The sequence below is a fragment of the Mesorhizobium sp. M0437 genome (genome assembly GCF_040321335.1).
GTDB lineage: Bacteria > Pseudomonadota > Alphaproteobacteria > Rhizobiales > Rhizobiaceae > Mesorhizobium.
Genome location: NZ_JAMYRK010000043.1, coordinates 1 through 55,255 on the forward strand (window position 1 = coordinate 1; position 55,255 = coordinate 55,255).

49 protein-coding genes, 1 tRNA gene and 2 pseudogenes are annotated in these 55,255 nt (G+C 63.3%); 30 read left to right on the top strand and 22 right to left on the bottom strand.

The window, feature by feature from the left end:
- Window positions 1-87 precede the first annotated feature (87 nt).
- A complete protein-coding gene (locus NKI72_RS23295; protein ID WP_352850974.1) occupies window positions 88-456 on the bottom strand; it encodes a four helix bundle protein in 369 nt (122 codons plus the stop codon).
- A gap of 42 nt (window positions 457-498) precedes the next feature.
- The gene (locus tag NKI72_RS23300) at window positions 499-1,932 is read right to left on the bottom strand and encodes a glutamine synthetase family protein (protein ID WP_352457076.1); all 1,434 of its coding nucleotides are present in this window, start codon (window positions 1,930-1,932) and stop codon (window positions 499-501) included.
- A gap of 169 nt (window positions 1,933-2,101) precedes the next feature.
- On the opposite strand from NKI72_RS23300, the gene NKI72_RS23305 reads away from it, so the two are divergent.
- Window positions 2,102-2,818 (top strand): HAD family hydrolase, encoded by a 717-nt coding sequence (locus NKI72_RS23305; RefSeq protein WP_352850976.1) that lies wholly within the window; start codon window positions 2,102-2,104, stop codon window positions 2,816-2,818.
- 32 nt (window positions 2,819-2,850) lie between these two features.
- Here the strand turns inward: NKI72_RS23305 and NKI72_RS23310 are convergent, their stop codons facing one another.
- The gene (locus NKI72_RS23310; protein ID WP_245274728.1) at window positions 2,851-3,240 is read right to left on the bottom strand and encodes an ANTAR domain-containing protein; all 390 of its coding nucleotides are present in this window, start codon (window positions 3,238-3,240) and stop codon (window positions 2,851-2,853) included.
- Between the two features lie 423 nt (window positions 3,241-3,663).
- On the opposite strand from NKI72_RS23310, the gene NKI72_RS23315 reads away from it, so the two are divergent.
- A complete protein-coding gene (locus tag NKI72_RS23315) occupies window positions 3,664-4,131 on the top strand; it encodes a RidA family protein (RefSeq protein WP_352850978.1) in 468 nt (155 codons plus the stop codon).
- A 65-nt stretch (window positions 4,132-4,196) separates the two neighbouring features.
- Here the strand turns inward: NKI72_RS23315 and NKI72_RS23320 are convergent, their stop codons facing one another.
- Both NKI72_RS23320 and aceA read right to left on the bottom strand, forming a co-directional pair.
- Window positions 4,197-4,439: an SMc00767 family acetate metabolism repressor gene (locus NKI72_RS23320; protein WP_023719402.1), complete on the bottom strand. Its 243-nt coding sequence runs from the start codon at window positions 4,437-4,439 to the stop codon at window positions 4,197-4,199.
- Window positions 4,440-4,517: 78 nt separating this feature from the next.
- Window positions 4,518-5,807 (bottom strand): isocitrate lyase, encoded by a 1,290-nt coding sequence (aceA, locus tag NKI72_RS23325; RefSeq protein WP_352850979.1) that lies wholly within the window; start codon window positions 5,805-5,807, stop codon window positions 4,518-4,520.
- Between the two features lie 237 nt (window positions 5,808-6,044).
- Between aceA and NKI72_RS23330 the strand changes: the two genes are divergently transcribed.
- From NKI72_RS23330 to NKI72_RS23360, 7 genes are all read left to right on the top strand, one after another.
- Complete coding sequence (locus NKI72_RS23330; protein WP_352850980.1) at window positions 6,045-7,496, top strand: helix-turn-helix domain-containing protein; 1,452 nt, start codon at window positions 6,045-6,047, stop codon at window positions 7,494-7,496.
- Between the two features lie 196 nt (window positions 7,497-7,692).
- A complete protein-coding gene (locus NKI72_RS23335) occupies window positions 7,693-8,592 on the top strand; it encodes a DUF2167 domain-containing protein (RefSeq protein ID WP_352472709.1) in 900 nt (299 codons plus the stop codon).
- Window positions 8,593-8,774: 182 nt separating this feature from the next.
- The gene (locus tag NKI72_RS23340; protein ID WP_352680813.1) at window positions 8,775-9,728 is read left to right on the top strand and encodes a DMT family transporter; all 954 of its coding nucleotides are present in this window, start codon (window positions 8,775-8,777) and stop codon (window positions 9,726-9,728) included.
- A 352-nt stretch (window positions 9,729-10,080) separates the two neighbouring features.
- Window positions 10,081-11,178 (top strand): polyamine ABC transporter substrate-binding protein, encoded by a 1,098-nt coding sequence (locus NKI72_RS23345; RefSeq protein ID WP_352472707.1) that lies wholly within the window; start codon window positions 10,081-10,083, stop codon window positions 11,176-11,178.
- A 73-nt stretch (window positions 11,179-11,251) separates the two neighbouring features.
- A complete protein-coding gene (locus tag NKI72_RS23350) occupies window positions 11,252-12,391 on the top strand; it encodes an ABC transporter ATP-binding protein (RefSeq protein WP_352850982.1) in 1,140 nt (379 codons plus the stop codon).
- Window positions 12,392-12,400: 9 nt separating this feature from the next.
- The gene (locus NKI72_RS23355; RefSeq protein WP_352773950.1) at window positions 12,401-13,369 is read left to right on the top strand and encodes an ABC transporter permease subunit; all 969 of its coding nucleotides are present in this window, start codon (window positions 12,401-12,403) and stop codon (window positions 13,367-13,369) included.
- Window positions 13,366-14,184: an ABC transporter permease gene (locus NKI72_RS23360; RefSeq protein ID WP_023677454.1), complete on the top strand. Its 819-nt coding sequence runs from the start codon at window positions 13,366-13,368 to the stop codon at window positions 14,182-14,184. The genes NKI72_RS23355 and NKI72_RS23360 overlap by 4 nt, the downstream gene beginning before the upstream one ends.
- A 15-nt stretch (window positions 14,185-14,199) precedes the next feature.
- On the opposite strand, the gene NKI72_RS23365 is transcribed toward NKI72_RS23360, so the two are convergent.
- Window positions 14,200-16,050, bottom strand: coding sequence for an AsmA family protein (locus NKI72_RS23365; RefSeq protein ID WP_352850983.1), 1,851 nt, complete (start codon window positions 16,048-16,050; stop codon window positions 14,200-14,202).
- A gap of 283 nt (window positions 16,051-16,333) precedes the next feature.
- Between NKI72_RS23365 and NKI72_RS23370 the strand changes: the two genes are divergently transcribed.
- Window positions 16,334-18,292, top strand: coding sequence for an acetoacetate--CoA ligase (locus NKI72_RS23370; protein ID WP_352850985.1), 1,959 nt, complete (start codon window positions 16,334-16,336; stop codon window positions 18,290-18,292).
- 282 nt (window positions 18,293-18,574) lie between these two features.
- On the opposite strand, the gene NKI72_RS23375 is transcribed toward NKI72_RS23370, so the two are convergent.
- Complete coding sequence (locus NKI72_RS23375) at window positions 18,575-22,321, bottom strand: PAS domain S-box protein (protein WP_352850986.1); 3,747 nt, start codon at window positions 22,319-22,321, stop codon at window positions 18,575-18,577.
- 253 nt (window positions 22,322-22,574) lie between these two features.
- On the opposite strand from NKI72_RS23375, the gene NKI72_RS23380 reads away from it, so the two are divergent.
- Both NKI72_RS23380 and NKI72_RS23385 read left to right on the top strand, forming a co-directional pair.
- Window positions 22,575-23,033, top strand: coding sequence for a phasin (locus tag NKI72_RS23380; RefSeq protein WP_254819298.1), 459 nt, complete (start codon window positions 22,575-22,577; stop codon window positions 23,031-23,033).
- A 339-nt stretch (window positions 23,034-23,372) separates the two neighbouring features.
- A tRNA-His gene (locus NKI72_RS23385) sits at window positions 23,373-23,449 on the top strand.
- A gap of 60 nt (window positions 23,450-23,509) precedes the next feature.
- Here the strand turns inward: NKI72_RS23385 and NKI72_RS23390 are convergent.
- Window positions 23,510-24,418 carry a LysR family transcriptional regulator gene (locus tag NKI72_RS23390; RefSeq protein WP_352850987.1) on the bottom strand — a complete coding sequence of 303 codons (909 nt, stop codon included), beginning with the start codon at window positions 24,416-24,418 and terminating at the stop codon, window positions 23,510-23,512.
- 137 nt (window positions 24,419-24,555) lie between these two features.
- Between NKI72_RS23390 and NKI72_RS23395 the strand changes: the two genes are divergently transcribed.
- The 4 genes and pseudogenes from NKI72_RS23395 (at window position 24,556) to NKI72_RS23410 (ending at window position 27,237) form a co-directional block, all read left to right on the top strand.
- Window positions 24,556-25,308 (top strand): SDR family NAD(P)-dependent oxidoreductase, encoded by a 753-nt coding sequence (locus tag NKI72_RS23395; RefSeq protein WP_352616693.1) that lies wholly within the window; start codon window positions 24,556-24,558, stop codon window positions 25,306-25,308.
- A gap of 92 nt (window positions 25,309-25,400) precedes the next feature.
- Window positions 25,401-26,127, top strand: a pseudogene (locus tag NKI72_RS23400) (SDR family oxidoreductase).
- Window positions 26,127-26,471: an Atu4866 domain-containing protein gene (locus NKI72_RS23405; protein ID WP_352472700.1), complete on the top strand. Its 345-nt coding sequence runs from the start codon at window positions 26,127-26,129 to the stop codon at window positions 26,469-26,471. The pseudogene NKI72_RS23400 and the gene NKI72_RS23405 overlap by 1 nt, the downstream one beginning before the upstream one ends.
- Window positions 26,472-26,982: 511 nt before the next feature.
- Window positions 26,983-27,237, top strand: a complete 255-nt coding sequence (locus NKI72_RS23410; protein ID WP_023677464.1) for a DUF768 domain-containing protein — start codon at window positions 26,983-26,985, stop codon at window positions 27,235-27,237.
- Window positions 27,238-27,299: 62 nt separating this feature from the next.
- On the opposite strand, the gene NKI72_RS23415 is transcribed toward NKI72_RS23410, so the two are convergent.
- From NKI72_RS23415 to NKI72_RS23425, 3 genes are all read right to left on the bottom strand, one after another.
- The gene (locus NKI72_RS23415) at window positions 27,300-28,427 is read right to left on the bottom strand and encodes a DmpA family aminopeptidase (protein WP_352850988.1); all 1,128 of its coding nucleotides are present in this window, start codon (window positions 28,425-28,427) and stop codon (window positions 27,300-27,302) included.
- 28 nt (window positions 28,428-28,455) lie between these two features.
- Window positions 28,456-30,021 (bottom strand): exodeoxyribonuclease VII large subunit, encoded by a 1,566-nt coding sequence (gene xseA, locus NKI72_RS23420; RefSeq protein WP_352850989.1) that lies wholly within the window; start codon window positions 30,019-30,021, stop codon window positions 28,456-28,458.
- A 70-nt stretch (window positions 30,022-30,091) separates the two neighbouring features.
- Entirely contained in the window at window positions 30,092-31,048 is a 957-nt protein-coding gene (locus tag NKI72_RS23425) for a LysR substrate-binding domain-containing protein (protein ID WP_023680469.1), read from the bottom strand.
- 234 nt (window positions 31,049-31,282) lie between these two features.
- Between NKI72_RS23425 and NKI72_RS23430 the strand changes: the two genes are divergently transcribed.
- Window positions 31,283-31,573, top strand: a complete 291-nt coding sequence (locus NKI72_RS23430) for a DUF1127 domain-containing protein (protein WP_352821928.1) — start codon at window positions 31,283-31,285, stop codon at window positions 31,571-31,573.
- A 176-nt stretch (window positions 31,574-31,749) separates the two neighbouring features.
- Here the strand turns inward: NKI72_RS23430 and NKI72_RS23435 are convergent, their stop codons facing one another.
- The 4 genes from NKI72_RS23435 to NKI72_RS23450 all read right to left on the bottom strand — a co-directional run bounded on the left by NKI72_RS23435 (window position 31,750) and on the right by NKI72_RS23450 (window position 35,883).
- Window positions 31,750-32,808: a DUF937 domain-containing protein gene (locus NKI72_RS23435; RefSeq protein ID WP_352850991.1), complete on the bottom strand. Its 1,059-nt coding sequence runs from the start codon at window positions 32,806-32,808 to the stop codon at window positions 31,750-31,752.
- 102 nt (window positions 32,809-32,910) lie between these two features.
- Entirely contained in the window at window positions 32,911-34,284 is a 1,374-nt protein-coding gene (locus NKI72_RS23440; protein ID WP_352850992.1) for a glutamate--cysteine ligase, read from the bottom strand.
- A 185-nt stretch (window positions 34,285-34,469) separates the two neighbouring features.
- Window positions 34,470-35,204, bottom strand: a complete 735-nt coding sequence (locus tag NKI72_RS23445; protein WP_352541812.1) for a 16S rRNA (uracil(1498)-N(3))-methyltransferase — start codon at window positions 35,202-35,204, stop codon at window positions 34,470-34,472.
- Window positions 35,205-35,235: 31 nt separating this feature from the next.
- Entirely contained in the window at window positions 35,236-35,883 is a 648-nt protein-coding gene (locus tag NKI72_RS23450) for a hypothetical protein (protein ID WP_352850994.1), read from the bottom strand.
- Between the two features lie 74 nt (window positions 35,884-35,957).
- Here NKI72_RS23450 and NKI72_RS23455 point away from each other — a divergent pair, with 74 nt between their 5' ends.
- Together NKI72_RS23455 and NKI72_RS23460 are read left to right on the top strand one after the other, a co-directional pair.
- The gene (locus tag NKI72_RS23455; protein WP_352502086.1) at window positions 35,958-36,656 is read left to right on the top strand and encodes a type 1 glutamine amidotransferase; all 699 of its coding nucleotides are present in this window, start codon (window positions 35,958-35,960) and stop codon (window positions 36,654-36,656) included.
- 287 nt (window positions 36,657-36,943) lie between these two features.
- A complete protein-coding gene (locus NKI72_RS23460; protein WP_292664785.1) occupies window positions 36,944-37,084 on the top strand; it encodes a hypothetical protein in 141 nt (46 codons plus the stop codon).
- 28 nt (window positions 37,085-37,112) lie between these two features.
- Here the strand turns inward: NKI72_RS23460 and NKI72_RS23465 are convergent, their stop codons facing one another.
- Genes NKI72_RS23465 through NKI72_RS23475 form a run of 3 tightly spaced genes read right to left on the bottom strand, consistent with a single transcriptional unit; the run spans window position 37,113 to window position 39,918 of the window.
- The gene (locus NKI72_RS23465; RefSeq protein ID WP_352851010.1) at window positions 37,113-37,883 is read right to left on the bottom strand and encodes a metallophosphoesterase; all 771 of its coding nucleotides are present in this window, start codon (window positions 37,881-37,883) and stop codon (window positions 37,113-37,115) included.
- A 38-nt stretch (window positions 37,884-37,921) separates the two neighbouring features.
- Window positions 37,922-39,058 carry an alpha-hydroxy acid oxidase gene (locus NKI72_RS23470; protein WP_352850995.1) on the bottom strand — a complete coding sequence of 379 codons (1,137 nt, stop codon included), beginning with the start codon at window positions 39,056-39,058 and terminating at the stop codon, window positions 37,922-37,924.
- A gap of 56 nt (window positions 39,059-39,114) precedes the next feature.
- Window positions 39,115-39,918 (bottom strand): FadR/GntR family transcriptional regulator, encoded by an 804-nt coding sequence (locus NKI72_RS23475; RefSeq protein WP_352850997.1) that lies wholly within the window; start codon window positions 39,916-39,918, stop codon window positions 39,115-39,117.
- A gap of 212 nt (window positions 39,919-40,130) precedes the next feature.
- On the opposite strand from NKI72_RS23475, the gene NKI72_RS23480 reads away from it, so the two are divergent.
- From NKI72_RS23480 to NKI72_RS23510, 7 genes are all read left to right on the top strand, one after another.
- Entirely contained in the window at window positions 40,131-41,465 is a 1,335-nt protein-coding gene (locus tag NKI72_RS23480) for a DUF3422 family protein (RefSeq protein WP_352472690.1), read from the top strand.
- A gap of 136 nt (window positions 41,466-41,601) precedes the next feature.
- Window positions 41,602-43,098, top strand: coding sequence for an FAD-linked oxidase C-terminal domain-containing protein (locus NKI72_RS23485; RefSeq protein ID WP_352850998.1), 1,497 nt, complete (start codon window positions 41,602-41,604; stop codon window positions 43,096-43,098).
- 4 nt (window positions 43,099-43,102) lie between these two features.
- On the top strand, window positions 43,103-43,615 hold the full coding sequence (locus tag NKI72_RS23490) for an endonuclease domain-containing protein (RefSeq protein ID WP_352850999.1): 513 nt from the start codon (window positions 43,103-43,105) through the stop codon (window positions 43,613-43,615).
- A gap of 75 nt (window positions 43,616-43,690) precedes the next feature.
- Entirely contained in the window at window positions 43,691-44,935 is a 1,245-nt protein-coding gene (locus NKI72_RS23495) for an FAD-binding protein (RefSeq protein WP_352851000.1), read from the top strand.
- Between the two features lie 8 nt (window positions 44,936-44,943).
- Complete coding sequence (locus NKI72_RS23500) at window positions 44,944-45,327, top strand: DUF4870 family protein (RefSeq protein ID WP_352614815.1); 384 nt, start codon at window positions 44,944-44,946, stop codon at window positions 45,325-45,327.
- 68 nt (window positions 45,328-45,395) lie between these two features.
- Window positions 45,396-46,697: a glycolate oxidase subunit GlcF gene (gene glcF / locus NKI72_RS23505; protein WP_352851001.1), complete on the top strand. Its 1,302-nt coding sequence runs from the start codon at window positions 45,396-45,398 to the stop codon at window positions 46,695-46,697.
- A gap of 31 nt (window positions 46,698-46,728) precedes the next feature.
- Window positions 46,729-47,736, top strand: a complete 1,008-nt coding sequence (locus NKI72_RS23510) for a hypothetical protein (protein ID WP_352851002.1) — start codon at window positions 46,729-46,731, stop codon at window positions 47,734-47,736.
- Window positions 47,737-47,745: 9 nt separating this feature from the next.
- Here the strand turns inward: NKI72_RS23510 and NKI72_RS23515 are convergent, their stop codons facing one another.
- Together NKI72_RS23515 and NKI72_RS23520 are read right to left on the bottom strand one after the other, a co-directional pair.
- Entirely contained in the window at window positions 47,746-48,666 is a 921-nt protein-coding gene (locus NKI72_RS23515) for a bifunctional 5,10-methylenetetrahydrofolate dehydrogenase/5,10-methenyltetrahydrofolate cyclohydrolase (protein ID WP_352618472.1), read from the bottom strand.
- Between the two features lie 261 nt (window positions 48,667-48,927).
- A complete protein-coding gene (locus NKI72_RS23520; protein ID WP_352851004.1) occupies window positions 48,928-49,662 on the bottom strand; it encodes a L,D-transpeptidase in 735 nt (244 codons plus the stop codon).
- A gap of 222 nt (window positions 49,663-49,884) precedes the next feature.
- Between NKI72_RS23520 and NKI72_RS23525 the strand changes: the two genes are divergently transcribed.
- Window positions 49,885-50,520 carry a DNA-3-methyladenine glycosylase I gene (locus NKI72_RS23525; protein WP_352851005.1) on the top strand — a complete coding sequence of 212 codons (636 nt, stop codon included), beginning with the start codon at window positions 49,885-49,887 and terminating at the stop codon, window positions 50,518-50,520.
- Window positions 50,521-50,524: 4 nt separating this feature from the next.
- On the opposite strand, the gene NKI72_RS23530 is transcribed toward NKI72_RS23525, so the two are convergent.
- Entirely contained in the window at window positions 50,525-50,776 is a 252-nt protein-coding gene (locus tag NKI72_RS23530) for a hypothetical protein (RefSeq protein ID WP_352502096.1), read from the bottom strand.
- 336 nt (window positions 50,777-51,112) lie between these two features.
- On the opposite strand from NKI72_RS23530, the gene hisS reads away from it, so the two are divergent.
- From hisS to hisG, 3 genes are all read left to right on the top strand, one after another.
- On the top strand, window positions 51,113-52,672 hold the full coding sequence (hisS, locus tag NKI72_RS23535; protein WP_352851006.1) for a histidine--tRNA ligase: 1,560 nt from the start codon (window positions 51,113-51,115) through the stop codon (window positions 52,670-52,672).
- Window positions 52,673-52,843: 171 nt separating this feature from the next.
- Complete coding sequence (locus NKI72_RS23540; RefSeq protein WP_352851007.1) at window positions 52,844-53,962, top strand: ATP phosphoribosyltransferase regulatory subunit; 1,119 nt, start codon at window positions 52,844-52,846, stop codon at window positions 53,960-53,962.
- On the top strand, window positions 53,959-54,660 hold the full coding sequence (hisG, locus tag NKI72_RS23545) for an ATP phosphoribosyltransferase (protein ID WP_352851008.1): 702 nt from the start codon (window positions 53,959-53,961) through the stop codon (window positions 54,658-54,660). Before NKI72_RS23540 ends, hisG begins: the two co-directional genes overlap by 4 nt.
- A gap of 208 nt (window positions 54,661-54,868) precedes the next feature.
- Here hisG and NKI72_RS23550 read toward each other — a convergent pair.
- Window positions 54,869-55,255, bottom strand: a pseudogene (locus NKI72_RS23550) (hypothetical protein); the annotation flags it as partial.

Here is a 55,255-nt window from a genome sequence, read left to right on the forward strand (position 1 = left end):
ACGCTCGTTAGCTTGTGTCTAGGTGAAGTCTTGAGTGGTGTAGTGGTCTCTGGGTCTCGGCCTCTAGGGCAGTAGGGCAGTAGGTGTCTATTCAGCCGACAGCTTGCGGATCAGAAGCCGCAAGAGCTTTCCTACGCTCTCGCTGTGGGGCATCAGTGACTCGACCGCCTCGCGAGAGGTAATTCCAACCCTTTGCGCGATTAAAAGGTGTGTCTCCAGTTCCTTGAGTGATCCCTGGGCGATCCTGAGAAACTGCTGGTAGGAAGCTCGGCTTTCTCGGCCGTAACCCTCGGCGATGTTGGCGGGCACCGACGTTGCTGCCCGACGCACCTGACCCGTCAGCCCGTAGATCTCGTCTTTCGGCCAAGTCGTTGTCACCTGGTAGATTGCAACTGTTAGGTCCATGGCTTGCTGCCAAACGATCAGATCCCTGTAAGATGCGATCTTGTCCGTCATCCTTGCCCTACTGCCCTACTGCCATATTGCCCTACTCCCCTACTACACATTCAGCAGCAAATACTCCCTCTCCCACGGGCTGATCACTTCCATGAAGGTCTCGAATTCCGCTCGCTTGATCGCCGCATACGTGGCGGCAAATGACTTGCCGAGCAGTGCGCCGAGTTCTTCGTCTGCCTCGAACAGGTCGACGGCTTCGAGCAGGCTGCGCGGCAGGTCGATCTGGTCCTCGTTGGCGGTCGTCAGAACCGGCGGCTCGGCCTTGATCTTGTTGGTCATGCCGATCAGTCCGCAGGCAAGCGATGCCGCCAGCGCCAGATAGGGGTTGGCGTCGGAGGAGGGGATGCGGTTTTCGACGCGCCGCGCCGCCGGGTCGGAGCGGGGCACGCGGAAGGCCGTGGTGCGGTTGTCGTAGCCCCATTTGTTGTTGACCGGCGCCGAGGCCGACTGCGTCAGCCGCCGGTAGGAATTGACATAGGGCGCAAACATTACCAGCGCGTTGGGCACATGTTTCTGCATGCCGCCGATGAAATGGAAGAAGGCCTCGGTCTCCGAGCCGTCCTCCGCCGAAAAAACGTTCTTGCCGGTCTTCTTGTCGATGATCGACTGATGGATATGCATGGCCGAACCGGGCTGCCCTTGGATCGGCTTGGCCATAAACGTGGCGTAGATCTCGTGCTTGAGCGCCGCCTCGCGGATGGTTCGCTTGAACATGAACACCTGGTCGGCGAGCTCGATCGGATCGCCGTGACGCAGATTGATTTCGAGCTGGCCGGCGCCCTCCTCGTGGATCAGCGTGTCGATCTCCAGGCCCTGGCTTTCGGAGAAATGGTAGATGTCGTCGATCAATTCGTCGAATTCGTTAACCCCGGCGATCGAATAGCCGGCGCCGCCGCCGATCGGCCGCCCCGATCGACCTACCGGCGGGGTCAGCGGATAGTCCGGATCGGGGTTCTTGCGCACCAGGTAGAACTCGATCTCGGGTGCCACGACCGGCCTCAGTCCACGCTTGTCATAGGCGGCAAGCACGCGCTTCAGCACGTTGCGCGGCGTGAACTCGACCGAGCGGCCGTCCTGATGGACGAGGTCGCAGATAACCGCCGCAGTAGGGTCCTCCTCCCACGGCACCACCGTCAGCGTCGAGAGGTCAGGCATCAGCTTGAGGTCGCCGTCGTCCTCCGGATAGTGGAAGCCGTTGCCGTCCTCCGGATAGCCGCCGGAAATCGTTGTCATGAACACCGCCGAAGGCAGCGCCAGCGAGGTGTTGGAGGTGAACTTCTTCGATGGCATCATCTTGCCGCGCGCAACCCCGGCCTGGTCGGGTGTGATGCATTCGATATCTTCTATGCCGCGCCATTCCAGCCAGGCGCTGACTTCCTTCCAGTTCTTGACGCCACGTTGGTTTTTCACGAAGGCAGGCGTGCGGGCGCGTCCTCCGCGGCTCGACGGACGGACTTCCTTTTTTGCAGGCGGCATCAATCACCAGATTTGTTGCAGATTGTGGAGTATAGCCGTTGCCGGCGACGAAAGGGAAGGGGAGCCGGCTGGCGTCCGCCTCGACTAGCCGGGGAAACACAACGACTTCCGGATAAAAACATCCTGGTCTAGGGTCGGCGTCCCGCAACGCCGCAATTGAAGACGTCGAATGCAACACAGCCGCAAACTGACAACGATCGGCTTCGATGCCGACGACACGCTGTGGCAGAACGAACAGTTCTTCCGCATGACCGAGCAGCGCCTCGCCGCGCTGCTCGCCGACCACGCCGAGGAGGATCGGATTTCGGCAAGATTGCTGGAGGCCGAGAAGCGCAACCTCGCGGTCTACGGCTTCGGCATCAAGGGATTTACGCTGTCGATGATCGAGACGGCGATCGAGGTCACCGAAGGCCAGGTGCCTGCCTCAACCATTGCTGAAATTCTCGCCGCGGGCCGCGAGATGCTCAGCCATCCGATCGAGCCGCTTCCCCATGCGCGCGAGACCGTGGAAAAGCTGGCCGGCGCTTACCGCCTGGTGCTGATCACCAAGGGCGACCTGTTCGACCAGGAACGCAAGCTCGCGCAATCCGGCCTGGGCGAGCTGTTTGATGCCGTCGAGATCGTCAGCGACAAGAGCGCGGCCACCTATAGCCGCATCTTCAGCCGCCACGGCGACGGCCCGGAAAAGGGCATGATGGTCGGCAACTCGCTCAAATCGGACGTCGTGCCGGCCATCGAAGCCGGCAGTTGGGGCATCCACGTTCCGCATGAGCTGACCTGGGTGCTGGAACATGTCGAGCCGCCGGTCTCGGCACCACGCTTTCGCCAGATAGCCAATCTCGGTGAACTGCCGGGCTTGATCGAGCGTATCGGCGAGATTGATTGATCAGGTCTGCAGCCGAGGCATCACGGTAGGCGTCAATTGCGGCTAATTGCGATCAGCCGGTCGATCACCGGCTGCAGCCGTTCGGTGGTGATCGGCTTGACGACCACTGCGTCGATGACGCTGGACAGGCCCAGGCTCTCCGGCGTGCCGGTCTTGACTGAAAGCAGGATCACCGACGGAAGCGATCTGCCTGACGCCCTTCGCAGTGCATCGATACCCGACAGCAAGGCGTCGCAGTCCCCATTCTCCGCACCGCCGTCGAGAACGACAGTCCCGGGAATCAGCGCGTGCAAGGCCTTTGCCGCGGTTTCGGGAGTTTCCGAGATCGGTTTGAGGCCGGACCGCTCCACGATTTTTGAAACCACGACGCGGTTGATCGGTGATTTTCCGACCACCAGCACCCGCGAGAAATCCGGGAGCATCCGCGTCTCCATGTCCCGGCTGACGAAAGGCAGCTGTTTTGCAGTCTCGATATCGCGATTCGCTGGGCACATGGCGGGGCAGGCCGTTGTTCAATGTTTCAATGCAGGGTTGAAACTCGAGAGGTAATTGGCGTGAGATAACTGCTCATGTCAAGCTCAAATGGCGTATCAGGAGAATATCTCAAGAAACATTAAAATTAAAATTAAGTGCTTTTCTTTGCCGCCGCCCGAAGAAGAAGTTGCCACCACAACCGGGCAGGCTCAGCTAAGTTTGGCTTGCAGCGCGAACGCACCAACTCGCAGCCGTAGCCGGGTTGACGTAAGGTTGGACGAAGGCGAGTCAGGCCTGTCGCGAGCTTGTCGTATCGCCTCGCCGGACTACCCTTCCTCGTTGGCTAAGCACGTCTCTTTGACCGACGGGAGATGACGATGGAACTCGTGACTCACAAGAAATTCAAAAATGGCCGGTTGATGCCATGGGGAAAGGGTACGGCCGTTACCGGCGCAAAGGGGTTTGTCTACCTTTCCGGAAACACCGCGACCGCCGAGGACTACGATCCGATCGGCAAAAGCGGCGGCGGCGCCATTGGCGGTGCAGCGGCACAGTGGCGCACAGTTCTCACCAACATCAAATCAGATCTGGAAGAGCTTGGCACTGCGCTCGAGCATCTCATCAGGCTGACCTTCTTTGTTAAGGGGCCATTTCCCGATGGCGGCGTTCTGAGCTCTCCCAATTTTCGCCTGGACGTCTTGGACGAATTCTTTGCCGAGCACTGCCCGAAGCACTGCAGCTACAACAACCCGCCGCCCTCGGAAGTTATCGGCGTTGCAGCACTTGCGCAGCCTGATCTTGTCATTGAAATCGTTGCACTAGCGGCTCTGCCGGATTAGGCAGGGCCGCTGCCTGCGAGGTGCGATAGCCCGCGTTCAAAAAAGGCGCGGTGCGGTAGAATTCATTAGTCGTGGCTCCGCTGTGTGACGATAACCGGGATCAGCAGATCGCCCCAGTTGCCGTCGCCGCCATGGTGCCGTGCCGAGCGCACCAGCTCGACCGAGACGCCGGCCTCGACCGCCTTCATCACCGACTGATTGAGCCTGTGCAGATCGTTCGCCAGCATGCGGATGGTCGCCTGCTGGTCGACATTCATGCTGGTGGCCTGCTCTTCGGCCCGTTCCTTGACGCGGCTTATCGATGCCATTGGTCTTCTCCCTGTGTTGCCATGCCTGTTGTGTTGCCATGCCCGCTTGGGCGTTCCCTCTGTTTGTCTGCTGTTCCGCTATTCCGCCGCCGGCCTGAATTGGGCGTGCTCGGTCGATCCATGCATGGCCGTGGTCGAAGACTGGCCACCGGTGATCGCCATCGAGACGGCGTCGAAATAGCCGGTGCCGACCTCGCGCTGGTGCTTGGTGGCGGTGTAGCCATTGGCTTCCGCGGCGAATTCCGCCTCCTGCAGTTCCGAATAGGCTGCCATCTGTCGCTCCTTGTAGCCGCGGGCGAGCTCGAACATGCCGAAATTGAGCTGGTGGAAACCGGCCAGCGTAATGAACTGGAACTTGTAACCCATGGCGCCGAGTTCCTTCTGGAATTTCGCAATCGTCGCGTCATCGAGATTCTTCTTCCAGTTGAAAGACGGCGAGCAATTATAGGCAAGCAGCTTGCCCGGATGGTGCTTGCGCACGCCTTCGGCAAACGTCCTGGCCTGCGCCAGATCGGGCCTGGAAGTCTCGCACCAGATCAGGTCCGCATAGGGCGCATAGGCGACGGCGCGGGCGATGCAGGGCTCGATGCCGTTGCTGACATGGTAGAAGCCCTCCGCCGTGCGGCCGGCGCCATAATCGACGAAGGGCTGGTCGCGCTCATCGATATCGGAGGTCAAGAGCTGTGCCGCTTCAGCGTCGGTGCGCGCCACGACCAGCGTCGGCGTGCCCATGACGTCGGCGGCAAGCCGCGCCGCGTTGAGGTTGCGGATGTGTGCGGCGGTCGGGATCAGTACCTTGCCGCCGAGATGGCCGCATTTCTTCTCCGAAGCCAGCTGGTCCTCGTAATGGACACCGGCCGCACCCGCCTCGATGAACGCCTTCATGATCTCGAAGGCGTTGAGCGGCCCGGCGCCGCCGGCGTCCGCGGCGGCGGGGCGCGGCGCGCACCCGCCGGGGCCCGACAGCCCCAGGCCTTCCGAAGTCTCGATCTGGTAGGCGCGCTGTAAGGTGCGGTTGATGCGCTTGACCAGCTCGGGCGCGGCATTGGCGGGATAGAGCGACTGGTCCGGGTACATGGCGGAAGCGGTGTTGGCATCTGCGGCGACCTGCCATCCCGACAGATAGATCGCTTTCAGCCCCGCCCGCACCTGCTGCATCGCCTGGTTGCCCGACATGGCACCCAGCGCGTTGACGAAATCTTCTTCATGGATGAGCTGCCACAGCCGGTTTGCCCCCATTTCGGCGAGGCTCTGCCGGATCTGCACCGAGCCGCGCAGCCGCTTCACGTCGTCCGGCGAATAGGGCCTTTCGATGCCATCAAAGCGGCCTTGCGGTGCCGACGGGACGAGGTTGTAAAAGTCGGTCATTGATCACTCCAGGCGGTTTTGATGCCGGTTTTCGGAAGGCGTCGCAGAGGAAAAATGCGTGCGCCATGTGTGACATCATTTACATGCCGGCACGATGCAAGCGAGGTAAACCTCCTGATCAGTCATAAAATAAGGGAAAACCTGTGTTGTGTTTGACTGATGAGAGCTGTAAATCTGTCATGATTGTAAAGACAGCCATGCCATCGGCGGATGTAAATTTCTGTCAAGGAAACTCGATTGGCCGATCACAAAATCTTTGCCGGGCCGCGCATTCGTCGCATCCGCAACGCCAAGGGGCTGACCCAGACGGCGATGGCCGAAGGGCTCGGCATCTCGCCGTCCTATCTCAATCTCATCGAGCGCAACCAGCGGCCGCTGACGGTGCAACTGATCCTGAGACTGGCAACTGTCTACAAGGTCAACCCGCACGAATTGCAAGGCGAGGCGAGGGGGTCGGTTGCCGACTTGAAGGAAGTGTTTTCAGATCCGTTGCTGGCCCGCGAACTGCCGGGCGACCAGGAACTCATCGAGCTTGCCGAGGCGGCGCCCAACGCCTCCGCTGCCGTCATAAAGCTGTTTCGCGCCTATCGCGAGCAGGCCGAGCGATTGTCGGATATCAACGAGCTGCTCGCGCGTGAGGGCAAGGCCACCGCCCTCTCCGGTGCCAGGCTGCCGATCGACGAGGTGCATGAGATTTTCGAACGCCGGCCGAACCATTTTGCCGCGCTCGAAGAGGAAGCCGAGGCATTCACGTCGGTGCTCGATCCCGGCGACGATCTGTTCAGTGCGTTGAAGGCTTGGCTGCGGCGTGAATTCGGCATCGTCGTCAAGGTACTGCCGGTCGCCACCATGCCCAACTGGCGGCGTCGCTATGACCGTCACTCGCAGCGCCTGTTCCTGTCCGAGCGGCTGTCGCCATTCGATCAACTGCGCGAGGTGGCGATGGAGGCCTGCCTGATCCGCATGAGCGTCGCTGTCGCCGCCGAGATCCAGGTGCTGAAGCTGACCACCGACGAAGCCCGCCGGCTGGCGCGTTTCGAGCTCGGCCGCTATGCCGCGCACGCGCTGATGATGCCCTATCAGCCTTTTCACGCGGCGGCGGTCCGCGCCCGCTATGACATCGACATGTTGCGGTCGCGCTTCGGCGTTTCGTTCGAGCAGGCGGCCAACCGGCTGACCACCCTGCAGCGGCCGGGTGCGCTGGCTGTGCCGTTCTTCATGCTCGAGGTCGACAATGCCGGCAATCGCTTCCGCAAGGCGGGCAGCCACGGCTTTCCGCAAAGCCGCTTCGGCGGCGGCTGTCCGAAGCTGCCGGTCCATGCCGCCTTCGCTCAGCCCGGCCAGATCCTGGTCGAGGCAGTGGAAATGCCAGATGGCGCAGCGTTTCTCTGCATTGCCCGCACGCTCGAGGGGCCGCAGGGCTCGTTTGCCGAGCGCCCGCGGCGCACGGCGCTGTTGCTCGGCTGCGACATCGGTTTTCGCGACGAGGTCGTCTATGGAGCGGCATTGCCGGGGCCGGCCGCCATCGGCAAGACCGGACAGAGCGCCGCTGCGCTGGCTACGCCGGTCGGCCCTGCCTGCCGGCTGTGCGAACGCATCGGCTGCCTCGCCCGCGCCGAGCCACCCGTTACACGTCCGCTCGGCCTCGACGAGATGGTCACGGGACTGTCGGCGTTCGATTTCCAGTGATTCGGCTCCAGCAATATTGCGGCTGAATCTTCGACCAAAGGACCTCATCTGTTCCTGCGGCGGCAACCAGTAAGCTGGTTCGCGGTTGCCGGCCAAAATATTGGTTCGGCCAAAATATTGATTCAGCCGAATATTGATTCAGCATTGACGGTACGGTATCAAAAAAAAGAACTGCGCAACGGTCGGGGGATCAATGATGGGCAGGACAGTTTTTTGGCTTGGCTTGGCGCTCGCGTTTTCCGCCGATCCCGCATTGGCTGAAAAGTCCTCGGATTTCTTCAAGTCCTATCAACAGTATAATGATGCCGGCAAGGCGTTCCTGGACAAGATCGATCCGAAGACCGGCGCGATAAATCTTGCCGAAGGCATCCATCTCGACCTCAAGGACAAGTTCTATTTTCTGGACAAGAAGGACACGCTCTCCGTCCTCACCGAAGCCTGGGGCAATCCGCCCGACTCTGGTTCCGATGCCCTCGGCATGATCTTTCCAGTCTCCCATGATCCCATTGCCGACAACAATTGGGGGATAGAGCTGCGCTGGGAAAAGATCGGTTACGTCGACGACAGCGACGCCGCGTCCATCGATTACAATGAACTGCTGCGCAACATGCAGTCAGACACTCTGTCCGGCAACGATCAGAGGGTAAAGGATGGCTATGCGCCCATTACGCTGATCGGCTGGGCGTCGCCGCCGGTTTATGACGCGGCCCACAAGCGCCTGCACTGGGCCAAGGAGCTGCAATTTGGCAACGATGCCGCCCATACGCTCAACTACGACGTCCGTTTCCTTGGCAGGGAGGGCGTCTTCGTGATGAGCTATATCGCGACGGTGGAACAATTGCCGGAGATAAGGCAAAGCCTGGATGAAGTGCTTGGCCTCGCGGACTTCAATACCGGCAAGACATACGCTGATTTCGTGCCGGGCGTCGATACTGTTGCGGCGATTGGCGTCGGTGGCCTGATTGCCGGCAAGCTGGCGGCGAAAGCAGGTTTTCTGGTCGTGGCGCTGATCGCGCTGAAAAAGTTTGGCCTGCTCCTGCTGGTTCCGCTGGCCGGTCTCTGGCGCTTTATCCGCGGCAATAGGGGCACGTCGTAAAGCCATCGTCGACCGGTCGCCTCGGATCATCGCCGGGCGAGGGCGATGCGCCCTCATCAGTGCGCCAAACGGAACATCGAACTGGATCACGCCCGGCCTTCTGCTTTGCGTTACGCGAATGAGGCACGTCTCTGTCGTCCATTGCACATCGTGCTGCTCCGAATTCGCCGACAGTCATACCCATGACCGATACCGCATCATCTCCGGTTGCCGCTTCGCCGATCGTGTCGCCGCAAGGCGAACGCGTCGGCTTCCTGCTGGTATTCCTGTCGGCGTTGATGTGGAGCTTCGGCGGCAGCATTGCGCGCTTCATCGACAACGCCGACAGCTGGACGGTGGTGTTCTGGCGCTCGGTCTGGGCCGCCGCCTTCCTGCTCTGCTTCATGGTCTGGCGCGATGGCTGGCGTGGCACGCTGAAGCTGTTTCGCGGCATGGGCCTGGCCGGCCTTGCGGTGGCGTTCTGCTTCGCCACGGCGTCGACCTCTTTCGTCGTGGCGCTTGCCTATACCACCGTCGCCAACATCCTGTTGATGCAGGCCGGCGTGCCGCTTCTGGCGGCGCTGTTTGCCTGGGCGCTGTTTCGCGAACGGGTGGCGGTGGCGACCTGGGTGGCGATCGCCGCCGTTATTGTCGGCGTCGCCATCATGGTGTCGGAATCGCTCGATGGCGCGGTGTCGCCAATCGGCGACGGGCTGGCGCTGCTCATCGCTGTCATGTTCTCGATCGCCACCGTCATCACGCGCCGCTTTGCCCATGTGCGCATGACGCCGGCGACCTGCCTCGGCACGATGCTGGCGGCCGCCTTTGCGGCATCGCAGGCGTCGGCGCTGGGCGTCTCCAGCCACGATATGGGCTTCCTCTTTGCCTTTGGCGTGATCAATCTGGGACTCGGTCTCGCCTTCTTCGCCACCGGTGCCCGGCTTGTTCCGGCCGCTGTGGCGGCGCTGCTCGGCACGTTCGAACCGATCCTTGGCCCGATCTGGGTCTGGCTCATTCATTCCGAGGTGCCGTCGGCGCGTACCATCGTCGGCGGTGCCGTCGTCGTCACCGCGCTCCTCGTCCATATCGGGCTCGAGTTCAAGCGCCAGACGCGGCCCGCGCGAGCGGGCGTCATCGGTGTGCCGTCACCTAATTGATGCAGTGCGCGCGTCAAAGCGAGATGAACCATTGACAACGTCGCAGCCGCGCGGGCAGGCTGCGATCACGGCAACAACAAGACAGGCGTATCTTGCCAAGTCTCCATGCCGGCCGCATTGAGGCCGGACAATATCGTCGTCTCCCTGCCCGCGCCGTAGCGAAAGCTTCCGACGGCGTCGGAACACCACCAACGCCACGCCAGGTCTTCGCTGTCGGCTCGCCGCCGAACCATAATGGCGCCGGCAATTCGCGCTTGTCGCCTGCCTGCAAGCCCAATACCTTGAAGCAAATGCCCAGCCGCGCGGACGCCGCGACGAGCTGGCGACGGAACACTCATCAAAGGAGAATAGCATGACCCGCAAAGCGCTCTGGCTTTCGGCGACTTCGGCGTTTCTGGCAGTTTTTACCTTTGGCGCGCATGCCGAGGATCGCGTCGTCAACGTCTTCAACTGGTCGGACTATATCGACAGTTCGATCATCGACGACTTCACCAAGGAAACCGGCATCAAGGTCGTCTACGACACTTTCGATTCCAACGAGATCCTGGAAACGAAACTGCTCGCCGGCGGCAGCGGCTACGATGTCGTCGTGCCCAGCGGCAATTTCCTTGCACGCCAGATCCAGGCGGGTGTGTTCCAGAAGCTCGACAAGTCGAAACTGCCGAACATTTCAAATATGTGGGACACGGTCATGGAACGGACCGCCAAATATGATCCCGGCAACGAATATTCGATCAACTACATGTGGGGTACGGTCGGCATCGGCTACAACATCAAGAAGGTGCAGGCAGCGCTCGGCACCGACAAGATCGACAGCTGGGACGTGTTCTTCAATCCCGAAAGCCTGGCCAAATTGAAGGACTGCGGCGTCTATGTACTGGATTCGCCGGCCGACATCATACCGGCGGCACTGAAATATCTGGGCCTCGATCCGAACAGCACGTCGCCCGATGAGATTGCCAAGGCCGAAGAAACCTTGCTGAAGGTCCGGCCCTATATCCGCAAGTTCCACTCCTCCGAATACATCAACGCCCTGGCCAATGGCGACATCTGCCTGGCGGTCGGCTGGTCGGGTGACGTCTTCCAGGCCCGCAACCGCGCGGACGAAGCCAAGCAGGGTGTCGAGATCGGCTACTCCGTGCCGAAGGAAGGTGCCCAGATGTGGTTCGACCAGATGGCGATCCCGGCCGGTGCAGCGCATGTCGCCGAAGCGCATGAGTTCCTGAACTACATGATGAAGCCCGAAGTGATCGCCAAATCGTCGAACTATGTGCTCTATGCCAACGGCAACAAGGCTTCGCAGCAGTTCATCGACAAGGCGATCCTGGAAGATCCGGCGATCTATCCGGATGCAGCCACCTTGCAGAAGCTCTACACCGTATCGCCTTACGATCCCAAGACCCAGCGCATCATCACCCGCACCTGGACCAAGATCGTCACCGGCCAATAGCAATCTGACCAGGCTCCGGCAGCCGTTGCCGGAGCCGCTTTCTCATGGGGCAAGCAGCAGGACGGAGTGGGACATGAAATCGCTTGGCAGCATCCGCAGGGATTTTGCGCCATGGAACGATCCGAACGCCAAGCCATACATCCAGTTCGACAACGTCACCAAGAAATTCGGTGAGTTCACAGCGGTCAACAACCTGTCGCTGACCATTTTCGAACGCGAATTCTTTGCCTTGCTGGGGGCCTCAGGCTGCGGGAAATCGACACTGCTCAGGATGCTTGCGGGCTTCGAGGAGCCGACCGCCGGCCGCATCCTGCTCGACGGCCAGGATCTGCGCGGCATTCCGCCCTACCGGCGGCCGGTCAACATGATGTTCCAGTCCTACGCCTTGTTTCCGCACATGACGGTCGAGAACAACATTGCCTTCGGCCTCAAGCAGGAAGGCATGGCCAAGGCCGACATCGACAAGCGCGTCGCCGAGATGCTGAAGCTGGTCAAGCTCGAGCAGTTCGCCAAGCGCAAACCGCACCAATTGTCGGGCGGCCAGCGCCAGCGCGTCGCACTCGCGCGCTCGGTGGCAAAGCGGCCGAAAGTCCTGCTGCTCGACGAGCCGCTTGGCGCGCTGGACAAGAAGCTGCGCGAGGAGACCCAGTTCGAGCTGATGGACCTGCAGCAGAACCTCGGCCTCACCTTCGTCGTCGTCACCCATGATCAGGAAGAGGCGATGACGATGGCCGACCGCATCGCCATCATCGACAAGGGCGAGGTGATGCAGGTGGCGACGCCGGCCGAGGTCTACGAAGCGCCGGGTTCCCGCTTCGTCGCCGGCTTCGTCGGCAATGTGAATATGTTCGACGGCAAGATCGCGGCTGGCGAGGCCGGCAGCGCGAGCATCGATGCCGGCAACGGCATCACCATCCGGACCGAAAACGCCGGCAGTGCCGCCGCCGGAACATCCGTCACCTTCGCCATCAGGCCGGAGAAGATCAAGGTGTCCTCCATAAAACCGGCCGGTGCCGTCAACGCCATCGAGGGCGAGGTCTACGACATAGCCTATCTCGGCGACATGACCGTCTATCACGTCAGGCTGAACGACGGTCAGGTGGTGCGGGCGAGCACCATGAACGCGGCACGTCTCACCGAGGACCCATTGACCTGGAACGACCGCGCCTGGGTTTCTTTCCGCCCCGACGCCGGCGTCGTCCTGACACGGTAGAGACTGATCATGTCCGCTGTCACTGCCGCAACAAGCTCTCCGGCAAGCGCTGCCGGCAAATCCGCCTTGGTCAGGCTGGGAGCGGCGTTCGTTAGCCGGCTCGTCATCATCATCCCCTACCTCTGGCTGCTGTTCTTCTTTCTCGTCCCTTTCATCATTGTCTTCAAGATTTCGCTGTCGCAGACGGCGATCGCCATGCCGCCCTACACGCCGGTGCTTGATTTCCGCAGCGGCATTTCCGGGTTTATTTCAGGATTCGGCGCACTGAATTTCGACAACTATACCTGGCTGACGCAGGATGCGCTTTACTTCAATGCCTATGTGACGAGCGTCATCGTCGCCGCCATCTCGACGGTCCTGACATTGCTGGTCGGCTATCCCATAGCCTATGGCATGGCGCGCGCCCCAGCGACGATTCGCCCGACCTTGCTGATGCTGGTGATCCTGCCGTTCTGGACCTCGTTTCTGATCCGTGTCTACGCCTGGATCGGCATCCTCAAGCCCGAGGGCCTGCTCAACCAGCTGCTGCTCGCCACCGGCATCATCAGCCAACCGCTGATCATCCTCAACACCTATACGGCGATCTTCATCGGCATCGTCTACTCCTATCTGCCGTTCATGGTGCTGCCGCTCTATTCGTCCTTGGAGAAGATGGACCATTCTCTGATCGAGGCCGCCAAGGATCTCGGCTGTCCGCCGACCAGCGCCTTTTGGAAGATCACCTTCCCCTTGTCGCTGCCCGGCGTCATCGCTGGCTGCCTGCTGGTGTTCATTCCCGCCGTCGGCGAGTTCGTCATTCCCGACCTGCTCGGCGGCTCGCAGACGCTGATGATCGGCAGGACGCTGTGGAACGAGTTCTTCGCCAACCGTGACTGGCCGGTGTCGTCCGCGGTTGCCGTCATCTTGCTGCTGCTGCTGATCGTGCCGATCATGCTCTTCCAGCGAGCCCAGGCGCGCGCCCAGGAGCAGGACCAATGAACGCGACCTGGAGCCGCTTCAACATCATTTCGATCGTGCTCGGCTTTGCCTTTCTTTACCTGCCGATCGTCCTGCTCGTCGTGTTCTCTTTCAACGAATCGAAGCTGGTCACCGTCTGGGGTGGCTTCTCGACGAAATGGTACGTGTCGCTGTTCCACAACCGGGGTCTGATGGACGCCACCTGGGTGACGGCCCGCGTCGGCGTCATCTCGGCAAGCGTGGCGACCGTGCTCGGCACGCTGGCGGCGCTCACCTTGACACGCTACACGCGCTTTCGCGGCCGGCTTCTGTTTTCCGGCATGGTGTTTGCGCCGCTGGTCATGCCGGAAGTCATCACCGGCCTGTCGCTGCTGCTGCTCTTCGTCGCCGTCGGCCTCGACCGCGGCTTTCTGACGGTGACGCTTGCCCACACCACGCTGACCATGTGCTTCGTCGCGGTGGTGGTTCAGTCGCGCCTGATCACTTTCGATCGTTCGCTGGAAGAGGCCGCGATGGACCTCGGTGCGCCACCGGTGAAGACCTTCTTCCAGATCACGCTGCCGGTCATCATGCCGGCTATCGTCTCCGGCTGGATGCTGGCCTTCACGCTGTCGCTCGACGATTTGGTTATTGCCAGCTTCACCTCGGGACCCGGCGCCACGACGCTGCCGATGAAGATCTACAGCCAGGTCCGCCTTGGCGTGACGCCGGAAATCAACGCAGCCTGCACCATCTTGATCGCGGTCGTCGCAGTTGGCGTGATCATCGCTTCGCTCGCAAACAAACGCCGCGAGGTGCAGCGCCAGCGCGACGAGCAGGCCGCGCAGCGCGGTTGAAGCTGCTGCTGCTGCTTACTCTCCCGAAACGCCGCGGCTTATCGGCGAGATGAACGGCGTGCTCCACGTTCCGCCGACGAAGAAGGACGACTGATTGGGTCCCTGGCCGTTCGTCTGCGTGGCAGCCTGGCTCGGCTGGACGATGCCGCCGGACAGCGCCAGCCCGCGTCCGGCATAGGATGCGATGCCGGAAAGCCAGATCTTGTATTGCGCGGAATTCACCTCGGCCTTGTCGATGCGCGCCACGCCGTTCGAAATGCTCGCCTTGAGCTCGGCCCCGTCGATCGGCAGCGTTCCGTCCGAGACGTCGTCCAGCGCGAAGAATCCGCCCTGTTCGGTGTGCTTGAGGAACGCCGGCAGGTTAAGCCGGCTCAGCGCACCCGCGCCGAACGTCGCCGACAGCGAGCCATTGGCGTTTTCGAAAATCGAGTCCCAGGTTCTGCCAGGCCCCTTGAGGATGACCGAAACGGTTCCAGTGCCGATCGGCACCAGCCGTGTCATCCCGGCCGCGGTGCCGAAAGCGCCGCCGTCGATATCGGAAGCAAGCAGCCGGATCTCGACTTCCGTGCCGGCGGGCTTGCGGTCGAAACGGACGCTGCTCTGGACGTTGCCGCCAAAGGCGGATGCATCCGAGATGTCGAAGACGGCAAGGCCGTTCTTGACCTGGGCAGTGGCAGCGACGTCGGCAAGCTGGATGGCGCCGGCGGTGGCATGCGCCGCCGACAGCCTGAGATCGAGATTGATCCGGTCGGCGAAGCTCGTATCGATTTCGCCCGGGCCGGTGCCGCCGGCGGATGGTACCGGCGTAAAGGCGGAGAGAAATGATCTGAGGTCGAGCGTATCGAAGGCAAGTGTGCCGGAGATCACCGGCAGTGCCTCACCATAGGTGAAGTCCAGCGCACCCATTCCCGGGTTGTTGTCGAGGGTCAGGGCCGTGTTTTCAAATTTGACGCGCCCGGCCGTCGCCGTGATCTTGCTTGAAACCGAGATCGAGCCGATTGCGGCACCGGGCGCGATGCCGGCCTGCGACCATTCGAGCACGCGTCGGAGCGAAGGTGCGGCGAATTTCGCCTGGCCGTCGAAATAGCCGTTCTCCGACATGCTGGCACGGCCGTCGAACGAAAAACTGGCCGGTGCCGCCTTGAAGGAAAATGTGGCCGGTGCTGTGCCGCCACCAAACAGCACGAGCGGGTTCGGCGATGCTGCGTCGATGGCAACACTTTCGCCGCGCCATATCCCGGTCGCCGACAGCGTCGCATTGCTATTCATCGCGGCCCAATTCGCCTGGCCGCTCAGGCTGCTCAATATCTCTTGGTCCTTGCCGCCGATGGCAGCCACTACGCGGCCGTCCTTGAACTCGACTGTGCCGAACGGATCTGTCGGCAGCTTGCCGAGATCCGGCTTGGCTGGATTTGTGTTGATCACCGCGCGGGCAGCATCGATCGAACGCGTAATGCGCCCACCGCTGGGAATCACAGGCAGGAAAAACCCGCTCGCGGTACGCTGAACCCGGATCGTCGGTCGTACCAGCCGCGCCGTCGAAAACACCACATCGCCACGCAGCGCCGCCATCGCTGAGAGGTCGACCTCGACCCGTTCGGCCTCGACCACGGGCGGCGCATCCGTCTCTGTCCATTGCGACAGCGTCACGTCGCTCAGGATCGCCCGGAAATTCGGCCAGACCTCGATACGCGGCGCGCCGTCGATGGTGACCCGGAAACCGCTCCACGCACTCATTTCCCACGCGATACGGTCGCGTACGATGCGGGTCGAGGCGATCAACGGCAAGGCTGCGACAACCAGCGCGATGACGATGACGGCTGCGCCGATCGCCCATATTCCGCGTCGGATCAAAGGTGATGGCATATCGCCCCGTATGCTTCCATTCCGACAAAATCGCCCGACGGGTGTAACCGACGGCTGACGCATTTCAAGTCTTTATGGCCCGGCGATGGCATTTGCGCACACCCTGACCGGCGCGGTCCAACAAAATCTTGCTCTGCTGCATCGCGATATGCATAAGCGATGCCAATGCATGTCGCCCAAAAGTGCGCAGCGGTTTTGGGATAAACGACATGCATAAAGACAAAAGTTTAAAGCGCGTCGCGTGAATCTCTTCAAACGTGACGTGCTTTGAGGAGGAACAAAGATGGCTGACGACGCACCGCTCTGGATCCCGACGCAAGAGCAGATCGACGCGGCGCCGATGACCGCCTTCATGAACGCCGCGGCGAACATGGCCGGCAAGGTTTTCTCCTCCTATGCCGACCTGCATCGCTGGTCGATCGATGATCGCGAGACCTTCTGGAGCCTGGTCTGGGACTTTTGTGGCATCGTCGGCGACAAGGGCGAACGCGTGCTGGTCGATGGCAACAAGATGCCCGGCGCGACCTTCTTTCCTGAGGCAAAGCTGAACTTCGCCGAGAATCTCCTCAAGAAAACCGGGCTTGGCGACGCAATCGTCTTTCGCGGCGAGGACAAGGTCGAGCGGCGGCTGTCCTGGAACGAGCTGCATGCGCTGACCTCGCGGCTGCAGCAGCTTTTCCTGTCGCTCAAGGTGAAGAAGGGCGACCGCATCGCCGCGATGATGCCCAACATGCCGGAGACCGTTGCTGCGATGCTGGCGGCCGCCTCGATCGGCGCGGTCTGGTCGTCCTGCTCCCCAGATTTCGGCGAGCAGGGGGTTCTCGATCGGTTCGGCCAGATCGAGCCTGTCGTGTTCATCGCGCCGGACGGCTACTGGTACAATGGCAAGGCGATCGAAGTCGCCGACAAGATCGCGGCCGTGGCGGGCAAGCTCGCCACCGTCCGTAAAGTCCTCATTGTCGACTATCTCGGCACCTCGCTCGACGTCGCCGCGACCATCGGGAAGGCGGCTGCGCTGGAAGAGGCGCTGTCACCCTTTGGCGCAAGGCCTGTCGCCTACGAAAGGCTGCCGTTTTCGCATCCGCTGTACATCCTGTTTTCATCGGGCACGACCGGCATTCCCAAATGCATTGTCCATTCGGCCGGCGGAACGCTGATCCAGCACGTCAAGGAAGAACGGCTGCATGCCGGCCTGCTCGACGGCGACCGCTTCTTCTACTTCACCACCTGCGGCTGGATGATGTGGAACTGGCTGGTGTCGGGCCTGGCATCGGGCGCCACCTTGCTGCTCTACGACGGCTCGCCGTTCTACCCGGACGGCAATGCGCTGTTCGACTTCGCCGATGCCGAAAAGATGACCTATTTCGGCACCTCGGCCAAATTCATCGATTCCGTGCGCAAGGCCGGCCTGAAGCCGATCCGCACGCATGATCTTTCCAGCGTGCGCACCATCTCATCGACCGGCTCGCCGCTATCGCCGGAAGATTTCCGCTTCGTCTATGAAGGCATCAAGAAGGACGTGCATCTGGCTTCGATTTCCGGCGGCACCGATATCGTCTCCTGCTTCGTGCTCGGCGTGCCGATCGAACCGGTATGGACCGGCGAGATCCAAGGGCCCGGGCTCGGCCTTGCCGTCGATGTCTGGGCCGATGACGGCCGCCCGCTCCGCCAGGAGAAGGGCGAGCTCGTCTGCACCAAGGCCTTTCCGGCAATGCCGATCGGCTTCTGGAACGACCCTGACGGCAGGAAATACAAAGCCGCCTATTTCGAACGTTTCGACGATGTCTGGTGCCACGGCGATTTCGCCGAATGGACCGTCCATGGCGGCCTGATCATCCATGGCCGTTCCGACGCCACGCTCAATCCGGGCGGTGTCAGGATCGGCACGGCGGAGATCTACAATCAGGTCGAGCAGATGCCGGAAATCCTCGAAGCGCTGTGCATCGGCCAGGATTTCGACAATGACGTGCGTGTCGTGCTGTTCGTGCGGCTGGCGGCCGGCGTTGAGCTCGATGCCGAGCTGGAAAAACGCATCCGCGCGAAAATCCGCACCGGGGCGAGCCCGCGCCACGTGCCGGCCAAGATCGTCGCCGTCAGCGATATTCCGCGAACCAAATCGGGCAAGATCACCGAGCTCGCGGTACGCGACATGGTGCACGGCCGCGCCATCAAGAACAAGGAAGCGCTCGCCAATCCCGAAGCGCTCGAGCTGTTCCGCAACCTGCCGCAGCTTGCCGACTGACCCCGGGATCCAAGGTAGGAGCTGTTTTGAGGTCTCCGGTATCGTTAACAAATTATCTCTTCGGAATTTACCTAGATTTCATGAGTGGTACACATTGGTAAATTTTCCGGCGTGCCGGTAAGGATTTGTTAAGGCCCGGCATCAATAGTCGTGCGTAACTTGAGGGAGAAATCCCGTTCCTCTTAGCCCCGAGAGGATCTGATTCGCTCAAGCCCCGTTGTGACAGCAATCCTATCATTCAAGGCGTCCTGTTGGACGCCTTTTTTCTTTGCGCAACCATAGCTAACCGGCGAGCACGCGGGTCGAGGGAAAGGCGACTTCGACCAAGGTTCCCTCGCCGGGCGTCGAGTTGATGGTGAACCGAGCCCGGTTCGCTTCGACCATCGCCTTGGTCAGCGGCAGCCCAAGACCCGTGCCGTCGCCACGGCCGCGCTTCAGCGCATTGATCTGCTTGAACGGCTTCAGCGCCTGCTCGATCTCGGACTGGCTCATGCCGATGCCGGTATCGCGCACGCGCATGACGACATCGCCGGAGATCTCGTAAGCCGTCGACACGATCACCTGGCCGCCAGCCTGCGTGTAGCGGACGGCGTTCGACAGGATGTTGAGCGCGATCTGCCGCACGCTGCGCAGATCGGCCACCACTTCCGGCAGCCGCGAGGCGAAGCTGGAGCGGATGATGACGCGTTCCCGGTTCGCTTGCGGCTGCATCATCGCCACGGTTTCGGCCAGTGTGTCGTTAAGCGACACCGCCTCATAGGCCATCTCCTGCTGGCCGGCCTCGATTTTCGAAATGTCGAGCAGGTCGTTGACCAGGTCGAGAACGTGGTTGCCCGAACGGTTGATGTCGCGCAGATAGTCGCGATAACGGTCATTGGCCACCGGCCCGAATTTCTCGTCGACCATCAGCTCGGAAAAGCCGATTATGGCGTTGAGCGGCGTGCGGATCTCGTGGCTAATGCGGGCCAGAAAATCGGTCTTCTGCGACGAAGCGCGTTCGGCGACTGCGCGCGCCTGGGTCAAGTCCTCTTCGGCCCGCTTCCACTGGGTGATATCGCGCACCACCGCACAGAAGCCGCTGTCGTTGGGCAGCCTGCCGATAGTCATGAACAGCGGAATGAAACGCCCCTGCGCCTCGCGCCCGATCACCTCGCGGCCATCGTTCATCACGCTTGCAACGCCGGGCTCCGACAACCCCTCGAGATAGTCACGCGCCGCGCGCTGGCTTTCGATCGCAAACAGCGAGACGAACGGTTTGCCGGTCACCTCGTCGCTGTCGAAGCCGAACAGCGCTTCCGCCGGACGGCTAATTGAACGGATCGTTCCGTTGCGGCCGATCAGCACGACGCCGTCGGTGGCGGTGTCGATGATAGTGCGCATTTCGGCAATACGTGCCTTGAGCTCGGAAACATCCGGCTGCGTTTGGTCTTCGGCGGCGCCATGTGGAATGGCTGCTGCCTCGTCGTCGCCGGAACGACGTACGACCAGCATCAGCGCCTTGCCGTTTCCCCAGGGCACGGAGCGTAAAATCGCATCGATCGGAAACTCCTGACCTTCGCGCGTTTTCAGCCGCAGAGCGCGGTCGCCGCCATCCGAACTGCCGTCGTCGGCATAAGGGTCGGCAAACAGCGCGCCGAGCCCGCCAGCCTCGTCCAGGGCATTGAGCGTCGCATAGCCGGTCAATCCGAGGAATTCGTCGTTCGCGTAATGCAGCTGGTCGCCGGAATGGATAAGCACCGGCACTGGCAGCTTGCCGAGGATCGAGGTATCCGGCCCCGTGTTGTCCTCTCCGGCAAACGCCGACGGCACGAAGCCGTCGAGTTTGAGCGGTGGTGCCTGCGGCCGCTCGACGGGCGGCACATGGCCGGCAGCGTCGGCTGCGGCTGCGCTGTCCTCGGACCAATCCTCGCTGTCCTCGGCGTCACGGAAGTCTTCGGCCGTCATGCTGTCGTCGTCGCCATCCCGCGGCGCTTCGGCGACGATCGTTCGACGGTTCGTGCTGGGCTCAACGCCTTCCTGCGCCTCATCTCTGGGTTCGCGGTCGGCATAGTCGAGCAGCGATCCGGAAACAGGGCGTGTGACGGGTTCGCCGGCTTGCGCCTCTGCTTCCACCTCATCCGGCTGCTCGCCGTCAAGTCGGGCGAGGTCCTTCTGGTCCTCGGCATCGGCCTCGGGCGGTTCGGCGGCAGCCGCCTCGCTTTCCGGACCTGGTTCCGGCATCTCACCCTTGTCCGTCGGGCCGGCTTCTTTCAGCTTTGGCTCGTCGGCCTTGCCGGCTGCCTCGACTTTCTCAACCGGCTTCTGCTTTCCGGCGCTGGGCTGCTCTTCGGCCGGGGTGCTGTCCTTCTTGAGACGCTCGCCAATCTCGCGAAACGCGCTGCGTTCCAGCGTCGACAGGCCCTTGTCGTTGGCCGGCTGCCGGTGCTCGGCCAGCCGGATCACCTTGTCGGCAAAGCGCCGCTCGGGTTTTGGCACGATGGTCAATGCCGGCACTTCGCCCCTGAACGGATCGGCGGGTTTAGGTGTCTCGGGGAGAGGTTCGACGGCTTTCGGCCCGATGGTCGCGGCAGGTTTCTCCTCGGCGACAAGGGCCATGCCGACGGCATCCGGATCGACCACCGCATCGCCGCTCCTGGCCACGCCGAAACCGCGAAAACCTTCGAAAACGCGGCTGCGGCTGTAAACCGGGAGCGCCGCCAGATCGACGGGTATCTTCAGATCGGTGCCGGCGACCGGCCACAGCACGGAGCGGCCGGACCAGGTGTCGCGCCGTTCGAGCAGGCCGGCAATCTCGCCAGAAGCATCGAGGCCATAGGCGGCCGAAACATCCTCGAAGCGGCGGCCGATCACGTCGGCGGCAGGCTTGCCGACGAGCTCGGCAAATTCCGGCGACAGGGCGCTGAAATGGCCCTCCGCGTCGGTACGCCAGACGAAACGCATGGGCGCGGCGGTGCGATCGATCGCCGAAGCGCGGTGTTCGGCCGGGGAGGCGGCTTTGGTGGCTTTTGCGGCGCTTTCCGGCGAAGTATCCGGGCTGGCCTGCGAAGCGTCCGGGCTGGTCTCGACTTCGCTGGACGCAGCTGCGCCGGGCGGGACCTGCGCGTCGTCGCCGGCATTGAAGTACCAATGGTCATGCTGCGTCGGCGCGTTGCCAACCGTGCGGTGATCGTCGGCCGCGTCGGCAGGTTCGTGCTCCGCCGATGCCGAGGTGCCTTCCATCGCTGCAAGGTCGATCTCCGCCGCGCCGCTGCTGGCGATCGGCTGCTCGTTGTCCTGGTCCGTTGGTTGGGGAAGATCGCCACCGCTCGGTGCCGCTGCCGCCTCGGTTTCCCCGCCGGCGCGTTCGCCATCGGGAGCCTCGCCGTCAAGCCGGTCCTCGTCGATCACCACCAGCAGGTGCCGCTCTTCCGTCAGCCGGGCAAGGCCCGCGGGATAGGAGCTGGACCCACCCGGAACCAGGCGCTTGACGATGCGGTCGCTCTCGTTCGCCACGTCGGCGACAAGCGCGGCCAGCGTCTCAGGCCGGATGCCGAGCGCCGAAAAGCCGTCCGATGCGGCGTCGATATTGCCCTTGGCATCGACAAAGGCGATGTAGTGGCCGTCTTCCGTAAAGCCACCGATGGCGCGGTCGGCGATCTCGGCGGCGCTGCGCGAGCCGGTCTGCGCCGCCGGCAGCGCCAGCATGATTGCTTCCTCGCCATCGGGCATGGTCACCGCGCTGGCCAGGAAACCGACGGCGCGGCTGGTCAGGCCGGTCGCCAGCCGGACCGTGATGGCACGGTCGCGGCCGATCTGCGGAAAACCGCTGGTTGCCATGATCTGGCGCCGGGCGATCAGCGGCAACCCTGCCGAGGCGCCGATGATAGCGCCGATGTCCGGATAGCCGAATACCGCCGCGCCGGGCCCGTTGGCCCAGATCACCTGCTCGAGATCTGCCGACAGAATGGCGATCGCGTCGCCTGCGGCGAAGCGCAGGCGGACGGCGTCGAGCACGGCGACGTCAAGGAAGGAGTAGTTTTCAGCCGGCATGCGCTTGGCGACCCTCACAGAGCGGGCAATTTGCGGTTAACGCTTTGTTAATAAAAGCCGACGGCGCGAAGGTCCACAAGTCATAGCGTGCAACCAGCGGAATCTCTAGGCGCGTGGTTAACGCCGCGAACCAAATATTTTATGGTGCGATGCAACAAACATGTTGCAATGCACAAAATTTGCCTTTATATTGCCATGATAGATGAACGAGACGGCATTTTGTCAAAGCCGCTGCCGCTGAAAAGGATGGAAAATGTCCAGGACCAAGACCGCTGAAACGATCGAAAACGTTGAATTCCCGAGCTTCGACGCTTCGAAGGCCACCGACCAGATCCGTGCCTTCGCCGAGAAGGGCGTTGAGCAGTCGAAAGAGGCCTACGCCAAGCTGAAGACCGGCGCCGAGGAGACCCAGAAGGCTCTGGAGTCGACCTATGAGACCGCCAAGTCCGTTTCCAGCGACCTGTCGCTCAAGACCATCGCCGCCCTGCGCGCCAATGCCGAAGCCGGCTTCTCGCATTTCGAAGCGCTGATCGGCGCCAAGTCGCTGTCGGAAGTCGTCGAGTTGCAGACCGCTTTCCTGCGCAAGCGCGTCGAAATGACCGTCGAGCAGGCTAAGGACTTCCAGGCGGTTGCTGCCAAGGCGGCCGAGGACGTATCCAAGCCGATCAAGACCGCCTTCGAGAAGGCCGTGAAAGAAATCAAGATCGCCTAATATTTGCGCACAGTTTGACGATGCATCAAAAGGTCGCATTTCGTCAGACAAATAGATGTGCGATATAGTGGTTTAAGTGAATACCCGGCGGGTGGAACCTCCTCCCTCTGCTCACCGGGGTGGCCAGCCAGCACCTCCTCCCGCTGGCTCGTAACAGGAAAAGGCCGGCACCTCCTCCCGCCGGCCTTTTCTTTTGTCCGGCGGAAAATGACTCGATGCCGGAGCGAGCTTTTGCCTTGCCAAAAGCCTTGAATTAAACTCCGATAGCCCGTATGGACGCATCGCCGAACGACAGAGCGGGTCCCGAACGTTTCATCTCGATCCCGCTCAGGCAAACGTGCCGTTGTAGCTCAGATGGTTAGAGCGCCGGATTGTGGATCCGGAGGTCGCTGGTTCGATCCCAGCCAACGGTACCATTCAGCTTTCAGCCAGGCTTCTGACCAATAGCGCAAGCGATCTCTACGATCCGGTTGCGGTTACCTGCGATCCCGCGCCTGGCGCGCGCCGCGCAGGTGATCCACGAGGGCTCTCAGCTTCGGCGCGATATTCCGTCGGCTTGGGAAATAGAGATAGAAACCCGCAAACGGCGGAAAATAGCCGTCGAGGATTGGCACGAGCTCGCCGCGGTCGAGCCAGGGGCGGAATGTATCGGCCATGCCGAACGTGATCCCGGCGCCCGCAACGGCCAGCCGGATCATCAGCCACATGTCGTTGGTCGTGATCTCGGGCGCGACTGCCACGTCGAACTCGCGCCCGTCCTCGCCGAACTCCCAGCGATAGGGCGAAACTCCCGGCGCCGGCCGCCAGCCGATACAGCGATGAGCCACAAGCTCACGCGGATGGACGGGTGCTCCGAACTTTTCGAGATAGCGCGGGGCGCAGACGGCCATCTGTCGCTGATCGCCCGATACCGGCACGGCAATCATGTCCTGCTCGATCACTTCGCCGAGCCTCACTCCCGCATCATAGCCTTCGGCAACGATGTCGAATTCCTCGTCGGTGACCACAATATCCAGATGCACCTCGGGAAATCTTTCTGCAAAGGACGCCAGCAATGGTCCTGACAGAAAGGCCTCTGCGATAGACGAAACCGCGATCCGCAGGCGGCCGCGCGGGCGGTCCAGCAACTCCGTGGTGGCTTCGATTGCCGCGTTCACGTCGGCGATCGCCGGTGCGACGCTCGCCAGCAGGCGCTCGCCCGCTTCGGTCAGGTTGACGCTGCGTGTCGTGCGCTGCAGCAATGCGATGCCAAGGCTCTGTTCAAGCCTGAGGATGCTCTGGCTGACCGCTGAGCGCGTCACGCCCAACCGGTCTGCCGCAGCGCGAAAATTGCGTTCCTCGGCCACGGTGACGAAGACGGCAATTGCATTGAGATCGATGTCCATTGGTTAGCCAAACTTACCATAGAGGTTAACGGCGGGCGGGTTATCGCGACAATGCCATGGCTCTATCTCTGTCGCAACGGCAAGAACGGCTTGATCCCCCGATCCAGGTCGATGCCGGTTGACCAAGGAGATACCCCATGACATCACTGCCTTCCTCCTGGAACCTGGATGGAAAGGTCGCTCTCGTGACCGGCGCGGCACGCGGAATCGGTCGCTGCACGGCGGAGCTGCTGCGTGCGCGCGGGGCCCGGATCGTGGCAAGCGATCTCAGCGACAGCGTACGCGAGTTGGAAGCCGAGGATGTGGCAACGCTGGTCGGCGATGTCGCCGACGAGGACCTGGCCAGACGCTCGGTCGAACTCGCCGCGAAGCGCTTCGGACGACTGGATATCGTCGTGAACAATGCCGGTCGCACGCTCAACAAACGACTGACTGAGACCTCGGTCGACGACTATGACCGCATTCTGCAGATCAACGCGCGCGGCAGCTTCGTCACCGCCCGTGCCGCCGTGGAACTGATGGCCGCCGGCGGTGGCGGCGCGATCGTCAATGTCTCGTCGATCTCGGCCGTCGCGGCCTTCGAGACGCAGGCGGCCTATGCCTCCTCCAAGGCGGCTGTCGCACAGCTGACCAAGGTGATCGCGATCGAATACGGGCGCATGGGCATTCGCTGCAACGCCGTTGCCCCTGGCGTGATCGAAACCGACATCATGGAAGGCGTGGTGGAGAATGGCCGGGAGATGCTGCGCAGCTTCGGCGGCGCGCATCCAATCGGCCGGATCGGCCAGCCGCAAGAAGTTGCCGAGGCCATCGCCTTTCTTGCCTCGCCGGCGTCCAGCTTCATCACCGGGGCCTTGCTTCTGGTCGATGGCGGCTACACCGCCCAGTGAGCCCCCCAATAGGGCCGGCGCGCCGCGGGAGCTCACCCGCACCCAATCCCTTCACATCGTGAAAATAATCACAGACCAAAAGGATCATCTCGATGACCATGAACAGAGTTGTTCTGATCACCGGTGCCTCCAGCGGCATCGGCGCTGGCATTGCCCGCGAGCTTGGCGCGGCAGGTGCGAAGCTGATGCTCGGCGCACGCCGCACCGACCGCCTTGAAGCGCTTGCGGCCGAAATCGAGGCAGCTGGTGGAACGGTTCGCGTGCGCGCTCGACGTCACCAGGAGGGCGGATGTCGCAGCATTCGCCGAGGCAGCCCGGGCCGAATGGGGCCAGGTCGATGTCATCGTCAACAATGCGGGCGTCATGCCGCTGTCGGCAATGGCAGCCATGAAGGTCGACGAGTGGGAGCTGATGGTGGACGTCAACATCAAGGGTGTTCTGTACGGCGTCGCGGCGGTTCTGCCCGAGATGACGGCACGCGGCTCCGGTCACATCATCAATATCGGTTCCATTGGCGCACTGGCCGTCTCGCCCACGGCTGCCGTCTATTGCGCAACGAAATACGCTGTCCGCGCGATTTCCGATGGGCTCCGCCAGGAGAGTGACGATATCCGCGTAACCTGCATTCATCCTGGCGTGGTGGAAAGCGAGCTGGCGAACATGATCTCCGACGAAGCCGCTGCCGCCGCCATGAAAAGCTGGCGTGCTATTGCCCTGCAACCCGATGCCATCGCCAGGGCAGTGCGCTATGCAATCGAACAGCCCGACGATGTCGACGTCAACGAGATAGTCGTGCGTCCGACGAAGGCGGCGCATTGATGCGATCCACTTTGGCCGCAGTGCTTACGGGTATTGCCGTTGCTGTAGCTCCAACCGGCCTGACCCTTCCTGCAACTCCAATCCTTGCGGAGGAACCAATGACGCACCAAGCTCATCCCTATGTCGGAATGTGGGTCACCGAGGATCGCCATATCAGGCACGAACTCCTGGCGAACGGCCGTTATGACGAAGCGCGCGGTGACCGCGAAAGCGCCTACCGGGGACGCTATGAAGTGCACGGCAACCACATAGAATACTGGGACGATACGGGCTTCACCGCGGATGGTGAGTTCGTCGAAGGCGTCCTCTATCATGCCGGCATGATCCTTTACCGCCAGCGGTAGAGAGCCACCCTGAGACAAGCACTTCAGGGTTTCCACAAGACGCTATTGCATGCCTTGCATGAGGCGCTCGGCAGCTTGCACGGCAAGGCCCGTCACACCACATATCTACCAGCAAGCGCGGCGGAAAGAAGCAGGACCGCAAGCAGAGTCGACATTGCAAATGGTTATCACTATATAGCGGCGGCTTTGACGGCTCGCCTCTTACATGGTGCCGGCGAGAGCGCGGTAAATGTGCTAGCTATTGTGACATCTATTGTGATCTAAAACGGCTTGAAAACCGACAAAAAGCAAATAGAAACAATAGCGCGGGTCGAACGAGTTTCCTCGAGAGAATCAGTCCTCAAGAACTAGAACGTGCTCCTTGAACCCTCCATTCCCTTCGGCTCTGTGGACCTCGGACAAGTTCGGCTTGCCGGGCGAAGCCGACTCGGCTCGAATGGCAGCACGCATCTTTTCGAAGATGCCGACGTTTATGATTACCAACCGGCATAGCCGCTAGGGAAACAGCAGTATGAGTGAACACGCAATCGAGTTCTTGCGCGGGTGGATTGGCGAAAAAGTCCACTGCCAGCCCTCGCCAGCCAGGATCGAGAAGCAGGCCGAGACCCTCGCCAGGGAATGTGCGGCCAAGGCCGCCGAAGCCGGCATACCCCTGGAGGATATCCAGGAAGAGGTCGGCGACATTCAGGAGCTCATTGCTTCGAGGCTCGAAGAGGCGGCCGAGGCCGATCAGGACGAGCGGAATTCCAACAAGCCTGCCGGCTGACGGACCGCCCCCCGGCAAAACCTGCCGGGCGAACATTGGCTGTCTGATGCAGTTGCGCGGTCTTATCGCCGCGCAGCTTTGCCAAATCTCTCCTCGAGCCATGCTTCCGGCAACGCCGGCACGAAATTGTCGTCGCGCCCGGTCATGTCTTCATTGGCGACCAGAGCATTGAGGATTGCCTCTTCCACGCTCTGAACGACGGCGTCGAAGAACGGGTTGATGTCGGCATCCGGTATATAGCCGGCGCTGACCAGCTTGCCGGCCGCGCCGCGCGCCGCATCGGCATTGGCCGTGCTGAAGGCCAGAAAAATATCGCCGGATGAATTGTATCCATAGCCGCCGGTCAGCGCGACGCCGAGCGGCACGCGTTTCGCCAGCCGTTTCAACTGGTGCGGCATGAATGGCGCATCGGTGGCGACGATCGCGATGATGGAGCTCTTTTCCGCTCGCGGCGTGTTGTCCCGGGTCGCCGGTTCGGCGAGTTCCGCTCCGGCTCTGATGCCACGGATCACGAGGTTCCGCCGTGCACCGAAATTCGACTGGACGAAGCAGCCGATCGTGAAACGCTCTCCATTCCAGTCGACGCGGCGCGAGGATGTGCCGGACCCTGCCTTGAAGCCGAAGGTGATCATGCCTGCGCCGCCGCCGACGCTGCCCTCTTCGATCGGCCCGCTTTCAGCCGTTTCGAGCGCGGAAAACACGTGCTCGAAGCTCACATGGTGGCCGTTGATATCGTTCAGGAAGCCGTCGTAAGTCTCGCCCGCCACCGGCAGCGCCCAGGCGCTGTCGAGCGATTGCGGCAGCACCGCCTGCATCCAGCGCAACGTTGCGTCGCGGCTGACGCCGCAGGAATGCGTGTTGGTGATGGTGATGGGAAGATTGAACGCGCCGAGTTCCTCTATCAGATGCGAGCCGGTCAGTTCGCCATTGCCATTGGCGCTGAACACGCCGGCGAACGCCGGGACGGCCAACTCGTCTCTGGGCCGTGGCAGGATCGCGGTCACGCCGGTGCGTACCGGACCCTTGCCGACGACGAGCGGCCCATCCCCTGAGATCAGCGTCGTATAGCCCACCGTCACGCCAGGCACATCGGTGATGGCGTTGAAGCGGCCCGGCGTTCCATCGAATGGGATCGCGAAGGCGCGGGCGCGCAGTTTGCCCGAGGGCGTCGCACGGTGCGGGTCGGTCATTTCACCCTCAAAGAAGTCTTGGTCACCCTCAGAAAAGCGAACCTTGGCCGCCCGGCGCCTTGAGCTTGGCCGCGGGCTTGGCAACCGTCTTCGGCCGCGCCGTGCCACTGATGGCGACTGCATCGGCGGTGCCGTCGGCGAACTCCAGCGAAAGCGCCATCCCCGACACAACCTCCGCCGCGTGCTTGACCACGGCGCCGTCCACATCCTTGACCAGCGCAAAGCCTCGCGCCAGCACGGCCTTGTGCGAGAGCGTCGCCAGCAGCCGGTCGGCCTGCGTCAGTTTTCCACGCAGGCGGTCCAGCCGCCGCGAAATCGCCTGGTCCTGCCGCCGCGTCAGTGCCAGCAGGGCATCGCCTTGCAGTTTCTGCCGTCTTGCGATCGGCGCCGGTGACAGTCTGGTCGCCGTGCGTGAAAACCGCGCTCGACGCTCGCGCACGATAGCGAAGAACGCCGCTTGCGCACGGGCGAGGTCGCGACGGGTCAGCGTGCGGGCTTCGTTCATGCGCCGCGACAAAGTCGCCGGCGTCAGCCGCTGCCCCAGAAGCCTGGCTCGCTTGCGCTCGACGCTGACCGCCAGCGCCCGGCCGAGCCGGCTCGGAGCCTCGTCGAAGCGCCTCCGCGGCAGCGCCCGCAACTGGGCGGGCGTGGGCAGCGCACGGGGGGCCGGGGGTGCCGCCTGCCGCTTGCGTTCGAAATTGCGCGACAGTGCGGTCTTCAACCGCGCGCCAAGGCCGGCAAGCGTCGCTTCGAGGTCGACCTTGACCGGCACGGCGATCTCGGCGGCGCCTGTCGGCGTCGGCGCCCGCACATCCGCAGCCAGATCGATCAATGTCCAGTCGGTCTCGTGGCCGACCGCGGAAATCACCGGAATACCCGAAGCGGCGACGGCCCGGGCGAGCGCTTCGTCGTTGAAGCCCCACAGATCCTCCAGGCTGCCGCCGCCGCGTGCCACGATCAACAGATCGGGCCGCGCGATGGCGCCGTCCCATGGCAGTGCGTTGAAGCCGTTGACGGCAGCGGTCACTTCCGCACCCGCCGTCTCGCCCTGCACCCGCACCGGCCAGACCAACACGTGCAGTGGAAACCGATCCTTGATGCGGTGGATGATGTCGCGGATGACGGCGCCTGTCGGCGAGGTGACGACGCCGATGACGCAGGGCATGAACGGCAGACGCCGCTTGCGCGCCGCGTCGAACAGGCCTTCGGCCTGCAGCCGGCGCTTGCGCTCGTCCAGCAGCGCCATCAGCGCACCGGCACCGGCCGGCTCGAGATTGTCGATAACGATCTGGTAGTTCGACTTTCCGGGATAGGTGGTGAGCCGGCCGGTGGCGATCACCTCCATGCCTTCCTCCGGACGGAATTTCAGCCGGCTCATCGTGGTCTTCCACACCACGGCGTCGAGCCGCGCGCGATCGTCCTTCAGGCAGAAATAGGCATGGCCGGAGGAATGCGGTCCGCGATAGCCGGAAATCTCGCCGCGCACCCGTACATTGCCGAAGACGTCCTCGACCGTACGCTTCAGCGCGCCGGAAATCTCGCTCACCGTATATTCGGTAGCGTTGGTGCGTGATTCGGATGCTGCGTCGCTCATCGGCCGATTGGGGGACGATTGCTGGCCGGCGTCAAGGCGGCCGTGTTCGATGTCCGCCCCAATCGCGCGATCACCAGCCCGGCAGGATCTGGTTCGGCTTGGTCCGCTTCATCTTGGCGAAGGCGAGGGCGGCGAAGTCGAACGTGCCGGTCTCCTCGCCGAGTGGCACGGAAATATTGTCGAGGCTCTCCGAAATGTGGCGCGCAAGCGCGTCGACGATCTCCGGCCGCGAGGTCTGACCGCGCATGATGCCGATGCGGCAATCGGGCAGGGCGCCGAAACCATCGGCCTCGCCCAGCACCCGCATGCCGGGCCGCAGGGCGCATTCCGGCAGCACCGAGATCGCCAGACCGGAGAGCACCGCGGCGGCGATGACGGTGGCAGAGAAGCTGGTGAACAGGATGCGATAGTCGCGGCTCTGCTGATCGAGCACGTCGGCGGCGGCCCGCCGCCAGATGCAGTTCGGCCGGCCGAAGGCCATCGGCAGGATCGGCTGCTCATGCGTCGCATGGTTGGCCGAGGTAACCCACAGCAGCGGTTCGCGCCGCACCACTTCCGACTGGCCGCGCGCGTCGTTGTGCGTCACCAGCGCCAGGTCGAGATTGCCGCGCTTGATGTGTTCGACCAGTCCCGGCGTCGGTTCGCAGATAACGGTCAGTTCGACATGCGGGTTGGAACGGGCAAACCGCGCCATGATCTCTGGCAGGAAGCGATCGGCATAATCGTCCGGCGTGCCGATGCGGATGGTGCCTTCGAGCCGGCGGTCGTCGAAGGCGGCCAGTGTTTCCTTGTTGAGATAGAGCAGCCGCCTTGCGTAGGAGAGCAGTCTGTCGCCTTCCTCGGTCAGCCTGTTGGTGCGGCCGTCTTTTTCGAACAGCGGCTTGCCGATCCGTTCCTCCAGCCGCCGCATCTGCATCGACACCGCAGACTGGGTCCGATGCACCGCTTCCGCCGCGCGGGTAAAGCTGCCGGTGTCGACAATCGAGATGAAGGTCTGCAACTGATCGAGATCGAGCGGCGCTTTCATTGGCCTAATCCATCATTGATGCTGATGCTAAAGATTAGAAACATTCGTTGGATTAATCAATCGGGCCATGGCAAATTCGCATTGTCCACATGAAGCGAATGCATGTCGCCCAAAAGTGGGCACCGGTTTTGGGGCGACGACATGCATCATCTTAGATGAATCGAAGCCGGAACGGCCGCTGTCGCCAGCGCCCGATCGACCGGTTTCGCCCGTTCGAATGTGAAGGAGACCGACATGGCTACGTTTGATTTCGCTACCGAGACCTCGCGCATCACCTCGCGTCCGGCCGTTGCGACGCGCGTGGCCAATGCGGCTGCCAATATTTACCGCGCCTGGAAAAACCGCCGCGCCTTTTATCGCCTCGGCGAGATGTCGGATGCCGAGCTTGCCGACATCGGTCTGACCCGCGCCGACCTGCACGTCGCTGTCGGTGTACCCTTTGGCCGCGATCCGACAGAGAGGCTTCGCGTCATCGCGGTCGAGCGCGCCGAAACGATCGAGGATATTGCCCGCAAGGTCGTGTGATCGCGTGGGTTTCGCCGTTCGGGCGCGTTGAACCTTTTTGAGGCACGACGCCACCAAGTTACGCAGGCTCCCCACTCCCTGCCGGATCCCCCCGGCCAGCCTGCGCGCTGCCCGGTCCTCCCAGGACCGGGCTTTCTTTTTTGGGCGGCACTGATGATTGGTTGCCGGTGTCTGGTCTAGCGCCGGCCCATGCCCTGCTTGAACTGGTCGAAGATCGACTCCATGCCTTTCTGGTAGTCGTCGCGCTGCTGGGCGCCTGTCTCGAACATCTTGCCGAACAGGTCGTCAAACGGATTTCTCGGCCTGCCGCTCGGATTGGCCTGCGGCTGCGGCGCCTGGGGTTGCTGCGGCGCCTGACGCGGCTGAGACTGCGGTGCGCCACCGCCGAACATGTCCTGCAGTACCTTGCCGAGCGGATTGTCACCATAAGGGTTCTGTGTTTGCTGGGGTTGGTTCTGCGGCTGCTGCGGCTGTGGTGCACCGCCGCCGAACATATCCTGCAGTACCTTGCCGAGCGGATTGTCACCATAAGGGTTCTGCGTCTGCTGCGGCTGGCTTTGCGGCTGCTGCCCGCCGCCGAACATGTCCTGCAGCACCTTGCCCAGCGGGTTGTCGCCGTAAGGGCTCTGCGTCTGTTGCGGCTGCTGCCCGCCGAACATATCCTGCAGCACCTTGCCGAGCGGGTTATCCGTGGGGCCTGCAGGCTGAGGGGCCGGCGCCTGGCTGCCGCCGCCAGCCTGCCGCATCATCTGCTCGATGAGCTCGCCAAGCGGATTGCCGCCACCGCCTGCCGCATGCATCTGCCCGCCTAGCTGGTTGGTGGTCTGCTTGAACAGCCCGCCCATCATCATCGAGGCGATTGCCGGCAGCATCTGCTGCAACACCTGCTGGCTGACGCCGCTCGCCTGCGCGGCCTGGCTGGCGACGGCCCGCGACAGGTCCTTCGAGCCGAACAAATGGCCGAGAATGCCCTTACCTTCATCGAGGCCCTGCGGCGAGAAGGCCCGGCTTGCATCCTCGAAATATTTGGCGTGCTGGCCGCTGGCCATCGCCGTCATGAAGGAGCCGAGCCCATAAGGGTCCGCCGTGTTGCGCTTCAGCCCCTGCGAAAAGGCCGGCAGCAGCGCCGCGACCGCCGCCTGCGTCTGCTGCTGCGAAAGCCCGAACTGCTGGGCCAGCGCCTGCATGCCGTTGCCGTTCTGGGCCTGTGCCAGAATATCGAACAAGGAAGGCATTGTTTTCTCCTCCGGGAAAATCCTCGTTGGAGAAGCCTAATTCGTTTCCATCACCGATTGAAGCGAATTTGCCGGACCGTCGGCCAAGCGGATAGCGAAGCGTTAATACGCGTATTCCATGAACACCGGCTCGATCGAGCCGCCCCAGCGTGTGTGGTAGGCCGAGAGCATCTCTTCGGCGCTGGTGGTGCCACGCGCGACGACCTCGTCCAGCGTGTTGAGGAACGACGTCTCGTCATAGCCGTCGCGGTTCTTGCGGCCGCGGTTCTTCAGTCCCATGCGCGAGATGACGAGCACGTCACGGGCTATCTCGCGCAATGTCGTGTTGCGGAAGGGCGCCGAAATGCCCTGTTCCGGCACCGCGTTGCGCATTGCCAGCACTTCGTCGTAGCTCCAGCTCGAGGTCAGCGCCTCGGCCGCGTCGAGCGCAGCCGCATCGTAGAGCAGCCCGACCCAGAAGGCCGGCAGCGCGCAGATGCGCCGCCACGGCCCGCCATCGGCGCCGCGCATTTCGAGAAAGCGCTTCAGCCGCACATCCGGGAACAGCGTCGAGAGATGGTTCGCCCAGTCGCCCATCGTCGGCAGCCCGTCCGGCAGTTCGTTGCGGGCAGCACCCGCCATGAACTGGCGGAAGGTGATGTGCGTCATGTCGTGGTATTGGCCATCGCGGATGACGAAATACATCGGCACGTCGAGCGCCCATTCGACATAATCGGCAAAGCCGAAATCGGGCGAGAAGCAGAATTCGAGCAGGCCGGAGCGCTGATTGTCGGTGTCGCGCCAGATCTCGCCGCGCCAGCTCTGCAAGCCGTTCGGCCGGCTTTCGGTGAAGGGCGAGTTGGCAAACAGCGCCGTCGACAGCGGCTGCAGCTTCAGCGACACCTGCATCTTGCGGCGCATGTCGGCTTCGCTTTCGAAGTCGAGATTCACCTGGATCGTGCAGGTCCGGTACATCATGTCGAGGCCCTTGGTGCCGACCTTGGGCATGTAGCGGGTCATGATCTCGTAGCGCGATTTCGGCATCTTCGGCGTCTCGGCCAGTGACCATTTCGGGCTGCCGCCAAGGCCGAGAAAACGAATGCCCATCGGTTCGGCGATCTCGCGCACCTGCGCCAGATGCGCATTGCCTTCGCGGCAGGTCTGGTGGATCGTCTCCAGCGGCGCGCCGGACAGCTCGAACTGGCCGCCGGGCTCCAGCGAGATCGCGCCCTGGCCGGTCGGCTCGACCAGGCCGATGATGCGGCCGGCATCCATGATCGGGTCCCAGCCGAGTTTGTCCTGCATGCCTTCGAGGATGGCGCGGATGCCGCGCTCGCCGCCATAGGGCACCGGCGCATTGCCGTCGACATAGAACGGGAATTTCTCGTGCTCGGTGCCGATGCGCCATTTGTCGCGCGGCTTGTTGCCTTCGGCCAGATGCTCGACGAGTTCGTCGACGCTTTCTATCGGCCGGAAGTCGGTTGTATCGCGCGCCATAGGAGCCCTCCGCACATGACCCTGAAAATCGGCTTCGATTTTCGGAAGGGATCAGGTGCCCAATCAAATGCTACAGCGTCCTTTACGCGCCCGAAAGGACACGCGGCCACTGCCGGCGCTAGATGGACGAAATGTCAGTAGCCGATCAAGCGAAAAATCCTGAGCCAGCGGGTAATTGGAATTGATCACCAATCGCCGATTGTCGCCTGGATCAGCGCCAGTGCCGCCACCGCCGCCGTATCCGCTCGCAGGATGCGCGGTCCGAGCGGAATCGCGGTAACGAAGGGCAGCGCTCTCAGCATCTTGCGTTCCTCGTCGGAAAAGCCGCCCTCCGGTCCGACCAGCAGACCGAGCTTGTTCTCCCGCACCACCTGCAGTGCCGGCAGGGGACTGTTGGTCGATGCATCCTCGTCGCAGAAGATCAGCCGCCGCTCGGGGTCCCAGCCCGCCAGCAGGCGCTCGAATTTTTCCGCTTCGCGCAGCTCTGGCACCGCCAATATGCCGCATTGCTCGGCCGCCTCGACGACATTGGCGCGCAGGCGCTCGATGCCGGGTTTTGCCACTTGCGTATGCTGGGTGATGACCGGCTGCAGGATGCCGGCGCCCATCTCCACCGCCTTTTGCACGAGGTAGTCGAGCCGCCCTTGCTTCAGCGGCGCGAAACAGTAGACGAGATCGGGCAACGGCGGCTGCGGCCGCTGCAATGCCAGCAACTTCAGGCGCAACGCCTTCTTCGATTTTGCCGCGATCGCAGCCGACCATTCGCCGTCGCGGCCGTTGAAGACCAGAATTTCGGCGCCTTCGCCGAGCCGCAGCACGTGCGAGAGATAATGGCTCTGCTGCGGGCCGACGTCGAACTCGATGTCCGGTCCAAGCCCGTCCGGCACGAACAGCCGCTGCATCTTGTAATTGGCGCGCATCGCCGAGGAATGGGCGAGGCCATCGCCGGCGTCAAGCCTCCGCGCTGGCGTGCCAGACAGGTCTGTAGCCACGCTTCAGCACGGAAACAGTTGTCGCCGGCGTGAGCAGGCCGATTGGACCGTCGGTAAAATCGCCGAATCCCACCGGTTCGCCATAACCGCCGAAACTCCAGGGCAGCGCGGCGCCGTCAAACAGGGCGTACGCCCTGTTTCCTGACGAGATCATCGTGCCGTCCGGCAAATCCGCAAGCGCTTCCGGTTCCAGTCTCGTCGCCCGCCCGCCCGATGCCAGGCGCTCCTTGTGCAGGCGCTTGTCGAGTTGCGGCGCGCGTGACTCGGCAATGCCGAAGGCGTCGCCGAAACGCCGGACAAAATCCCTGGCCCGCTCGCGCCGGCAGAAGAAGCAGGGACGGTGGCCGGCGGCAAGTGCCGTCACCTCGTCGAGGAAAAACAGCTCGGTCCAGCCGGCCTTGCCGCCAGCCCGGTTGCGCCCCATCGGCTCGCGCCGCACGTTGCCGAATTCGCAGACGCAGATGATCCAGGCTTGCAGCGCCCAGCGCTTCTTCAACAGCGTTCTCGTCTCGGGGTCGTGAATGATGCCGCGATTGCCCATGAACAGGCCGCGCTCCGGCACGGCATGGATGGCGCCGAACGGGTCGACCCGGTTTTGCAGTGGCATAGGCGTTCCCTGTTGGCTGCAATGCTGGCGCCATGATATCGCTCGTTGCATCAATTTCATGTCAGCAGGTTTCGATGCGGGTCTTGGTTGTCCAGAACTTCGACAATGAGGGCCTTGGCCAGATCGGCGCGGCCCTTGTCGAGGCGGGCGCCGATATCGACCTGCGCAGGCCCTATCGCGGCGACGCGCTGCCGCAAGACAGCGGCGGGCATGACGCCATGGTGGTGCTCGGCGGCGCCCAGAATGCACTGGACGACGAGCTCTGTCCTTACTTTCCGGGCCTGCTCGACCTGACGCGCGACTTTGCCGAGAGGGATCGCGCGGTGCTCGGCATCTGTCTTGGCGGCCAATTGGTCGCGCGCGCCTTTGGCGGCGAGAACCAGATCGGCGCCGCATCGGAGTTCGGCTGGCACGAGGTCGCGCTCACCGCGGCGGCGCAGGCCGATCCGGTGCTCGCCGCCTTGCCCGAAAAATTCCCGATCTTCCAGTGGCACGACGACACCTTTGCCTTGCCCGAGACTGCCGTGCGGCTGGCCGGCAACGCCGTCGCCGAGAACCAGGCGTTCCGCATCGGCCGCGCCGTCTATGGCTTCCAGTTTCATTTCGAGGCCGACCGGCCGATGGTTCGCGACTGGAGCACGTCCTTTGCACCGTTGATCGCCGAACGCCATCCGGATTGGGCCGTCCGGCTCGACGACGAAATGGCCCGCAACGGACCCCCAGCCGATGCCGCCGGCCTGGCCATCGCGCGCGCCTGGGTGGCGACGATCTGACGGCCCATATAGTCAACGTATTTGGCGACGTTGCATATTTGGCACGCGGCGGCAAATCCGCCGGGGATAACGCGTTTCATCCTTGGCCTGTGTCTGTCCGCCAGCCTAAAAGGCGCGCGCTCTGCATCTTGCGTGCAACCGCGATGAACCTTTCCTGTGACCCGCGCGACACACCGCCGATACAGAACATGCCTAGAAGCGCGAAACCGTCCGACATTTGCGACGTATTTTGCGTTTCAACGCATTGGTAACCCGCTCGTGCATAGATGCAGGAAGCTCAACAAGAGATGACGTCCGTGAAAGCAGCCTTTTTGTCCTTTGTCATGTTGTCGGCTATCGTCTTGTGCGGCCTCGGCATTTATTCCGCCGACGCGGCCAACGACCACAATGCCGTTGACGGCTACGGCGTCACCGCCGCGCTTCGCTAGCCTCTCTGCTCATAATCCCACGCGTTTCCTACGCTCGCTCACCCGTCACTGTCAGGACATGCTTGTCCGCGCCGTCCACCACGAGCGCGGTGAGGTGTCCCGACTGCCAGGCGAGGGTGTCGACATTGACGCGGTTGCCGGTGATTTCGGCCTTGGGCACCGGCGTATGACCGTGCACCACGATCTTCGGATGAAGGCCGGTGTGATCGTGGAAGACCTCGCGGATCCAGATCAGGTCCTGCCGGCTCTGGCTTTCCAGCGCAACGCCGGGCCGGATGCCGGCATGGCAGAAGAAGAAGTCGCCGAACGTCACTGAGAAGGGCAGCGAGCGCAGGAACTCGACATGGTTCTGCGGCACCGCCTCGACCAGTGCGGCGTGCCCTTGCCGCAGTGCCGCATCGGCGCGGCCAAACCAGGCGCTGCTCCCACCGAGCGAGACACCATACGATAGCGCAGTCTGGATGCCGCCATAGCGCATGAACAGCCCGTCCGGATCGGGGACATCGAGAAAATCGAGAAAGCCGAGATCATGATTTCCGGCGAGCATCAGGTGACGCGGATCGCGTCTTTGCGCGTCGATCAGGAAATCGATGACGCCCCTGGAGTCCGGGCCGCGATCGACATAGTCGCCGAGATGGATCACGCGCCAATCGGCCGACGGCCTTTGACCCAGCTCCGCCTCGATCCGCCGGTGCATGGCGGTCAGCAAATCGAGCCGGCCGTGCACATCGCCGATCGCGTAAAGGCGTATGCCTTGCGGTCCGCGCGCCTCGTAGAAACTGATGCCGGGCTCCGTCAATGCCTGCGTCGCCTCCGTGGTCATGCCGTCACGGGACTTTAGCGCCGAAGCTGATCCTTGCCCATGTCGGTGACCAGACGCTTTCCGCACAGAGCCAGCGTTATGTCCATCTCCTTGCGGATGATTTCCAGCGCCTTGGTAACCCCTTCCTTGCCGAGTGCGCCGAGGCCGTACAGGAAAGGCCGGCCGATATAGGTGCCCTTGGCGCCGAGGCACAGTGCCTTGAGCACGTCCTGGCCGGAACGGATGCCGCCGTCCATATGCACCTCGATCGCGTCGCCGACGGCGTCGGCGATCTCTTCGAGCGCCGTGATCGACGACGAGGCGCCGTCGAGCTGGCGGCCGCCATGGTTGGATACGATGATCGCGTCGGCGCCTGTCCTGGCCGCCATCAGCGCATCCTCCTTGTCGAGTATGCCTTTCAGGATCAGCTTGCCGCCCCAGCGCTCCTTGATCCAGGCGACGTCCTTCCACGACAGATGCGGATCGAACTGCTCCTTCGTCCACGACGACAGCGAGGCGAGGTCGCCGACGCCCTTGGCATGGCCGACGATGTTGCGGAAGCTCCGGCGCTTGGTCCCGGCCATGCCGACGCACCAGCGCGGCCTGGTCGCCATCTGCCACAGGTGCTTCGGCGTCATCCGCGGCGGCGCCGAAAGCCCGTTGCGGATATCCTTGTGGCGCTGACCGAGGATCTGCAGGTCGAGCGTCAGCACCAGCGCCGAACATTTCGCCGCCTTTGCGCGGTCGATCAAATCGAAGACGAAATCCTTGTCGCGCAGCACATAGAGCTGGAACCAGAACGGCTTCCTGGTCACCGACGCGACATCCTCGATCGAGCAGATGCTCATTGTCGACAGCGTGAACGGCACACCGAATTCTTCCGCCGCCTGGGCCGCCAGCATCTCGCCGTCCGGATGCTGCATGCCGGTCATCCCGGTCGGCGCCAGCGCCACTGGCATCGTCACCTTCTCGCCGATCATGGTCGATTCCAGCGAGCGGTTATCCATGTCGACCAGCACGCGCTGGCGGAACTTGATCTTCTGGAAATCTTCCTCGTTGGCCCGGTAGGTGCTTTCGGTCCAGGCGCCGGAATCGGCGTAGTCGAAGAACATCTTCGGCACGCGGCGGCGTGCCAGGTCCTTGAGGTCGGCGATGGTGAGAATGCTGCTCATGGATCTCTTTCCGCTGGTTCTTCGCTGGTTCGTCGTTGAATTTTTCTGGGCGGGGCCTACGGCTGTTTTCTTGCCGCCTCGCCGTCACCGGGCTCGGAGCGCTGCCTGAGCCTCAGCCGCGACACGCGCTGCCAGTCGCCGCTGCGCTCGGCCTCGGCCATCGATCGTTCGACGTAGGAGATGTGGTCCATCGCCGCCTGCCGCGCCGCAGCCGGATCGCCGGCCTTGACCGCGGTGTAGATCGCCCGGTGCTGCGAAAGCAGCGCCTCGCGCGCGCCCGGCACGTTGAACACCAGCCGCCGGTTCTCGAACACGCCTTCCGACAGCAGCCGATAACAGGAGCGCAGCGTGTGCAGCAGGATGATGTTGTGCGCGCATTCGCAGATCGCGTGATGGAACTCGACGTCGATTTCCGCCTCGTCGTCGAAATTGCCGGTCCGGTGCGCCTCGTCCATACGTGCCATGATGCGGTCGAGCAGCGCCAGATCGTCCGATGTGGCACGCCGCGCCGCATATTCGGCCGCCACCGCCTCGATCTCCCGGCGGTACTCCAGATAGTCGGTCACCGCCTTGCGATGCATCGAGATCAGGTCGGTCACCGGCTTGGTGAACAGCTGGCCGATGACATCGGCGACATGGGTGCCGCCGCCTGGCCGTGTCGTCAACAGCCCGCGCCCTTCCAAGGCTTTCAAGGCATCGCGCAGGATCGGCCGCGACACCTCGAACTGGCGCGCCAGTTCGCGCTCGCCCGGCAGCCGGTCGCCGGTGCGCAGGACGCCTTCGAGGATCAGGCTCTCGATCTGCTGCACCACCTCGTCGGCGGTGCGCGAATGCTCGATCCGGGAGAAAATGTCGCTCAAACGGGATGCCTGGGGGTTGAACCGATGTCGCGCAAGATAAAGCCGGCGTCGCCAACTGGTCAAATTATTTATCCAATTCGCCGGGGGCCGGGTCCGTTTCACAGCCGCGGCGCCATATCATCTTCAGCTAAATTGGGCGTTTGCGTCGCCTGGCGATTGCCTCTAGAGGGACATCATTGCCAAAGGGCTCACAGAAGCCCGGGGGACCAGCCGTGCCAGACGCCGACCCTTCCAACCTCGAATTCCAGCTGCGCGCCAAAGCCGTGGGCGGCACCGTCATGGGCTTTCCGGCGCATGAAGGTCGGCCGGGCGCGCTCGGCGAGGTCCACGCCCGGCCGCAGCCGCTGGTCGAAAAGCCGCGCGTGCTGGTGCAGCTTTCCTTCATGACCGAAGCTGGATCCGGGATCGATCAGGCCGTGCTTTCCGAATTGTCGCGACGCCTCGGCATCGCCGCGCCCGACCCTCACGCCCGCCACCACGCGATGAAATGGGGCAAGGGCTCGCTGCGCTGGGAACGCCACACGGAATTCTCGACCTATCTCTGGGAAGGCCCGCTCGCCGAAAACGGCAGGGGGCAAGAAGACACACCCTTCGGCAACGGGTTTTCGCCGCCGGGCACGGTGATTTCCGGCATCAGGCTGGAGATCCGCAAATGGACGCCGGCGAACGAAAAACTGATCGCCGGCTTCGACCCGACCAGCCTGTGCTATTCGCTGGTCGAGCGCGGCAACGCGGCCATCGTCACCGATTTCCGTCAGGATGGCGACGGCTTGACCCGCATGCTGGTGCTCGACCGCGGCCTGACCCCGGCGCGCACCGGGGCACTGTCGCAGCGGCTGATCGACATCGAGACCTACCGCACGCTGGCCATGCTTGGGCTGCCGCTGGCCCTGACGCTGTCCGGTCGCGCCCGCCGCATCGAAGACAGGCTGGCCCAGACCACGTTGGAAATGAAGGTCGCCGAGACCCGCGACAGCCAGACGCTGCTTGCCGACTTGACCGAACTGGCCGCCGAGCTGGAGGCCGATGCCGCCTCCAGCCTCTACCGCTTCGGCGCCAGCCGCGCCTATGACGGCATCGTGCGCGAACGGCTGGAGGCGCTCGACGAAGAGGCGGTGCCCGGCTACGACACCTGGGGCGGTTTTCTGCAGCGCCGCGTGGCGCCGGCGATGCGTACCTGCCGTTCGGTCGAGGAGCGCCAGGCCAACCTGTCGACGAAGCTCACCCGTGCCACCACACTGCTGCGCACCTGGGTCGACGTCGAGGTCGAGAAGCAGAACCGCGATCTTTTGGCATCGATGAACAATCGCGCCCGCCTGCAATTGCGGCTGCAGCAGACGGTGGAGGGGCTCTCGGTCGCCGCGGTTTCCTACTATGTCGTCGGCCTCATCGGCTACGTCGCCAAGGGCGCCTCGATCTTCGGCCATGCCTTCGCGCCGGAAATGGTCACCGCCGCCTCGGTGCCGCTCGCGGTCGTGCTCGTCTGGTGGGGCGTGCGCCGCGTCCGCCGCATGCACTCCGAACCAGGCAAGCAGCCGGGCGAGTAATGTGGGGCGCAGCGGCAGATTGCCGCTGCGGAAGGCTGTCTCGGCCATAGGCCTCTCATCCCGGCCAACGCGGCATTTGCAAGCGACCACTGTCGCTGGTAAAAGATTTTTACCAGTCGATCGAAGGAGGCTGTCGATGTCCGGCCTTGCCATGCCGAAACCAGACGACGCCACGATGCGCTGGCGCGACGAGATCGTCGCCGATATGCGCATCATGGTGCCGGGCGAGGGCGTCGTCGACGCCGCCAATGCCATGCGCGCCTTCGAGAGCGACGGGCTCACCGCCTACCGGCAATTGCCGCTGGTCGTGGTGCTGCCGCAGACCGTGGCGCAGGTGTCGCGGGTGCTGAAATATTGCAGCGACCGCAACATCCGCGTCGTGCCGCGCGGCTCCGGCACCTCGCTCTCCGGCGGTGCGCTGCCGCTCGAAGACGCGGTGCTGCTGGTGATGAGCCGCTTCAACCGCATCCTCGAGATCGATTTTCAGAACCGCGTCGTCGTCGCTCAGCCCGGCGTCACCAATCTCGGCATCACCACCGCCGTCGAGCAGGAGGGCTTCTATTACGCCCCCGATCCATCCTCCCAGATCGCCTGCTCGATCGGCGGTAATGTCGCGGAAAATTCCGGCGGCGTGCACTGCCTGAAATACGGTCTCACCGCCAACAATGTGCTCGGCATCGAGATGGTGCTGATGAATGGCGAGGTGGTGCGCCTCGGCGGCAGCCATCTCGACGCGGAAGGCTACGACCTGCTCGGCGTCATGACCGGCTCCGAAGGACTGCTCGGCGTCGTAACCGAGGTCACCGTACGCATCCTGAAGAAGCCGGAGACGGCGCGTGCCCTGCTGATCGGTTTCCCGACCAGCGAGCAGGCCGGCCAATGCGTTGCCGATATCATCGGCGCCGGCATCATTCCGGGCGGCATGGAGATGATGGACCGTCCGGCCATCCACGCCGCCGAGGATTTCGTCCAGGCCGGCTATCCGCTCGATGTCGAGGCGCTGCTGATCGTCGAGCTGGACGGGCCGGGTGTCGAGGTCGATCACCTGATCGGCCTGGTCGAAGCCATTGCTTTTAGGAACGGCTCGACCACATGCCGCACGTCGCAGTCGGAACAGGAGCGGCTGAGCTTCTGGGCCGGCCGCAAGGCGGCGTTCCCGGCGGTCGGCCGCATCTCGCCCGACTACTACTGCATGGACGGCACCATCCCGCGCAAGGAACTGCCGCGCGTGCTCGCCGGCATGCGCGAACTGTCGGAGAAATACGGGCTCGGCGTCGCCAATGTCTTTCACGCCGGCGACGGCAATCTGCACCCGCTCATCCTCTATGACGCCAACGTGCCGGGCGAACTCGACAAGGCGGAGAGTTTCGGCGCCGACATATTGCGGCTCTGCGTCAAGGTCGGTGGCGTGCTGACCGGAGAGCACGGGGTCGGCATCGAGAAGCGCGACCTGATGCCGGAAATGTTCAACCAGATCGACCTCGACCAGCAGATGCGCGTCAAATGCGCCTTCGACCCCAACCATCTTTTGAATCCCGGCAAGGTCTTCCCGCAATTGAGGCGATGCGCCGAGCTCGGGCGGATGCACGTGCATCGCGGGCAAGTGGCGTTTCCGGACATTCCGAGGTTTTGAGGGGATGATAGCTCAGAATGGGGGTTCCTCGCCCCCGCAAAGCGGGGGAGAGGTGGCTCGGGCGGAGCCCGGGACGGAGAGGGGGACGACCGGTGCACCAAGCCGGCGTTCACCCGAAAAGGTCGCGCGCGCCCGCGAGCTTCGTCGAGGCGACAATCAGGCGGAAGCGACCCTCTGGAACGAGTTGAAGGCCAAGAGGCTGGGCGGATATAAATTCGTGCGTCAGATGCCGATTGGGCCGTATTTTGCAGACTTCGCCTGCCGAAGCGAAAGGCTGATCGTCGAGCTGGACGGAGGTCAACACGCCGATAGTACTTACGACAGGCGACGCGACGAATTCATGCGCGGCAAAGGGTTCTCGGTGATCCGATTCTGGAGCGCCGACATGCTAACCAACCCGACGAGTGTCTGCGAAACCATTCTTGCAGCACTTGAGGGACGGCTCGCGGAGGACGTAATCTCTGCCGACCTCAGGTTCGTTTTTGCAAGCAAGAACTCTAGAGGTGGCGCTCTATGATGGCCCCCTCTCCGCCTCGCTGCGCGAGGCACCTCTCCCCCGCTTCGCGAGGGCGAGGAACCAGGGCTCTGCCGCATGACCACCTTCACCCCATCAACCGCCGCGGAAACGCTCTCCACCGTCGCTTGGGCAGCCGCAGAGGAATCCCCGCTCGAAATCCTCGGCCACGGCTCCAAGCGCGGTATCGGCCGGCCGCAGCAGAGCGAGCATACGCTCGACCTTTCCAGACTCTCCGGCGTCATGCTTTACGAGCCGGCCGAACTGGTGCTGTCGGCAAAAGCCGGCACGCCGCTGGCCGAAATCGAAAGCCTGCTTGCCGAAAACGGCCAGCAACTTGCCTTCGAACCGATGGATTACGGCCCGCTGCTCGGCGGTGAGCCAGCGCGAGGCACGATCGGCGGCGCACTCGCCGCGAACCTTTCCGGCCCGCGCCGGCTGAAGGTGGGTGCTGCGCGCGATCATATCCTCGGCATAGCGGCCGTTTCCGGGCGCGGCGAGGCCTTCAAATCGGGCGGCCGCGTCGTCAAGAACGTCACCGGCTATGACCTGTCCAAGCTGATGGCCAACAGCTGGGGCACGCTGGCGGTGCTCACCGACGTCACTTTCAAGGTGCTGCCTGCTGCCGAGACCGAAGTCACGCTCGCCATCCGCGGCCTGCTCGACGATCACGCCGCCGCCGCCATGGCGCTGGCGCTGGGTTCCAGCGCCGAAGTGTCGAGTGCTGCCCATCTTCCCGAACGGGTCGCAGCTAGGGTCGCCGGCGGCAGTCTCGGCAGCGATGCCGCGACGCTGCTGCGCATCGAGGGCTTCGGCCCGTCGGTCGCTTACCGCATTGCCGCGCTGAAAGACCTGCTGAAAAACGCCGGGCCGCTGCAGGAGATTTCCGGTTCGGTCTCGTACTCGGTCTGGCGCGGTGTCCGCGACTGCGCGCCGTTCGCCGATGGCAGCGAAAGGCCGGTGTGGCGCGTCTCGATGGCGCCGTCGCGGGGCCACCAGATGGTGCTGGCGCTGCGCATGCAGGCCCCGGTCGATGCCTTCTACGACTGGCAGGGCGGGCTGATCTGGCTGCGCATGCAGCAGGACGATCCCGAGGCCGGCCTGTTGCGCGGCCTGATCAGAAGACATGGCGGCGGCCATGCGACGCTGGTGCGCGCAACCCCTTCGCACCGCGCCGCCGTACCGGTGTTCGAACCGCAAGCGCCGCAACTGGCAGCACTGTCGGCGCGGCTGAAGGCCGAATTCGACCCGAAGAATATCCTCAATCCCGGCCGTATGGCGCCGGGCGCAAGCTCTGCTACTCTCGCGCCGGCAACCGAGTGAGGAGCACAATGAGCGATCCAGGCCAAAACGGTACGTCACGCCAGACCGACCGCTGGCTGGAGCCCGGCCCGACCAACGCGCTGGTCATCTACATCCTCTATCTCGCCGGCCTGGCCATCGGCGTCAGCGGCATTGTCGGCATCGTCCTGGCCTATATCAATCGCGGCAAGGCCGGCGGCTTCGTCGAAAGCCACTACACATTCCTGATCCGCACCTTCTGGATCGGCCTGCTCTATGCACTGATCTCGGCGCTGCTGATGATCGTGGTCATCGGTGTCGTGCTGATGGTTGCCGTTGCCGTCTGGTTCATCGCCCGCTGCATTCTCGGCCTGCAGGCGCTGCAGCGCGGCGAGGCGGTCAAGAACCCGGAAAGCTGGTTTCTGGGATTATGAGCATGATCCCCAAAACTGGGTACCGGTTTTGGGAAAAGATCATGCTCAAACGGTAGGGATTCGTTTACGTGCAGACCAATTTCTCAGCTGCCCAGCTCGCCGATCCGCATGTCGCGGAATCGGAGAAGATCCTGCGCAAATGCGTGCATTGCGGCTTCTGCACCGCCACCTGCCCGACCTATGTGACGCTCGGCAACGAACTGGATTCGCCGCGCGGCCGGATTTATCTGATCAAGGACATGCTGGAAAACGGCCGGCCGGCCGACAAGCAGATCGTCACCCATATTGACCGCTGCCTGTCCTGCCTCGCCTGCATGACCACCTGCCCGTCGGGCGTCAACTACATGCATCTGGTCGACCACGCCCGCGTCCATATCGAGGAGACCTACAAGCGTCCGCTGGCCGATCGCCTGACACGCGCCATGCTGGCCTTCGTGCTGCCCTATCCCTCGCGTTTCCGCGCGGCGCTCAAGCTGGCGAAGCTCGGCCACCCATTCGCCGGCCTGTTTGAGAAAATCCAGGCATTGAAGCCTTTGGGCGCGATGTTGAAGCTGGCCCCGGCGTCGGTCCCGGAAGTCTCGCCGATGGCCTCGCCGGGCGTCCATGCCGGGCAGGGCGCGAAGAAAAATGGCCGCGTCGCCATCCTCACCGGCTGCGCGCAATCCGTGCTCGATCCCGGCATCAACGACACGACGATTTCGCTGCTGACCCGGCTTGGCGTCGAGGTCGTGGTGCCCGAGGGCGAGGGCTGCTGCGGCGCGCTGGTGCATCATATGGGGCGCGAGGACGCTGCCTTGGCGTCGGCCCGACGGAACGTCGACGCCTGGACGCGCGCCATCGAGCAGGGTGGACTCGACGCCATCGTCATCACCGCATCCGGGTGCGGCACCACCATCAAGGATTACGGCTTCATGCTGCGCCTCGATCCGGCCTATGCCGACAAGGCTGCGCGGGTCTCGGCGTTGGCCAGGGACATCACCGAATATCTGGCAAGCCTCGACCTGCCCGAGCCGGTCCGCAAGCCGGGCACCATCGTCGCCTATCACTCAGCCTGCTCAATGCAGCACGGCCAGAAGATCACCCGCCAGCCGAAGGAGCTTCTGGTCCGTGCCGGCTTCGTCGTGCGCGAGCCGCGCGAAGGGCATCTTTGCTGCGGTTCGGCCGGCACCTACAACATCCTGCAGCCCGGGATTTCGGCGACGTTGCGCGACCGCAAGGTCAGGAATATCGAGGCGACCGGTGCTGAAATCGTCGCCACCGGCAATATCGGCTGCATCACCCAGATCGCTTCCGCCGCCAAGCTGCCGGTGGTGCATACGATAAAGCTGCTCGACTGGGCCTATGGCGGCGAGCCGCCAAAATTGGTTTGATTGCTGCGCACCCGCCGATGAGACTGCCGAGATGCCCAACCCAAAGTCCGAAGAGATTGGAACCGTCGTTCGGCTGCTGTCGGACAGATCGCCGGCGACGTTCCAGGCCAGCTATGGCGAATGCCAGACAATCATCGCTCGTCATCTCAAGGATGGGTCCGAATTCCTGTTTGCGCTCATAAAGGCAGCGGTAGAAGCCGACGTCCAGCAAGACAATCTGATTATCGACGCCGTTTCGTTTCTCGACGACGCGCATTTGGCTCGTCTGGCATTTTTCCTGCAAGAGGAAGTGAAACGCGGAATAGACGTGGAGGATCTGCTGGCTCACGTCGCCTTGCAGGCGCCGGAATTGTTTCCAGACGGTACCTTGGGCGACATTCCCGATTTCGCAGACTGGCTGACGCATGATGATCCTCGTTCGCCGCCGGCATGTCATCATTTCAGCTTTGAGGAAGGCGCTCCGAGCGACATATCTTTTCCGACGCATCGCAATCATCCTACCTGGCATCTGCCGGCGACTGGCCGGCCACTTACGGTCGGCGGCGAAGGATCGGCAGTGTGCCCGACCTGTCGAGAGCGACTGATACATCTGATTACGCTGGACGATCTTGGGAGTGAGCTGACGATGCCTCTTCCCAGACTCCGTATCGAGACCTGTGCGAATTCTCTCGAACCGACCTATTATTCCCACGACGCTGCCGGTGTGCCGACGCCGATCGCACCTCTGCATTCGCCCTACATTGAGAGGCCTGCAAAAGCCGCCGAGAAAAGAACTGTTCGGTTGGCACCGACCCCTAAACGGTGGCTTAGGCAGTCGTACGGGATAAGCAATTCAAGGCAAAACCTGTTTCGGCTTGGTGGGCTGCCGTCATGGATTCAGGGACCGCAGTTTCCAGTCGTTCCCGGAACGGACCGGGAAATGAAATTTCTTCTTCAGTTCGATTCACTCGCCGGTTTCTTCTGGGGCAGCGGCGGCGTGCTCTACGTCTTCTGGGATGACGAGTCCCGGATCACCTGCCATGTGCCGCAATACACGTGACGAAAGCGCCTACTCCGCCGCCAGCCGGTCTGCCGTGCCGTAGGTGGCCTGGTAGCGGGCGCGCTGGCGGCTGAGCGCCACCATCGTGTTGCGCAGCAGGATCGCCACCGTGATCGGGCCGACGCCGCCCGGCACCGGCGTGATCCACGACGCGACATGCCTGACGCTCTCGGCGTCGACGTCGCCGACGATGCGGCTCTCGCCGTCCGGCCCGATTTCCGAATTGATGCCGATATCGATGACGGCGGCGCCCGGCTTGACCATGTCGGCCTTGATCAGCCGCGGTTTGCCCACCGCGACGAACAGCGCGTCGGCGCGGCGTGCGTGTGCCGCCACCGAACGCGTCATGTGGTGACAGACGGTCACCGTCGCGCCTTCGCTCATCAAGAGGAACGCGATCGGCTTGCCGACGATCTCGGAATGGCCGACGACCACCACCTCGAGCCCCTTGAGGTCGAGGCCGGTTTCCCTGAGCAGTTCGACCGAAGCGGCGGCGGTGCAGGGCGCCAGGTCGAGCTGGTTGTAGACGATGTTGCCGATCGAGGCCGGATGCATGCCCTCGACATCCTTGAGCGGATGCACCGCCGCCTGCAGCGTCTTGATCGGAATGTGCACCGGCACCGGCCGCTGGATGATGATGCCGGTGACGCGCGGGTCGGCGTTAAGCCCGTGGATTGCCGCTTCCAGCTCGCCGGCGGTGATGTCGGCGCGAAAGCGCCTTTCCTCGAAGCCGATGCCGGCCAACCCGGCCTTGGCGCGCTGGTTGCGGACATAGACATCGACCGCGGCGGTATCGCCGACGGTGACCGACACCAGCTTGGGCGGAAAGCCTTCGGCGGTGGCGATCGCCGCGTCTTCGCGCACGCCGGCGATGATGCGTTGAGCAACCGGGCCGCCTCTGAGATAGCGGCTGTCGTCGGAAAGGGACATCGGGATGGGGCCTTTATCTGGATTTTAGCCGCCACATAGCAAAGCAACCGCGAAAAGGCAGCGCGAAAAGCGAACCGCCATGCCGGTCGCGCGACGTGCCGGCAAAATCTTCCCGTCAATTCCTGCTGGCGGAAACAAAAAGGGCAGCACGGCTTGCCGCGCTGCCCTTTCGTGACTGGCCGCATCCCCACACGGCCCGTCCCCCGTTATTCAATGCTCCCGAGGCTTCTGAGCAGAATCATCGATGAGGTCAACCGCAGATTACATCACTACAACCATCGTGCCAACATTGACCCGCTCGTAAAGGTCGACCACGTCCTCGTTGCGCATGCGGATGCAGCCCGACGACACCGCGCCGCCGATCGTCCAGGGCTGATTGGTGCCGTGGATACGGTACTCGGTCGAGCCGAGATAGAGCGCGCGTGCGCCGAGCGGGTTTTCCATGCCGCCAGCGAGATAGGTCGGCAGATAACGGCCCTTGGCGGCTTCGCGGGCGATCATCACCGCCGGCGGCCGCCAATCCGGCCAGACGCGCTTATTGGTGATCTTGTGGGTGCCGGACCATTCGAAGCCCGGCTTGCCGGTGCCGACGCCATAACGCCGCGCCTTACCGTTCTTCCCGACCAGATAGAGGAAATTCTCTCGCGTATCGATGACGATCGTGCCCGGCTTCTGCGGGCCGTCATAGGCGACTTCCTGCGGCAGATAGATCGGGTCGATCTGCGGCCGCATCACCATGCGCTTGGCCGGCGCCTGCACCGCTGCGGTGCGCAGCTGATCGGGTTCGGCCAGCCGCCGGTAGCGCCGTTGCGGCTGCGCCTCTTGCCGGCTCTGCCGCACGATGCCCGGGGCATGGCCGAGCTGCAGCACCCAGGGCGCCGAAAGATCTGGGCTGACCACCACCGGCGGCCTCTCCGCATAGCGGTCGCTGGCATTGGCGGCGCCGGCCGCAAGCACGGCCGCGGCGCCGAACAGTGGGAACAAGAATGTCTTCATCGCAACGCACCTTGATCGTCGAACATGCCGGGGTGCAAAGCCTCCCCGATTTCGCCGACATTGGGCGCGAAGCGGCAACCGAAACATGAATCGGAATGTGTAAAATGCCGATCTGTCAGTAAAGCTTTTGGTGTGGTTACCGCCCGGTTCAGGAATCTGGTAAAGCCGCGGTAAAGGCCGCGTCAAAACGCGTTAACGCCAAGACACGAACGGAATTCCGCCATGGATGAAAAGACAGGTCTGCTTGCCGGTCCCGACGGCATCGCCCGCTGCTTCTGGCACGGCAACCTGCCGGATTATCTGCACTACCACGACCACGAATGGGGCCGGCCGGTCGCCGACGACCGCCGCCTGTTCGAGAAGATCTGCCTCGAAGGTTTTCAGTCGGGCCTGTCCTGGCTGACCATATTGCGCAAGCGCGACAATTTCCGCGAGGCGTTTGCCGGCTTCGATGTCGACAAGATCGCCGCCTTCACCGACGCCGATGTCGAGCGCCTGCTCGGCAATGCCGGCATCATCCGCCATCGCGGCAAGATCGTCTCGACCATCAACAACGCCAAGCGCGCCCGCGAACTCATCGACGAGGCCGGTTCGCTGGCGGCCTGGTTCTGGAACTTCGAGCCCGGCCCGCACGAGCGTCCCGAGATCATCGACCTCGCGCATTTGCGCGCCAATCCGACGACGGCCGTCTCGGTCCGCATTTCGAAAGAGCTGAAGAAGCGCGGCTGGAGCTTTGTCGGCCCGACCACCGTCTACGCCTTCATGCAGGCGATGGGGCTGGTCAACGACCATCTCGAGGGCTGCGTCTGCCGCGAGCCGGTCGAGGCGGAACGGAAAGCGTTCAAGCGGCCGAAATAGCGGCTCAGGCGCCGCCGGCGCCGGCCAGGAAAAACCCGGCAAGGATGGCCGCCAGCGCGGCGAACACCGGATAGATCACCAGCAGTCCGGTCATCAGCACGTCGCGCATGGTCGGTCCGCTGCGCTGTTGCGCCGCGATCTCGAACGGTCCGGCGATTTGCTTCGTATTCGGCGCATAACCATCGGCCGGCCGCAGCCGGACCGAGGCGTCGCGTGCGCCGCTATCGATGATGTCGAACTTCTGTAGCGTGGCCATGGCCCCGAACCCCTTGTTTCGGCGCGCTTATCGGCCCGGATTGTGTCGGCACGATGCCGCGCGCATGGCACAATTGTTTCAGGTTCTTTTTCGCCTTTCCTTCTCCCCTTGTGGGAGAAGGTGGATCGGCGCGCAGCGCCGAGCCGGATGAGGGGTGTTGGAAGAAACGAGACGTCGGCGTTCCTTGGAACACCCCTCATCCGACCGAGCTTCGCTCGGCCACCTTCTCCCACAAGGGGAGAAGGAGAGCCGCAAACCCTTGCCTTCTCCGGGCTGCATCGGTAGGACACGCCGACCCGAAATAAGTCACCGATTACTTAGCAAAGTACCCATCCCATGGCCGACAAATCCGAAAAGATGAAAGCGCGGCTGCCGCGCGGCTTTGTCGACCGCGGCGCCGACGATCTGCGCACCGTCGAGAAGATGATGGCGACGATCCGCTCGGTCTTTGAACTCTACGGTTTCGAGCCGGTCGACCAGCCGCTGATCGAATACACCGATGCGCTCGGCAAATTCCTGCCCGACCAGGACCGGCCGAACGAGGGCGTGTTCTCGTTCCAGGACGAGGACGACCAGTGGCTGTCGCTGCGCTACGACCTGACCGCGCCGATGGCGCGCTTCGTTGCCGAGAATTTTGAGCGCCTGCCGAAACCCTATCGCAGCTATCGCTCCGGCTGGGTGTTCCGCAACGAGAAGCCCGGTCCCGGCCGCTTCCGCCAGTTCATGCAGTTCGACGCCGACACGGTCGGCACGCCGGGTGTCGCGGCCGATGCCGAGATGGCAATGATGATGGCCGACGTGATGGAGGCGCTCGGCATCAAGCGCGGTGATTACGTCGTCCGCGTCAACAACCGCAAAGTGCTCGACGGTGTGCTCGAGGCGATCGGCCTCGGCGGCGACGAGAACGCTGGCCGCCGGCTGCAGGTGCTGCGGGCGATCGACAAGCTGGACAAGCTGGGCGTCGAGGGGGTTCGCCTGCTTTTGGGCGCCGGGCGCAAGGACGAGAGCGGTGATTTTACCAAGGGCGCCGGGCTGGGTAACGCTCAAATCGATGTTGTGATCAGCTATTTCACGGTCATGGCGCAGCATGATCCCGAACAAGTTGTCCAGACACTGGGATCTATCACCCCAGGGCTCAGCAATCTTGTCGAGGAAAGAAAACTCGAACATCTCGGCATCACGAACGCCTCGTTTGTCGAGGGTCTTGCAGAGTTGGAGCAGATAAGAACCATGGTCGCGCAAAGCGGCTACGGTGAGGATCGCATTCGCATCGATCCCTCCGTTGTGCGTGGCCTCGAATATTACACCGGCCCGGTCTACGAGGCCGAGCTGCTGGCCGAAATCCCCAACGAGGACGGCCAGATCGTGCGCTTCGGCTCGGTTGGCGGCGGCGGACGTTATGACGGCCTCGTCTCGCGCTTTCGTGGCGAGCTGGTGCCGGCGACCGGTTTTTCGATCGGCGTCTCGCGGCTGATGACGGCGCTGAAGAACCTCGGCAAGCTCGATACTTCCGATGTCATCGCGCCGGTCGTCGTGCTGACCATGGACAAGGACACGGAAAGCCTCGGCCGCTACCAGAAGATGGTGGCCGAGCTGCGCGCCGCCGGCATCCGCTCGGAAATGTATCTCGGCGGCGCCGGCATGAAGGCGCAGTTGAAATATGCCGACCGCCGCGGCAGCCCGGTCGCCGTCATCCAGGGCGGCGACGAGCGCGCCAAGGGCGAGGTGCAGATCAAGGACCTGATCGAAGGCGCGAAAATGTCGGCCGAGATCGCCGACAACGCCGAATGGCGCGCCGCGCGACCGGCGCAGGTGACCGTGGCGGAAGGCGATCTGGTCGCCGAGGTGAAGAAGATACTGGCGGCGCAGGCCGAGGAGCGGGCGCGTGGCAAGTAGGGCGCCGCTTCCTTCTCCCCTTGTGGGAGAAGGTGGCCGAGCGAAGCTCGGTCGGATGAGGGGTGTTCCAGGGAACGCCGACGCCTCATTTCTTCCGGCACCCCTCATCCGTCTTGGCGCTTCGCGCCAATCCACCTTCTCCCCCAGGGGGAGAAGGGAAGGGCGCCTGCCATGACCTCGCGCCCCGCCATCGCATCCGACATCACCAGCCTCTTCGCCGCGCGAAATACGCACGCGGTCGAGGTCGCTGTGCTGCAGCCGGCCGACCCGTTCCTCGACATGGCCGGCGAGGATTTGCGGCGCCGCATCTTTCTCACCGAGAGCGAGACCGGACAGACGCTTTGCCTGCGGCCGGAATTCACCATTCCGGTCTGCCTCGACCACATTGCCAGCCAGGCCGGCACGCCGCGCCGCTATTCGTATCTCGGCGAGGTGTTTCGCCAGCGCCGCGAGGGCGGCAACGAGTTCTTCCAGGCCGGCATCGAGGATCTTGGCGACCGCGACACGGCCGCCGCCGACGCGCGTTCGCTGGCCGATGCGCATGCGCTGCTTTCGCTGGTGCTGCCCGGCCGGGAGCTGGCGGTCACGCTCGGCGACCAGACCATCTTCGAGGCGGTGCTTGCAGCGCTTGGCCTGCCGCGCGGTTGGCGCATGCGGCTGGCCCGCGCCTTCGGCTCGGCGCCGATGCTGGAAGCAGCCCTTGCCGACCTCGCCAATCCACCGCGCAACAGCCAGCTTGCCGGCGCGGTCGCCGCCCTTGTCCTCGACGGCGATCTTGACGGTCTTTCGGCGCATATCGCCGGCGGCATGGAAGAGGCTGGCCTGTCGGCAACGGCCGGGCGTTCGCCGTCCGAGATTGCGCGGCGCCTGATCGAGAAAGCCGAACTGCGCAGCGTACGGCTGTCGAACGAGGCATTCGCGGCACTGAAGAGTTTCCTGGCGATCGACGTGCCGCTCGACAGCGCCGCCGGAGCGCTCCAACGTTTTGCAGCCGATGCCGGGCTTTCACTGGGGGCTGCGCTGGAGAATTTCGCAGCCCGCGCCGCGGCCATAGAAAGCCTCGGCCTGCCGATGTCTGAAATCCGCTACGACGCCGCCTTCGGCCGGCCGCTCGATTACTACACCGGCCTGGTCTTCGAGATCGCGGCGCAGGATGGCGACCGGCCGCTCGCCGGTGGTGGCCGCTACGACCGGCTGCTGACGCTGCTCGGCGCAAAAACGCCAATCCCCGGCGTCGGTTTTTCCGTCTGGCTCGACCGCATCGAGGCGCTGCGGGAGACGGCGCCATGATCACGCTGGCGATCCCGTCGAAAGGCCGGCTCAAGGAGCAGGCGCTGGAGGTCCTGGCCAAGGCCGGGCTTGCCGTCAGCCTGCCCGGCGACGAGCGCAAATATCGCGCCCGCATCGACGGCCTTGACGGCGTCGAGATAGCGTTCCTGTCTGCCTCGGAGATATCAGGCGAAATCGGCCAGGGGTCGGTCGATCTCGGCATCACCGGCGAGGACCTTTTGCGCGAAAACCTCGCCGATTGCGAGGCGCGCGCCGAAATCATCGCCCGCCTCGGTTTCGGCAATGCCGATGTCGTCGTCGCCGTGCCCGACATCTGGCTCGATGTCGACACCATGGCCGACCTCGACGACGTCGCCGCCGACTTCCGCCAGCGCCACAGCCGGCGGCTCAGGATCGCCACCAAATACTGGCGCCTGACCCAGCAGTTCTTTTCGCAAAAGCATGGCATCCAGGTCTACCGCATCGTCGAAAGCCTGGGCGCCACCGAAGGCGCGCCGGCGGCCGGATTGGCCGATATCGTCGTCGACATCACCACGTCAGGCGCGACGCTGCGTGCCAACCATCTCAAGGTGCTGGCCGACGGCGTCATCCTGCGCTCGCAGGCCTGTCTCGTGGCGTCGAGGAAGGCGCGTTCGGCGGCCGACGAGGCGACTTTGCGCGATATTGCGGCAAGGATGGCATCGGTGAATTCAGGCTGACGACCAGCCAATCTCCCCCCTTGAGGGGGAGATGTCGCCGAAGGCGACAGAGGGGTCGGTACGTCTTGACGCGACTCTCCTAACGGCAGGCAGGTGCTCCACGCGAGACGACCCCCTCTGGCCTGCCGGCCATCTCCCCCTCAAGGGGGTGTTTGGACCGGAGACATCGCGAACAGGTGTGCGAGGACATCGCGAACAGTGCTCCATGCTATCTCTCGACGAGGTTGAGGTCGATGGTTTGGATTTTCTGATGGCGGAAGAAGACGTTGAAGACGCCGTCCTTGTCGGTCGCACGGAAGGCGACGGCGCGCCCGGCGAAGGCATTGCAGATCTTGAAGTGGCGGCCGAACAGCGAGGTCGCGCCCTTCTGCTGGATCTTGCGGATATGGTCGCCGGGCGCATAGTCGAAGGGCTGCTGGGTCTCCCTGAAGTCGCGCGGGGAAGACCGGTAGCGGTCGAGCGGCACGGCGCCGTCGATCGCCTCGTGCGGGCGCTCTGCATTGTACAACACGACGAGAGAACGCCCACGGGACCGAGGAACGCAAGTTTCTTTATCCATGGCATCCCTGGGCCGGGCGTTGTGTTCACGTTCATG

Bases quoted from the DNA above. Each gene is read 5' to 3' on its own strand.
- NKI72_RS23295 (WP_352850974.1), bottom strand. From the start codon at position 456: ATGACGGACAAGATCGCATCTTACAGGGATCTGATCGTTTGGCAGCAA.
- NKI72_RS23300 (WP_352457076.1), bottom strand. From the start codon at position 1,932: ATGCCGCCTGCAAAAAAGGAAGTCCGTCCGTCGAGCCGCGGAGGACGC.
- NKI72_RS23305 (WP_352850976.1), top strand. From the start codon at position 2,102: ATGCAACACAGCCGCAAACTGACAACGATCGGCTTCGATGCCGACGAC.
- NKI72_RS23310 (WP_245274728.1), bottom strand. From the start codon at position 3,240: ATGCTCCCGGATTTCTCGCGGGTGCTGGTGGTCGGAAAATCACCGATC.
- NKI72_RS23315 (WP_352850978.1), top strand. From the start codon at position 3,664: ATGACGATGGAACTCGTGACTCACAAGAAATTCAAAAATGGCCGGTTG.
- NKI72_RS23320 (WP_023719402.1), bottom strand. From the start codon at position 4,439: ATGGCATCGATAAGCCGCGTCAAGGAACGGGCCGAAGAGCAGGCCACC.
- aceA (WP_352850979.1), bottom strand. From the start codon at position 5,807: ATGACCGACTTTTACAACCTCGTCCCGTCGGCACCGCAAGGCCGCTTT.
- NKI72_RS23335 (WP_352472709.1), top strand. From the start codon at position 7,693: ATGGGCAGGACAGTTTTTTGGCTTGGCTTGGCGCTCGCGTTTTCCGCC.
- NKI72_RS23340 (WP_352680813.1), top strand. From the start codon at position 8,775: ATGACCGATACCGCATCATCTCCGGTTGCCGCTTCGCCGATCGTGTCG.
- NKI72_RS23345 (WP_352472707.1), top strand. From the start codon at position 10,081: ATGACCCGCAAAGCGCTCTGGCTTTCGGCGACTTCGGCGTTTCTGGCA.
- NKI72_RS23350 (WP_352850982.1), top strand. From the start codon at position 11,252: ATGAAATCGCTTGGCAGCATCCGCAGGGATTTTGCGCCATGGAACGAT.
- NKI72_RS23355 (WP_352773950.1), top strand. From the start codon at position 12,401: ATGTCCGCTGTCACTGCCGCAACAAGCTCTCCGGCAAGCGCTGCCGGC.
- NKI72_RS23360 (WP_023677454.1), top strand. From the start codon at position 13,366: ATGAACGCGACCTGGAGCCGCTTCAACATCATTTCGATCGTGCTCGGC.
- NKI72_RS23365 (WP_352850983.1), bottom strand. From the start codon at position 16,050: ATGCCATCACCTTTGATCCGACGCGGAATATGGGCGATCGGCGCAGCC.
- NKI72_RS23370 (WP_352850985.1), top strand. From the start codon at position 16,334: ATGGCTGACGACGCACCGCTCTGGATCCCGACGCAAGAGCAGATCGAC.
- NKI72_RS23375 (WP_352850986.1), bottom strand. From the start codon at position 22,321: ATGCCGGCTGAAAACTACTCCTTCCTTGACGTCGCCGTGCTCGACGCC.
- NKI72_RS23380 (WP_254819298.1), top strand. From the start codon at position 22,575: ATGTCCAGGACCAAGACCGCTGAAACGATCGAAAACGTTGAATTCCCG.
- NKI72_RS23390 (WP_352850987.1), bottom strand. From the start codon at position 24,418: ATGGACATCGATCTCAATGCAATTGCCGTCTTCGTCACCGTGGCCGAG.
- NKI72_RS23395 (WP_352616693.1), top strand. From the start codon at position 24,556: ATGACATCACTGCCTTCCTCCTGGAACCTGGATGGAAAGGTCGCTCTC.
- NKI72_RS23405 (WP_352472700.1), top strand. From the start codon at position 26,127: ATGCGATCCACTTTGGCCGCAGTGCTTACGGGTATTGCCGTTGCTGTA.
- NKI72_RS23410 (WP_023677464.1), top strand. From the start codon at position 26,983: ATGAGTGAACACGCAATCGAGTTCTTGCGCGGGTGGATTGGCGAAAAA.
- NKI72_RS23415 (WP_352850988.1), bottom strand. From the start codon at position 28,427: ATGACCGACCCGCACCGTGCGACGCCCTCGGGCAAACTGCGCGCCCGC.
- xseA (WP_352850989.1), bottom strand. From the start codon at position 30,021: ATGAGCGACGCAGCATCCGAATCACGCACCAACGCTACCGAATATACG.
- NKI72_RS23425 (WP_023680469.1), bottom strand. From the start codon at position 31,048: ATGAAAGCGCCGCTCGATCTCGATCAGTTGCAGACCTTCATCTCGATT.
- NKI72_RS23430 (WP_352821928.1), top strand. From the start codon at position 31,283: ATGGCTACGTTTGATTTCGCTACCGAGACCTCGCGCATCACCTCGCGT.
- NKI72_RS23435 (WP_352850991.1), bottom strand. From the start codon at position 32,808: ATGCCTTCCTTGTTCGATATTCTGGCACAGGCCCAGAACGGCAACGGC.
- NKI72_RS23440 (WP_352850992.1), bottom strand. From the start codon at position 34,284: ATGGCGCGCGATACAACCGACTTCCGGCCGATAGAAAGCGTCGACGAA.
- NKI72_RS23445 (WP_352541812.1), bottom strand. From the start codon at position 35,204: ATGCGCGCCAATTACAAGATGCAGCGGCTGTTCGTGCCGGACGGGCTT.
- NKI72_RS23450 (WP_352850994.1), bottom strand. From the start codon at position 35,883: ATGCCACTGCAAAACCGGGTCGACCCGTTCGGCGCCATCCATGCCGTG.
- NKI72_RS23455 (WP_352502086.1), top strand. From the start codon at position 35,958: ATGCGGGTCTTGGTTGTCCAGAACTTCGACAATGAGGGCCTTGGCCAG.
- NKI72_RS23460 (WP_292664785.1), top strand. From the start codon at position 36,944: ATGACGTCCGTGAAAGCAGCCTTTTTGTCCTTTGTCATGTTGTCGGCT.
- NKI72_RS23470 (WP_352850995.1), bottom strand. From the start codon at position 39,058: ATGAGCAGCATTCTCACCATCGCCGACCTCAAGGACCTGGCACGCCGC.
- NKI72_RS23485 (WP_352850998.1), top strand. From the start codon at position 41,602: ATGTCCGGCCTTGCCATGCCGAAACCAGACGACGCCACGATGCGCTGG.
- NKI72_RS23490 (WP_352850999.1), top strand. From the start codon at position 43,103: ATGATAGCTCAGAATGGGGGTTCCTCGCCCCCGCAAAGCGGGGGAGAG.
- NKI72_RS23495 (WP_352851000.1), top strand. From the start codon at position 43,691: ATGACCACCTTCACCCCATCAACCGCCGCGGAAACGCTCTCCACCGTC.
- NKI72_RS23500 (WP_352614815.1), top strand. From the start codon at position 44,944: ATGAGCGATCCAGGCCAAAACGGTACGTCACGCCAGACCGACCGCTGG.
- NKI72_RS23510 (WP_352851002.1), top strand. From the start codon at position 46,729: ATGCCCAACCCAAAGTCCGAAGAGATTGGAACCGTCGTTCGGCTGCTG.
- NKI72_RS23515 (WP_352618472.1), bottom strand. From the start codon at position 48,666: ATGTCCCTTTCCGACGACAGCCGCTATCTCAGAGGCGGCCCGGTTGCT.
- NKI72_RS23520 (WP_352851004.1), bottom strand. From the start codon at position 49,662: ATGAAGACATTCTTGTTCCCACTGTTCGGCGCCGCGGCCGTGCTTGCG.
- NKI72_RS23525 (WP_352851005.1), top strand. From the start codon at position 49,885: ATGGATGAAAAGACAGGTCTGCTTGCCGGTCCCGACGGCATCGCCCGC.
- NKI72_RS23530 (WP_352502096.1), bottom strand. From the start codon at position 50,776: ATGGCCACGCTACAGAAGTTCGACATCATCGATAGCGGCGCACGCGAC.
- hisS (WP_352851006.1), top strand. From the start codon at position 51,113: ATGGCCGACAAATCCGAAAAGATGAAAGCGCGGCTGCCGCGCGGCTTT.
- NKI72_RS23540 (WP_352851007.1), top strand. From the start codon at position 52,844: ATGACCTCGCGCCCCGCCATCGCATCCGACATCACCAGCCTCTTCGCC.
- hisG (WP_352851008.1), top strand. From the start codon at position 53,959: ATGATCACGCTGGCGATCCCGTCGAAAGGCCGGCTCAAGGAGCAGGCG.